Source organism: Methanosaeta sp. UBA356 (genome assembly GCF_002496465.1).
GTDB lineage: Archaea > Halobacteriota > Methanosarcinia > Methanotrichales > Methanotrichaceae > Methanothrix > Methanothrix soehngenii.
Genome location: NZ_DAKC01000110.1, coordinates 1 through 57,671, shown reverse-complemented (window position 1 = coordinate 57,671; position 57,671 = coordinate 1). Strand labels below are relative to the sequence as shown.

Here is a 57,671-nt window from a genome sequence, read left to right as displayed (position 1 = left end):
TCACTGTCTTATTGTCTGAATCAACAATTGTGATCTCGCTAGGGGTTCCGTTGATGATGCTCTGCACTAGTGAGATGTCTGATTCGTCGATCTCTCCATTATTGTCCGCATCAGAGAGCCATGTCGGCTCTTCGGTTCCCTCTATTATCCTCTCCAGATATGCTAAATCCTGGTCATTGATATCATCGTCGAGATTGGCATTGCCGAATATATGCAGTACATAGCCATTGCCCGATGCAGAGAGCATCAACAATGCAAAGGCCAGCATTAGTGCTTTTAAGGGTATCATCACCATCTTTCCTCTGCCCCGCCCTCCATCCTGCAGCCGAAGTGATCCATCCGGCAAGCAGGAGAAGATAGCTGTCGCATGTAGGCATATCAATCAAACCTGTATTAGAATTTAATCATAATCAAAATAAGAAAATTGTTACTGCACAGGATGAGAACTCAGGCAGATAAAAAGGCCAACACGGGAGATGTGCTGGCCGCTGCCCCCGACAGAGTAACGATGAGTTCAGATCTTCTCCAGCTTCTCTATCCCAATCTTCTTTACCGTCGGCTTCCAGATCTTATCGGGCATCCAGGCAGGAGCGTTCTTTGGCTTCTTGACCTTTCTTCTGTTGCCCTGATAGATATGGACCTTTTTTGTGCCCCTTTCCCTCAGCCTTATATCCTTGACTCCTCTGCTCGCCACTTTGAGGGCTGCTTGCCTGGGTGCCATTCCCGTATAGATGCCAACCTCATTGCCCGAAGCATCTCGGAGGGCGAAATTCCTCTTTTCTTTCAAAATATACCACCTACACAGGAATCGATGAAGTGATGATATAATATTAACTTTTCTGCACAAAGTGCTATTTAAAGCGTATGTCGTGAGCCATCCAACGCAGGCGGATGGAGAATATGGGGGTATTCGATCAGCGTCTGAATGGATAAAATCCATGGGAAACGAATACCCTCTTACCAACTCTAGCGAGCAGAAGCCAATTTATTTTCATTTACCCTCCAAAGCAAGATAATAATATGAATTTATAATATCTCCTACGACAGATTTATTAACGAGTGTAACACGACAGGATTTAATTTTACGGCGCAGGAGAAGGGCTGCGGCAAAAGAAGGAGAACATGGAAGGCTTAATCGACAAACGGATTCTGAAGTTCGCCCCTGGTGCAAGGCGCTGGATCGCCCTCACCTTCTTGTCTGGGCTAATGGGATCTATTGCTAACATCGCCCTCCTCTTCCTGGCGGGAAGGATCATCGTGGGAATATATGATGGTCGCGCTCTCCTCTCCATGCTGGATCTGTTCTCAGGCATGCTGGCGGCCATAGGCCTGCGAGCCACTGCCGAGGCCTCCAGAGATATCACCGCCCAGCGTTCCGCCGCCATGGTCAAGAGCAGCGTCCGAAAGAGGATCAATCAGCATCTTCTCGATCTGGGTCCCTCTTTCGTCGAGATGCGCAACACAAGCGCCCTGGCCACCACGGTCTTGGATGGAGTGGAGGCGCTTGAGGCCTATGTGGGGCTTTATGTTCCTTATATGGCCCTCTGTCTGGTTATGCCCGTTCTGCTCTTTTTGGGCTTTGCCATCTATGTAGACCTGATCTCCGCCCTGATGCTTATGGCTTTTGTCCCCCTGGTCCCCCTTTCCCTGCTGATATTCACCAATCTGGAGGAGTGGAAGGTGGGGAGAAGGGCATGGGAGACGTACCGGGAGCTATCCGCTTACTTTGCCGAGAGCCTACAGGGACTGACCACCCTCAAGCTCTTCAGCCAGGCAGAACGCCGGGGGCAAGAGCTTCATGGAAGATCCAGGAACCTGGAGAAGGCATTGGTGCAGAGCCTGCAGCTCTATTTCGGAGCCAGTTTCGTCTCCGAGGTGGTCCCAGTTCTGGGCTACTCCCTGACCATGATCGTCTCATCATTCCGCCTCAGCCAGGGTAGCCTATCGATGGACAAACTGGTCATGGTCCTTTTGCTGGGCTCGCTCTTCTACGAGCACGTCAGCCATCTGCTTTTATATCATCACTACAGCCTGCTGGGAAAAAGAACCGCGAACGCCATATTCGAGCTATTAGATCAGATGCCTGAGGTCCGGGATGGCCAAGATACAGCACCTTCTGCTATTGAGCCGGAGATCAGGTTTGAGGGGGTTCACTTCGCTTATCACGGCGATAGGCCGGTTTTGCATAACATCTCATTTGAGGTGAAGCCAGGCAGCACTGTGGCTTTGGTTGGGGCGACAGGAACTGGCAAGAGCACAGTCATCGATCTTCTCTTCCGCTTCCACGATCCCCAAGAGGGCAGAGTGCTCCTGGGGGGCCATGATATTCGCAGCTTGCCCCTCAATTTCCTGCGCAGCCAAATGGCTCTGGTTGCTCAGGAGTCCTACCTGTTCTATGATACCGTGGAGAATAACCTGCGCTTGGGAAAGCCCAAGGCCAGCCATGAGGAGCTCGTCTGGGCAGCAAAAGCAGCTAATGCTCATGAGTTCATTGCTGCGCTGCCTGAAGGCTACCAGACGATCATAGGCGAGAGGGGAGTGCTTCTCTCCGGAGGAGAACGGCAGAGAATCGCCATTGCCCGCGCCCTTCTCAAGGGGGCACCGATTCTCCTCCTGGATGAGCCGACCTCCAGCATCGATGCCGAGAACGAAGAGGACATCCAGAAGGCCCTCGGCCGTCTGCAGGCCCAGCGCACTGTTATGATCATCGCCCACCGGCTGAGCACAGTCAGAAAGGCGGACTGCATTTTAGTCATGGAAATGGGGAGAATCGCCGAGTCCGGCGGCCATGAGGAGCTGCTGGCTAAAGGAGGCATCTATGCCCACCTGGTGGCGGCTCAGTCCCTGGATATGCCAGAATGCAGGGATGACGAGAATGCTCTCCCCATGAAAGTTGGCAGCCATCTCGCCGCTGTGGCGGGAGGAGGGCCATGATAAGAGGCTTTCTCGATTCCAGATCGGTTTGGCGCCGGCTGATCTATCCTATTCGCCCTCATCTGGGACTGATGAGCCTGGCCGTCATATCCGAGATCTTAAGACAGGTCTCGGGAATCGGCGTTGCCGTTCTTGGTGCAGCTCTCTTCGCCCGGGCGGTGGCCGGCACGGCCATCGAGGAGCTTTATCCCTATGCTGCCGCCATGATCATCCTCGGCCTGGCCAGAGGGACCTTTGGCTATTTAGGCCCTTATCTATCTCATGTGGCGGCATTCCGCATCCTGGTCGACTTGAGGGACGAGTTCTTCTGGGCCATAGAGCCCCTCGCTCCGGCAAAGCTTGCCAGAAGGCGCACGGGCGATCTGGTCAGCACAGCAGTATCAGACATAGAATTGCTGGAGCTCTTCTTCGCCCATACAGCAGGACCAGCGGTAGTGGCTTTTATCGTCCCCATCATCGCTCTCACCGCTCTGGCAACCATCAACCTGCTTTTGGCAGAGGCATTGCTCATTTTTCTCATCCTGCTGATCCTCATGCCCAGGCTGGCTTTCTGGCTGGGCACAACTCTAGGGGAGAGGTTGAGGGGGCAGCAGGCACTTCTCAACTCCCAGGAGCTGGATACTATTCAGGGAATGAAGGCGATCCTGTCTTTCGGCTACAGCAGACAAAGAATAGAGGAGCTATCTGAAAATTCTGCCGCACTGCTGGCATTGCAGGCCAGGCAGGCAAGAAACATCGGGCTGCAAAGCGCAGCGAAGATCAGCATCGTCTCTGCAGGGATTCTTGCCGTGCTCCTATGTGCCAGCATCCTGGTCAGGCAGAATTCCCTTGCGCCAGGCTTTCTTCCCATCACCATGATCCTGGCCTCAAGCGTCTTTCTCTCCATAACCTCAGTGGTCGAGATCTCCAAGCAGCTCTCTTTGACCCGCGCTGCTGCTCGCAGACTCTTTCTTCTATTGGATGAGCAGCCAGCGGTAAGGGACGAGTCCGGTCTGGATCCGGCAGTTCCGATCGAATCCATAGAGCCATCCATTTCTCTGCAGGATGTCAGCTTCCGCTATGCTCCGGATGAGCCTTTAATCTTAAGCTCCATCAGCCTGGAGATTCCCGCAGGCTCAACAGTGGCACTGGTGGGGACGAGCGGAGCAGGAAAGAGCACAGTGATCAATCTGATGCTCCGTTTTTGGGATCCGGAAGCGGGAAGGATATTGCTCGGTGGAAGTGATCTGCGCCGCTATCCCATGATGCAGCTACGCCGTTTGTTTTCTGTGGTTTCTCAGGATGTCTTCCTCTTCAGCGATAGCATCAGAGAGAACATCCGGTTAGGCCGGCCAGAAGCTAGCGATGCCGAGGTGGAAGAGGTCGCTAGCAGGGCCCGCATTCATGATTTTATAATCACCCTGCCCCAGGGGTATGATACCCTGGTGGGAGAGAGGGGAGTTCGTCTCAGCGGCGGAGAGCGACAGAGGATCGCCATCGCCAGAGCTCTTCTTAAGGGAGCGCCCATACTTGTCCTGGATGAGGCCACCTCCAGCTTGGATGCAGAGAACGAGAGGGCAATCAAAGAGGCTCTGATGGAAAGGAGAGAGGGTCGCACCACCATCATGATCGCTCATCGGCTGAGCACTGTGGTGGATGCTGACTGGATCTTCGTCATAAATGGGGGACGGGTAGTAGAGCAGGGAAGGCATGAGGATCTCATCGCCCGGAAAGGGAGATATGCCCGGCTGGTGGAGGCGCAATCTTAGTGGAGGCACAATCTTAGTGGAGGCACACGAGATCGCAGGATAATAATATAAATATATCACTATATTATATATCGATATGACCCTTTATACCGCTCTCATAGCCACTGTGGAGATATCTCAGGTCATGATCCCACCGATCGTGATTGGATTTTTCCTGGCCAATGTCATTCGCCGCTCACCCTATTTTCGCTATCTGACCATGACAGGAAGAGGCAGATCACCGATTGTGAACTGATTGTGGCCGTTTTAGTGGGATTTATTCCCAAGGGATTGAATAGCATGCTCATCTTCTCGCTGCCAGTGGCCCTCTCCGTTCTGGGCCCTCAAACCGGCGGCCTTTACGTATGCCTGGATCTACTCGCCAACTTCTTTGTGGCTGGCATCGGCATCCTTGCCGCGAGACGATTGCTCTCAGCCAAGGCGCTGACATTGGAGTGCGAAGAAGATCCAGAACAATGGTATGGATGGGTGGCGATACTAAAAACCGGTCTTAAGGAGTGCCTATCCTCGTCCATCAACATCATCAAGGTGCTGGTCCCCACCATCTTTCTAGCCCAATTGGCCATTGAATATGTGCTGGTACTGCCCATTGTGGAGAGATACAACAGCTTGGTCGAGCCCCTTGGATTCTCATCATCCAGCCTGATAGTTCTCATGGCCAGCCTGGTCAGCCAGAGCGCTGCACTGGTGGCTTCAGGCACATTGCTTCGTGAGGGCTCTCTTTCCATCGTCAGCTGTCTTCTACTGCTGTTTATAGCCAGGTTTTTGCACCTGGGCATAGGATGCTTCAGAATTGGCGTCCCCACTAATATCTCTTATTTCCAGGGATCGTTAGGGCTTAGGATTACCGCTATGGAATACTCGTTAATCGAAGTGGCTAATATTATGATATTATTTCTGCTATTTCTATTTCTCTAATCCGCGTGCAGCCTCGTCAGGATTGCCTTTATCGAAGAGGAATTGATAAACCTCATCGAGAGGAACGAATACAAGAAGAAATGGGGCAGATCCAGAAGTGGATGACAGAGATTTAGTAACAACATTTGCGTACAAACATTTAATATGTAGCACTTAAATTCAGAATAAAGGCATATCATGTGGAGGCAGTCTGATTATGGACCACCAAGAGGGCAAATGCAGATACACTGGCATGGATAAAGAGTATACCATCGAGGACTTGGCGGCATTTCATGGCCATCTCGGGCCTTACATCGTCCTGGGCTATATGATCGGCAGATATGCCCGCAAGAACCTCTGCTCCGATCCCTTCCAGATGAAGGCAGAGGTCTTCTGCCAGGATAAGCCTCCTCAATCCTGCCTCGCCGACGGAGTGCAGATCGGCAGTGGCTGCACCCTGGGCAAGCGAAACATCCGGATCGTCCCCAGCAACGAGATCCGCTGTCATTTCGCTGCCGGGGAGAGGGAGCTGGTCATCATTCCCAGGCCGATTGCCTTTACCTCAGAGAGCGGAAAAGAGCATGACCTGCTCATCGAGCAGCTGGCTGAGAAGATGTACCGCATGGCCGATACTGATCTCTTCACTGCGGATCTGCGTCCGGATTGGGACCATGGGTGAGCGTCTTTTGAGAGCTATAGTTCTTGAGAGCATCTACACCGCATATGAGGGCGGCTCAGAGCCGGTTATCAAGGATCTTTCCCTGGAGGTTGATCGGGGGGAGTATGTGGTCATCGGCGGCCCGAACAGCGCGGGAAAGACCACCCTGCTGGAGTCGATCAACGGCCTGGTCAAGATCACCCATGGTAGGGCCTGTGTCTGCGGCCTGGATGTTCGCCGACGTGGCTTTGAGGTGAGAAGGAGGGTGGGCTATGTCATTCAGAACTTCTATTTCGATCCATTCACCCCTTTCACCGCCCAGGAGGTGGTGATGATGGGACGCTTTGGCCGTCAGGGACTGTTGAGCCGCCCGAAGGAGTCCGACTATGATGCCGTGCAGAGGGCGATAAAAACAGTAGGTATCGAGGACCTGGCACACAAAACCATAGGCACCCTCAGCGGCGGCCAGCAGCAGAAGGTGATGATCGCCCATAACATCGCCAAGGAGCCGGATCTCTTCATGCTGGATGAGCCATTCAGCAATCTCGATTTTCGGGCCAGAGAGTTCCTGCAGGATGTGTTCAAGGGGATGGTGCAGCAGGGGGTCCCCATCCTCATGGTGGCTCATGCATTCGATGGACTCCCCGACATTCCCATTCATCTAGTTGTCATGAACCGGGGCAGGATCACCGGCGACCTGAGCTGCCAGGCGGGGGAGGTGGAGGAGATAATCAGAAAGGAGTGCGAGGTCAAGGAAAGATGCTCGAGTGGCTGATAGAGAACAATGTGGTCTGCCATGCCCTGGAGGCGATGATCTTTGCCTCCGTCGCCTGCAGCATCCTGGGGGTGATCATCTCCAGGATGAGCCTCTCCTCAATTGGCTTTACCATGTCCCATGCTGCCTTTGCCGGTGCGGCTCTGGGCATGTTCCTGGGAGCGAATGCTCAGGTGATGGCCATCGCCTTCAGCATGGGGGTGGCAGCTCTCATCGGTCCGGTTAGCGAGAAGGCCAAGATGGCGGCTGATGCCACATTAGGCGTCCTATTCTCCCTGTCCATGGCTGTGGCCATCTTCTTGATCTCTTACATGGAATATATGGGCAAAGGGCTCTCCGCGAGCAGCCTTCTATTTGGGGATGTCATATCTTTATACCGGGAGGAGATTTATGCCCTGGCTGCCATCTGCTGCCTTTCCATCCTATTCGTTTTAGCGTTCTACAAAGAGATCTCGGCCATCATGTTCAACATGAAGATAGCCGAGTCAGCCGGGGTCCGGGTTAAGCTCATATATTACGTACTATTATTCATTATTGCCCTATCCGTGGCGCTCAGCCTCAACATTGTGGGCGGCCTCTTGATATTCGTATTGCTGGTGACGCCTGCATCCATAGCTGGCCAGTTCTGCTTTAATGTAAAGAGCATGTTCATAGTTGCGCCGCTGGTAGCTCTCTTGGTGAGCGCCTTTGGCGTCTGGGCGGGTTTTGAGTTTACGCTGCCCGTCGCTCCTCTGGTGGCCCTGCTGCTCACAGGCGTATTTGCAATATCCGTAATGCTGTCTTTTAAGAGAAGGATAAATACCAAAATACATTGATGATTAAAGCTCTCGGCGGTGGTAATAGTCAAGGAAAGATTGTCAATCAGGCAAATAGGATCCCTCCTGGCAAATGCCGTGAATATGAAGACCAGTCCGGTATGCGTGTACGGCTCGGATCAGGTACCGGAAAATGCTGTCCGGTCCTCTTCGTTCAGCGATTGCCTTGCCTGCAAAACAGGATGGAAAGCATCTGAAAGAGAACGAAAATATCGCATGCGAGACCTACAAGGCAGTAGGTGAGATCAAAACCCTGGGCAGGTATGTGGTGATGAGGCGCTGCGATGATTTCCAGGAGGACCCTGGCGTAAAATGCATAGTATGTTTTGCCAGCGGCGAGCAGATCAGGGATTTATGTGCACTGGCTCATTTCGGCAGCCATAACGTTTTTAATTTAATATCGGTTCCCTGGGGCCCGGCTTGCGCTACCCTGGTTACCTATCCTGCGGGCATGGCGGAAAATGCTTCTCTGTCTCAGATATCCATCGGTCCAACGATCCTTCCGCCAGGGGTTGGCTGCCCGAAAACTGCCTGGCCATGGGAATCCCGGCAGAGATCGCCCGGAAGATGGCCAATGATGTAGTGAGGTCGTTTTTGGCTAAAATAGATAATGTCTCTTGATTCGTTATATTTAATACGAACTTACAAAGATAATCAAGTCAATAGTAGTAAAACTTAAATATTTAGTATTACTAATTCCAATTATGAGAATTCAATCATCCAACTTAGCCATACTGATGCTGGCGATCTTTTTGATCGTTCCTGCTGGTGCAGAAACGGCACCGTCAACTCTCAAGATCGTCTGCACCACCAGTGTATTGATGGATCCGGCAACCTATATCGGCGGAGATAGGGTGGAGGCCATTTCCATCGCTGACCCTACCCTGTGCCCTCACCTGCAAACAGACATCATTCCAAATCGCATTCAGCTCAACATGGATTTCATCAAAGATGCTAACATGTTTATGGCGTACAACGACAGCAACGACCAAAGGTATAACATGCCGGCAATCAACGATTTCATGACGGCCAATAACTATGGGACAGCTGAATGGATGACGATATCCAACCCTTCCCGCGGATGGAACACCCCGACCAACTCCAAGCTGCTGGCTGCCGAGGTAGAAGGGTGGCTCGCAAATAAAGACCCGGCCAACAAAACCTACTACGAGCAGCGCTACAATGATTATGCAAAAAGCTTTGACGCCATCGAGCCTACAGAGTCGGAGAAGAAGCAGCTAAACCAGACGCAGGTCATAGTCATGCTCTGGCAAAAAGATCCCGTGCAAAACTGGCTGGGCATGAATGTGGTCAACTTCTTTGCGCCCGAGTTCGCTCTGAATGGAACCAAGACCGCGGCCAGAGTGGTGGACGACATCAATGCCAATCCTGAGAAATACCAGAATGTGAAATATATCATAGAGAATATGCAGTCCGGGGAGCTGGCCAAGGGAATTGAAGAGTCCTTGAAGGATAAGGGAATCGATGCAGAGCGAGTGATCTTCACCAACTTCCCTGGATCGGTTGAGGGTGCAGACACGATGGCAGAGGTTCTAAACCACAATAAGCAGATCGTGCTCTAGGCCGGCAGGCTCATTTTTCTTTTTTCTGGATTTTATTGGAGTACAAGACGACAAAAGCTTTGATATTACTACAATCGAAATGCTTATTACTTAATAATACAAATTACTATTAATTCTCCAACCATAGAGAGAATTGCTTTCTTGGGAAAATGGTGAGTGGGATGACATTTGAAAAAGGATCTGATTTGGCCTTTGAAAAGCACCCCAATAGAGCTTTAAGCATTCTCATTGCCGAGGATGACCCGGCAAATCAGCTGGTCGCCTTGCGGATGCTAAAGACGCTGGGGTATAATGCCGATACAGTAGACAATGGCCTCGAAGCTTTGATTGCCATGGAAAGCCGCCCCTACAATCTGGTGCTCATGGACATTCAGATGCCAGAGATGGATGGATTGCAGGCGGCTAGAATCATCCGGAAACGCTGGCCAGAGGGCCCCAGGATCATCTTTGTCACTGGCTGCACCAGCCGCAGAGATGAATGCATCAGCGAGGGAGGAGATGGCTTTATCTCTAAGCCGATAAGCTTGCACCAACTGCAGGAGGCGATTGATGATAAGGCATGTTGATCTCCTAACCTCGTTCAACATTTTCAGGGTATTCGAGCAACATCCTCGAGCAACGTCTTCGATCTCATCTACAGCTCCAACGCCTTTTGAGATCTCTCCGGCTCCATCGATATCATTACAAATCCAAGCACGCTGGCGCAGATCATGAGCCCCGGCGGTAGACGAACATTTACGTTGATATCCTCCACCTGATTGGTGGTGCCAATGACAAGCTTCTCTATGGCGTAGTTGTCCGATCGCTCCTCGCCCTGAACCATGGGCAATCCCGATAGCAATAGGCAAAAGATGAGCGATAGATTTGAGATCGAATGCTTTTTTGCTTCCATAATATCCATCCTGTGTTTGTGATACTTAATGGCTCCATTAGATATAAATGTATTATTAATTGTTCTTGATGTTGTTGAAAAGTACATTTTCTGATAATTCTCTGAAAATTCAAAATCTGAGCAAATCCATCAGCATGCAAATAGCAACCACACTCCTCTATAATTCTACCAAATCTATCATTACTTTAGAAAATATCTTATACTAGTAAGGTATAATATTATATCATGCTAAAAAGTAATGAAAATATCGGATCAAGCAGATCAGTCCGCTCAGAGATAAGGTACTTCGACGACGAACTCAATCCTGTCTCCAGGGATAAAGCCACCTGGGCAGTCTTCCGAGAGGTGGATGATAAAGGAAACCTCCTCTTCGAAGCGCAGGGATTCATCGACTAGCCCTGCAGGGGGAGCTTCTGATCCAAAATGCAATTATTAATAAAAAAGCTAATTTTTCATAATATCTTTCAATCTCATTAGCCAACTTATCATTTTCAGACCTAATGTGAATTGGGCAAAGGATTTATTAACCGAATCCCAATAGCATAGATGTATGTATGATCTATCAATAAAACTGAGCTATTTAATATTATAAAGTGTCATCTAATGGCATCAGACCTGCTAGTCAGTGATTGAGATGGTTTCCGATCGGGGTAAAGGAGGTTAAGAGACGATTATGGATGCAAAGGAGAGCATTTCGCAATACTGGGATTGGAGAAGCCGGAGCTATACCAACGGCAGTCATGGATTTGAAGAGGAGGAGAAGGCCGTCTGGAAGATGGAGTTAGAGCCATTCCTCCAGGGGGGGAGATACAAGAGAGTCCTGGATGTGGGGACCGGTCCCGGATTTATGGCCTTGATACTGGCGGAGATGGGGCTTGATGTGACCGGTGTCGACATCTCCTCCGGGATGATAGAAAAAGCGAGGCAGAACGCCCAATCGATGGGCTTGCAGGTGGACTTTCGCCATGCAGATGGCGAGCAGCTTTCTTTCGATAGTGAGAGCTTCGACCTCCTGGTGAACAGGCACCTGCTCTGGACCCTTCCCCATCCCCTGGCGGCGGTGAGAGAATGGTCTCGGGTTCTGAAGGACGGGGGCCGCATCCTGGCCATCGACGGGGCCTGGTTTGATCCCTCTCTAAATGCCCAGATCCGCAGGGGCATATCCAGTGCTGCTGCTAAAATCTGCTCGAGGAAGGCCCCATCTCTTAAATCCAAATTCCTAGACCACTACCAATCGATAAAAAAGGAGCTCCCACTCTTCAGCCAATCCAAACCGGAGAGGATCTGCAATGTCTTCGAAGAGGCGGGCCTTTTCAATGTCTCATTCAGGCATCTGGAAGAGGTGCAGAAGCTCCAGAATAAAAGGGGCTCTGTCTTGAGCAGATTGGAGTATCATGAGCCCACATTTGTGGTGGTGGGCGATGTGGCCAAGAGAGTCCGATGATGCGCTTCATTGTCCTTGCCTCACCATTTCCTTTTATCCCTATCTGCAACCAGAGTAGAGAATCAATGCCTTTCGACTCAAAAAAGGGGATCCAATGGGAAAGGATGGCTCTTAAAGCCCTAAAAATTCATCACAGTATTTATTAACTCGATGTATTATCGTATGAAAAAGTGACTGCTGAATTCATGTATTATCCCGTGCGAGGTATAAAATAATGGAGCCGAACCGCTTAATTTGGATTTTGATCTATGCTCTCGTGATATTATCTCCTACTAATGCTGCTGATTTCGTCCTGGAGATCTATGGCAATGCCAATATGGATGAGCATCTGGACCAGGCCGACCTGGACTATATCAGGGATATCGCAGCGGGCAAAACCGAGCCCACCAAGCTTGCCGATGCAAACTATGACGGCGATGTTGATGAAGAGGATATAGAGCAGGTCCAAGCCATACTGGATGGCAGAGAGACTCGGATCACCTATATAGACATCCTGGGTGAGGCAGAGACGTTGAATAAGCCCATAAAGCGCCTGGTGAATATGGGTTACAATGGGGTGGAGATGACCAGAATCCTGGGTGCAGAAGACCTCCTTGTAGCCTATGGTGCAGATAGATCGGCGCATAAGACATATCTTCCAGAACTATCCGACCTTCCTTCAGTCTCTCCAGACGAAGGAGCCCAAGCCGAAAATGCTGACTTTGAGAGGATAATTATGCTGAAGACCGATGCTCTCCAGACCAATATAGAGAGAGGATCTTCTTCAACCGCGGGCCGGGCACAGAAGGATATATTCAAGAAAAACCTCCCCGATGTACCTCTGATCTCTCTCAATATGCGTGAGCTTGATGTTCTGGTGAAGAACGTCCGCACCTACGGTTACCTTATAGATCATGAGAAAGAGGCAGAGCAGTTCATAAAATGGTATACTGAATACTACAACCTGTTTGAAAGCCGGACCAAAGACATTCCTGAGGAAGAGAGGCCAACGGCGTTCTTCGAGTACGCATCCGAGCCCTATAATTGTTATGCTTCAGGCAGCAATCTGGGCCAGGTTCTGGTCTTAGCCGGGGGGAAAAACATCATCGATGGGGCAGTGGGTCCAGATGATCCTCAGTACAAAGGCATGATCGCTGCGGATCCAGAGTTCATCGTCAAAGAAAACCCCAAATATATTTTTGAGGCAGTGGCAAGCTGGGGCGATGGCGGATATGAGACAGATGATCTCTCCAAGATGACCGCCTCAAGAGATCAAGTCCTAAATCGAAGTGAGCTGGTTAATGTCGATGCGGTAAAGGAGAATCAGGTATACTGTCTGGACTACTTCCTGCTCATCGGCGCGGGGAACAACATCATAGGCACTGCATACCTGGCCAAGCTCTTTTACCCCGATCTATTCGAGGATATAGATCCCGTGGCCATACATCAGGAATATGTGGACCGTTTCTGCCGCATAGACTTCAATGTCGAAGAAAAGGGTGCATTCCTCTATCCTCCGTATGATCGCTGGCCGGTGGAGGCCTGAGGATATGATAGTCTTGCCGCTTTCGATCTACCTTTCCAGGAGCCGGGGATGAAAGAGAGGATAACCAGACACTGGGACGGGAGGGCAAAGGCCTACGATGAGAACGTCAGGCAGGTCATATACTCCTCCAGGGAGAGGCGCATATGGCAGAAGATCTTCAGCGTAGCTATAGGCAGCGCCCCCCTCCGGATTCTTGACGTGGGCACGGGACCGGGAATTGTGTCCAATCTTCTCTCCGAGCTGGGTCATGATGTCACAGGCATTGATGCCTCGGAGGGAATGCTGAAGAAGGCCCAGTCGAACTCGGAAGCTCTGCGCAATCCAATGCATCTAATCCAGGGAGATGGCGAAGTTCTGCCCTTTGATGATAGCTCCTTCGATGCTGTGGTCAACAGGTATGTTCTCTGGACCCTTCCCCAGCCGGAAAAGGCAATTGCTGAATGGCAGAGGGTTCTGCGGCCGGGCGGGAGGCTGGTGATCGTAGATGGCACCTGGTTTGATGAAAGAGATAGGACGGCATGCAGGCAGCTGTGGCGCAGTCTCTCTCTGATCCTGATCATGCTCACCGAGAGGAGGATGCCATGCTACCAGGAGATGGATAAAACGATAAAAAGGGACCTGTGGTCCTGCAATATGAAGCGGCCTGACCATGATATAGAGATGCTCACCAGACTCGGTTTCAGGGATGTTCAGCTTAGAGATAACCTCAACCGAAAGCTGCTATTAACCCTCAACCATCTGAAGCATGGATACGGCGGCAGGCAGTTCCTGGTCACCGGGGTTAAGTGAAGCCTCAGCTTTTTTTGCCAGAATAAGCTATCATGTCATTTGATCTTCTTCTGATGAATTTGCTCCTGGCAGGCAATGGCTATGCCTCCAAGCTAAGGCGCTTCAGCCCCAATGCGAGAAAGTATCTGCTCTTCGTCTTCCTGACCACTCTAAATGCGGGGATATATGGGGTCATATTCAATCTCTACATCCTGCGACTGGGCTTCGGAGAGGATTTTCTGGGGCTGATCCTATCTATCTCCGCCACCTCCATGGGACTCTTTTCCATACCTGCAGCCTTTGTCTGTGATCGCCTGGGCAGAAAGAGGACGTTGCTTCTCTCTTCAGTTCTCAGCGCTATATCGCTCTTCTTTCTCTATAATACCACAACACCGGAGCTATTGGTGCTATTCAGCCTGGCATCCGGGATGGCATCCGCCCTGGGCCTGGTGACCGGATCGACCTTCCTCCTGGAAAACTCGACCAAAGAAGAGAGGATGTATCTCTTCTCCATGTCCTCGCTCATCTACACCTTTTCCCTCCTATCAGGAAACATGTTGGGCGGATTTCTGCCCGATATCCTGGCAGATCTCATCTCTGCCCAGTCTGGCAGCGCCATATCCTATCGGCTAACTCTCTATGTGTCATTGGTTGCCACTGTGGCATCGCTGCTGCCCCTGGCATATGTCGCGGAGAAGAATTCGGAAGAGAATAATGACATCAGAGGCCAGCTTCACATCTATCGATCCATATTCAAGTCCAAGGTCATCAGACAAATGACCCTATTTTATTGCCTTTATGGGATAGGATGGGGCACATCCCTTCCCTATTTCAATGTATACTTTGATACGGTTCTCGGTGCCAGTGCCAACCAGATCGGCATCATCTTCTCCGTCTCGCAGGTCTTCATGATTCTCGGATATTTTCTAGTCCCCGTTCTCACCGAAAGGACGGGGAAGGTCCGGCTGGTCGCCATTGTGCAGATCTTATCGATACCATTTTTGCTGATGTTTGTCCTCACCAATAACCTGCTCATTGCCGTGGTTGGATTTGTGATGAGATATATGATCATGAATATGGCAAATCCCATCCTGAATAGCTTCAAGCTGGAGATCGTTCAGCCTGAGGAGAGGTCGATGATAAACAGCATAATGTGGATGGCCTGCTACACCTTTGTAGGAATTGGAAACTATGTCGGCGGCCTTATGATGGCTAAAGGCGATAGCCGCATGCCTTTTATGGTCACTGGCTTGTTCTATGCGGCAACAGCTGTATTTTATTATATATGCTTTAATAAGCTGGAAGAAATTATAAAGACATGACGCATCCCATCGCAAAAGAGTTGGACATAAATATTACTTATATTAGAATTGATCTTATTTAATGCTATAATACCGAAATCCTTATTTAATATATACACCCATCCAGAAAGCTTAATCACATGAATGCTGTGAGGTGGCCAGAAAAGCGGCTCATTGATCAGCATATTCGATATTCACATGAGTGGCTTACAGAGGTATTGCAGCACTAAAAAAAGAGCACCAATTGAAGAATATGGTTGGAATTAGAAATGATGAATTATGGGCATTCTATGAGCAGAGGGCCTCAATTCTCGAAGAGAATAATCCAGAGGGCAGCAATCGTTGAAGTTGCCCTATTCCTGGTCAGCCTCTTCGTGGGCATCTCTGCAGCAGATGATGAAACGCTGAAGGTGGCATCGCCCTGGGAGCCAAAATCGCTTGATCCCATTGTATATCAATTGAGCGTGGACGTTTCTGAGCCGCTTCTGAGTGTGGACTCAGAGGGAAAACTATCGCCAATGCTTGCCCAGTCATGGGATGTATCCGAGGACGGCAGAACATGGACATTTCACTTAAGAGAAGGAGTCAGCTTCCATGATGGAACGCCTTTTAATGCAGAAGCTGCGAAGCTGAGCTTGGAGAGGACCTTCAGAAGATCGGCAGAATATTCTTCCATCAAGGCATTTCCAGTGGAGTCAGTCACAGCGCCTGATGAGTACACCCTGGTGATAACCACCAGCAGGCCATTTGCTCCCCTGGCAGGATACCTGAGCAAGGATGCAACTGAGATACTGGCGGCATCATCTTTCGACAGCAATGATGAGGTCGTAGAGCCCATAGGCACCGGCCCCTTCAAGTTCGACTCCTGGGTGCCAAAGGAGAGCATGACAGGTGTTCGATTTGAAGACTATTGGGGCTCCAAAGCAAAGGTGGAGAAGGTGGTATTTTCAAACGTCCCTGAAGAGAAGACCAGGGAGAGCATGCTGAGAGCAGGCGAGGTGGACATAATTGGCACTATCTCTCCTGCTCTGGCCAAGAAGCTGGCCGAGGACTCCAGCTTCAAAGTCTACGAGCAAGAGGAGATGGGCAGAGTACGCCATCTACTGCTGAATGTAGCTAATCCGCCCCTGGATGATGTTCTGGTGCGTCAAGCGATAAGCATGGCAATAGACCGCGATCTGATCTGCGATTCCCTCCTGGAGGGCATGGATCAGACGGCATCAGCTCCTTTCTCATCCAATCTCTACTGGTCAAACGATAACCTCGAAACCCCATCATATGACCCAGAGGAGGCAATTGCACTCCTGGAAGAGGCCGGCTGGTCGGACAGCGATAACGATGGCATCATGGATAAGGATGGGGAGGATCTCAAATTATCTCTGTTCACCTATCCGAGCAGGCCGGAGCTTCCAAGCATTGCAGAGGCGTTGAAAGATCAGCTGGGCCAGGTGGGAATCGATATAGAGATCACCATTCTCGATGACTCTGCAGTGAGAGAACAGGCCAAAGGAGGGAAGGTGGATATCTATCTGGTCTCCGTCAATACTCTCCTCAATAGAGACCCGGACACATGGGCCAGCTATTTTACTACGGAATCGTATTACTACGACTGCATGAACTATTCCCCTGATGATGTGGCCGACCTCATCGAAAAAGGAAGGGAGACCATGGACCAGGAGGCGAGGAAGGAGATCTACGACCAGCTTCAAGAGAGGATACTGAAGGATGTTCCTGTGGTATATCTGACCTACTACACGGGCATTTCCGCCTCAAGCTCCGATATACAGGACTATGAGCTGAGCCTGATCGGCAGGCATCACCTGGAGAATGCCTACAAAGCCTGAATGAAAAGAAGGAGAGCGAGAGGAACAAGAGCGAGGGACGGGAGCAGGACATGTACGGGCTCATCCTGAGGCGGATTGCCGCTGCCATTCTGACCATATCTGTTCTCACCGTATTTGTCTTCGCCCTCCTCTATCTATTCCCTGGAGATCCTGCGGAGCGAATACTGCAGACCAGGATGAACGGTGAGCTTCCCACTTCCCGTGATACAGTGGAGGTCCTGAAAAAGGAGATGGGGCTGGATGCACCTCCATATCAGCTGTACCTGAACTGGGCCCGCGGGGTGTTGCATGGCGATCTGGGCTACTCTTACGTCACCAGAAGGCCGGTCATAACCATTCTCAGTGAGTCCCTCCGGGCGACCGGCGAGCTGGTGATGATCTCCATGCTGATAGTCATGTTCTTTGGGCTTGCTCTGGGCTTTCTAGCCGCCTGGAAGGAGGATTCGTGGATCGATGATATGCTCAGCTATCTTGCCATTCTGGGCATCTCCGTGCCCGGATATGTCACAGCCTTCGTCTTAATCCTCATATTTGCCATAGGCCTGCATCTGCTTCCCGTGGCGGGACGAAGCGGGCTCGATTCCATGCTCATGCCTGCAGCATCGCTCTCCTTTGGCGGAGTAGCGATGCTGATGCGCATGACCCGATACGATATCCTGGAAGAGTCAAGGCAAGACTACGTCCTGGCAGCGAAAGCGAAAGGCCTGGGCGAAGCACGGGTGTTTTTCGGGCATATATTCAGGAATTCCCTCCCCCCGTTGGTCACTTACCTCGGGCTGGAGTTGGGAGGCCTATTCGGCGGGGCGGTGATTGTGGAGAACATTTTTGCCTGGCCGGGAATCGGCCGGCTCCTGGTGGACTCGGTCCAGTCAGGAGACGTCCCATTGGTTCAGGCCAGCGTCCTCTTAATCGGGGTGATATTCATCCTCATAAATATCATCGTCGATCTGCTCTATACCTATATCGACCCCAGAATAGATCCGGAGGGCGTTTTATAGGCATGGCCCAGCGAGATCTCCTGAAAGAGGGTATCCCTGGAAACAAGAAGATACTCATAGGCTCTGCGATCATTGGGACGGTACTGATCATAGCTCTTTTTGCACCACTGATCGCCCCTCATGATCCCGAAGCGATAGATCTGAGAAACAGGATCGCTCCCTGGACGCTTGAGCATCCTCTCGGAACCGATTACATGGGCCGATGTCTCTTGAGCATGCTAGTGTATGGGCTGAGGCTCTCTCTCTTCATCGCTGCTGTGGTCCTCTTGATAAGAGTGGCATTGGGCACTGCTCTGGGGATGATGGCCGGATACTTCGGAGGCACTGCCGACCGGCTGATCTGCAGGATCATCGACTTCGAGCTCGTCTTCCCGGACATCGTCCTCGCCCTGGTGCTGGTCGGAACCCTGGGGCCGGGAGTGCCAAACCTGATATTGGCGTTGTCCATAGTTGGCTGGTCGAAGTACGCCAGAGTCATACGCAGCACTGTGATCTCAGTCAAGGAGAAGGGATTCGTCGAGAGCGCCCGAGCACTGGGTGCAAGCGAGAGCTACATCATGGGAAGACATATACTGCCCAACACCATCGCTCCCCTGATACCGATGATCACCTTAGGGCTTGGTGGCCTTCTTCTCAGCGTGAGCGGATTGAGCTTCATCGGTCTGGGGGTGGAGGCGGGAACCCCCGAGCTGGGGATGATGATCAAGAACGGATTTGGCGTCTTCCCAGGCCACCCCCATCTGGTTCTTGTACCCTCTGCATTGATAATCGTCTGCGTGACCGGTTTTACTCTGATCGGTGATGGCCTGCGTGATCAGCTGGACCCAAGAAAAGGCAATCCATTCAATCTATCCTAGCAGCGAATTGCGGCCAAGGAATGCATAAAATAGGAATGCTGTCAGGGCATAGAGTGCGCCGGTTATCAGGAACGGCATCTGGTTATGCCCCCCGGCCATCATAATTACTCCGGCATATGTCCCTGCCCCCACAAACAGGTAGCATGCCGTCCAGGTAAGGCTGTTGATTATCGGCCTCTCCTCAGGCGGGACGATCTCTCCAAGATGATCGCATCAAGAGATCAAGTCCTCGATCGAAGCGAACTGGCCAATGTCGATGTGGTAAAGGACAATCAGGTGTGCACTCCGTGCATTCCAATATCTTTAAATATTTAGAATATAATTGTGTTTCGTATTGATGATCAGGAGGTATGCTACTGAAATGGAATGTATTAATGGTATGCATACTACTTTCTTGTATGCATGTCGTAATGTCTGTTCAAGGTAATGAGAATCAAGGTGCAGAAACAGAACTCGAACTACAAGAGAGTCAGTCTAACACTGAGGTTGTTCCTTTGCCAAATAATAGCGTCGCTTTGAATCAGTCAACATCGACACCGATTGGTTTGGAAAGGACTGCAAGGAATAACAGTAGTCTTATTGAAAATGATACAAAATGTGAGCAAAGGACAAACTGCAGTGATCGAGAAAAAGGAGCCCTTGATGATGAAGTTAGTTGGCACATAATATCCTGTGCCACTATATATTCAGGTACATGCCAATATTCCAATAACTGTTATGTTGATGGGCATTGTCCCAATTGTTTTAGCTATTCAAGCTCGCATGTATGCTGTTTGTATGGACATTGGGATAGCTCAGGTTTGCATTGTTATGCTTAGTTACCTGCTAGGAGGAAATCAGTTATGAACGTAAAATTGCTGGCATTAGCAATATTCTTAATCACATTAGGGGAAGTATATGGACAGGCGGATGAGCTTGAACACGCAGTTATGGGGGATGTGGATCTGCGATCAGGCTACGGGCGGGTTTGGACTAGCATTTACGGCGTTGAACTGGTATCTCTGCCTTCATATAGTGATACTTTACAGCAGTTGATAGACAATGCTGTAGATGGTGATACCATCGAATTACAGCCAGGCTGGTATATATCTGACCAGAATTCTTCGGGATTTCTTGTAGAGATTGATAAGAACCTGACCCTGAAAGGACAAGGGATGGTAATCATAGACGGTCGAAGATTGCGCAGTGCATTGGCCATAGGTAAAAGCAATCCACAAGTAAAAGTAAAACTATCTAATATCAAATTGATAAACTGCAAAGGTGAGACTGGCGCGGCTATACTCAACCATGGCAAAATGCTGATCTTGGATGATTGCCTATTAGGTAACAATATAGCATACAATGGTTCAAGTATTTACAATAAATACGGTGAAGTGTGGATAAATGACAGCTTAGTAACGAATAACTTCGCTATGCATGATGGTACAGTGGTTAACGAGGGAGGAAAATTGATCGTGGAAAACAGCACATTTTCCCAAAATATAGCATCTATGGGAAGTGGCATCTCCAGTAAGGGAGCCGTGCTGCGAAAAGATAGCTATGACCTGCAGAAGATCCGTGAAGAATACAGGAATGATTTCGGGAGTGGCATGCAGGTGATCGTGAGAAATTGCACCATTTCATACAACCGTGGAGATACAGGAGGTGCCATCAGTAATGAAGGCGGCAGTCTTATAATAGATTCGACATCCTTCGAATCCAATAGAGGATCTGGGGGCGCGATTTACGCCTTTAATTGCCCATTAATAGCCACGGGCTGCAAAATTCTGAACAGTAAGATGGCGGATAACTGTTTTAACGCCGGTATTGGAGCCAGCGTTTTCATCTTCGGACAAAATGCGCTTATTGAGAATTGTTCCCTTCTCGATAACGAAGCCATGGTTGAGAATTTGCATGAAACATGTGGGACTGGCGGCGGTATTTATGCTTCAGAATCGAATGTGACTGTGGATAACTGTGATATACGACGCAACAAGGCATTTTACGGAGGAGGCATAAATGTATTTAAAGGCAATTTAATCGTAAATGGCGGAATAATCTCAGATAACGTAGCTAAAAGTATTAAATTGCCTGAAAGAATAACATTAACTTCTGTAAGCTTATCTAAATGCACCGAAACGGACTGTGAACGAGTTGATCTAACCGACAGCATTCCTGATACTATTGGCGGAGATGGCGGCGGCATTTTTATCATCGGTAACGCCACATTGAACGATGTTACAATTGAAAGGAATTACGCTGCCAGAAAAGGAGGTGCGATCTACATAGATGAAGGAAGCCAAATAAGGCTGGATGGCAAAGTAACCATCATCGATAACCAGGCAAAAGAAAAGGGTGGAGCAATTTATAACCGAGGCACGCTCGACCTGAGAAACGCTATAATCTCAAATAACTGTGCAAAAGAAGGTGGTGGTATTTTCATAGAACCGCTTGGTAATCAGTTGGGTAATACGGGCCTGGCAACTAATAATACTCCAGATAACATCTATTCGCCCGCAGAAGTTGAATAAATGAATAATGTATCTCAGCCAATAGGCTGGGATGCAAACCATTTTTCCTTGCAGAAACCAAAGAAGAAGTCACCGCTTGAGCCATGCATTGTGCTGGCTAGGGGAAGGATCAGCATCGATGAGGAGCTATAGAGACGGATGAGATGCAGATAAAATAGCATAGTAGAGACGCAGCGGAGTGAACCCTTGATAGTAGACAGGTAGTTAAGCAACGGCATTTAAAGCAATCACTAATTCGAACTGATCCGGAGATCTATACTGAACGTAGCCGCCTGGATATCTGAGAATGGTTCTAAACCTGTTCCTCCAGAAAAGGGTATAAAAATACCCCTTTAGGCTCTGTCTCTGTGCTATAAAAGGCCAGGTACTCTCTCAGTAGCTCATCCGGTTTTATCTCTTCGAACTCCTCCGGATGAAGCAGCTTTCCCAGGTACGCTGCACCTATTGGATTCAATCCTCCACCTCCCACCAGAAAGTTGTCGATATAATACACGTTGCCATTCTTGATGGCATCCAGCTCGGAGAACTCCGTCTGATTCGATATGGCCTGGACGGATTCTGCTGCGCCGGATACGTCCTCGGTCTCAAAGCCTGCATTGCTATTTGGATTCAAATAAGATGTGAATATATACTCTGGATTCTGCTCCATCACCCATTCAGGCTCCACATCGACGCTGGTCTTCCCGTAAAAGGGACTATCTTCCTTCACTATTTTGTCTATCAGGTTTCTTGCCCCGGCCAGCTTGAGCGATTGATCATATCTGCTGCCTCCTGCAGTGTATTTTGTGCCCAACTCATGGGAGTTGAAGAGGACCTCAGGCTTATCCTCTTCAGGGATCTGATCGGATATCCTCTTTATCCTATTGTAAGTCTCTTGATGCCAGGCGGCAAAATCTCTTGCCTTCTCTTCTTCATCAAAGATATATCCATAGATCAGGACAGTTGCAGATGTATGCTCCGGCTCGCGCGCATTAAGACAGATCAATGGAATTCCAGGAAGATTCCTGTGGAACTCCTCTTTCATCTTTCTGCCTGCATCATTTGCATAGTTCAAAAATTCCAGATTCGTCTGAACGGCATCTGGCGAAAGGGAGAGAACATGCTCAAAGTCAACATCGGGCGGAGTATTCCCTACCGAATGCCATTGGCTTATCTCTCCCCAAAATACTGGATAATTGGAATAATCAGGTCCAACCACAGGCAGCATCCTATCCTCCGCGCCGATGAGACGCAATAGCTGGGGACCAATATAGCCCAGTGCAGCCACGTGGTTTATGGGCTTATTGACCGTCTCCGCATCTCCGAATATATCGATGAAGGTGAGGTTGCTCTCTGTGCCATTGATTATCCTCTCGATCTGAGCGATATCCTCTTCATCGACCTCCTGATCATAATTAGCATCTGCAAGCTCTGTTGTCTCTGCCGATCCCTTCATTATATCCTTCACATATGCAATGTCCTCTTCATCGATGATGTCATCCAGATTGGCATTGCCAAAGACATCCAGCCGCACATCAAGGGCATCCGCCGGGGACACGGCGAAGAATAAGATACACAATGAGATCATCATACATCCTTTATCAATCATAATAAACACTCCAACCGATTGCAATCAAATAATATTTATGGCTATATTTGCAATACTTAGCAATCCATAAGCAATCCAGGTAAAATGAGTGAGGCGTACAAGCTCATCTCGATCGCCATTGCCATCACCCCATGCCGGATATTAATCATTTCTAATTCATCCTCTTCAGTATCATCTCCTGAGAAAGGGTATTCACCTCCTCGATAGTGGCATTCTCCACCGGTGTAATGCTGCCGAAAGCATCCATTAAAAGCACTTTTCCTTCCTTTCTCCTGGCGACGAGAATGCCTTTCGCCATCATCTGACGATCTTTTGGGTTATCGCCCAACAGATATACCGTGAATTCACACATTTATGCCTCCGAAAGCATGAACTGCTCTACTCTGATGATATCCTTCAGGGAGCAGGAATGCGGGGCATAATCGAGGAGCAATGCGCCTTTCTTGTCCGCTTCCACCACCTCCCGGTCATAGCCCACAGACAATATCTGCTGAGCATTTCCGTCCAGCTCTCTTTTTGCCATCTGAAGGTCCTCATCGACCTCCACCTTGTTCACCACCACTATCTGCCTCTTGACCCCCAGATCTCCAGCCAGCTTCAGGCCGTGCTTTGCCACCTCCAGGGACTTGGGGGTGGGCTCAGTGATGACGAAGGAGAGGTCGAACTCCGAGGCCAGTCCTCGGCCGAAGATCTCTACCCCGGCCTGAGAGTCCACGAAGATGAAGTCGTGATCTTCCGGACCGGATGCCAGGTAGTTCACCAGCAGCCGGACCAGAGATATGGGTGCGCACAGACAGCCTGCGCCGCCGAAGGGTATCGTCCCCATCACAATCAGCTTCACACCATCTGCTGCCGGGATAATGAACTCATCGAGGTCCTCCTCTGTGCACTCCAATCCGTGCTCACCATGCTCCTGCTCCTCTGCCTGCGGCCCGAGCCTTTCCCAAAGATGGCTGCTATCCTTTGCCAGAGAGACGACATCGCTGAGAGGAATGCCCAGGGACATGGCCAGATTCATGCTCGGATCGCAGTCTATGACCAGCACCCTGTAGCCATCCCGAGCCAGCAGCCTGGCCAGATTGGAAAGGATGGTGGTCTTGCCCACACCACCCTTTCCTGAGAAAATTATCCGTTTCATCGGGACTCCAGAACCAGCGTATTGACAAATACGGTTTCGTCGAACTCCTCGTTCACTCTCTTCGTCCCGTCCGCATGCCTGACTAAAAACATGCATTCGCCGTCCACGTCGATGGGAATCCTTGCCACACCATTCTCGTCCGTTCTGGCGGATCCAATCTCCCGTCCTTCTTTCTTGGAGACGGCTTTGATATCTGCAGACGCTAGAGGCTTCTCTTCGTACAGGACGGAGAGCTCGATCTCCTGCCCAGCGCGGCAGAAGGGCTCTTTTGGCACTATCTCCAGTATTCCGTGCAATGGGCGGCCAATGTAGTCGCTGCCGTTTCCCACAGAGATTATGGTCTTGGCCATCTGGTTGTAAGCTCCAGCATAGATCACATCCTTGAACTGGAATTTTGGACCCTGGTTGTAGCCATCCTTGGTCTGCGACCAGACGGTCGTGCCCATGTCGACGAAAGCGATGTAATGGCCGGCATTCTCTGCCTTGAACTTCATTGAATGGCGATCATCGCCCGCAGATAGAACTGCCTCTCCCCGGATTCCATCGGGAAGAAAGACAAATGGCAAAAACCTGCTGATATCAGCCACGCCATCCTGGCGCATATTGTGGCCGTAGACAAGGGACAGCTCAACATCATCATTCTCGATCTTCGATCTCTCCAGCCAGATCTCATGGCCCTGAATCATCAATGACAAATTTCTCTCTTGCATATGCTCCATTCCTCATACTGATGTGATTGATTGGGTTTATAGGGTTTGTTTATTAATAAGTTTTCCTTTATCAATAGTATTTAGTAATAATATATTAAATTGAAAAGTAAAAATGATGTTACCCCCCCCGAGCTTTGGATTGGTCCTCCAATCAGAGAACATGGAAGGCGGAAGATCAGATCCGCAGATGCAAAGCCTCAGAGTTCAGGGAGGACTCAATTATTGCATTTTCCGCTCATTAAATCAGGAAGAGCCTTCTTGTAGCATCTAACTCATCGGAGGATAAACGAATGCCCCATGCTCCTTTAGATCGTAGTCCACATTCTGGAACCGATCGATATATTCCTGATGCACCTGTTCCGGATCGAGGTCCCCGAATAGGTCGGGATAAAGCCACTTGGCAAAGTACAGGACGCCAATATGATCTCCTGCTCCCAGGGTGTTTATGAAATAGGTCACATAGATTCTGCCATTCTTTCCTGCATTGGTCTCGCCGAATCCAGCTGTTCCCATGATCTCATCATAGCGCTCCTTCAGAACGGATTCATCATCGACCTCATAGCCACCATTCCAGGACAGTCCAATGATCGCATCCGGATTCTGTTCCAGCACCCATTCGGTCTCCACTGGGGGCAGGGTGTTCTTTGAGGAGATGCCAGCATCCACCCGGAGGCTATCGGCCAGGTCCGCAGCAATGTTTATTCCCCCGGCAAGCTCTATCGCCTCAGAGTAGCCGCTTCCCCGGACGACTGTGGTATTACCCGGCCGGTCAACGAAGACCTTCACCCTCTCACCCTCTGGAATAGTAGCTACCCTCTCAGCAACCATATCCAGATATCCATCCTTCCATTCCTGATACTCCAATGCTCTATCCACCTCATCCAGCATATAAGCGAGGGTGAAAAGAGATGGCGTCCCTTTGCTCCAGGTCTCCAGATAGACCACATCTATGTCCGACCCCATGAGTTTCTCCTCAAGATAAGGGCAGCCGGTCTTTGTGCCGATGATTATTGCATCCGGATGGAGCTTCAGGATTGCCTCCACATCGCAATCGTTTCTGTTGCCGATGGAAGCGGTCTGGATGAACTGGGGGAAGTAGGTGGGATACTTTCCAATGGCACCGGAGCTTCCCTCTGAATCCACCCCGACCACCCGCTCTTCTGCACCCAGGATGCGAATGATCTCTGCCGTATTGTCGTATACCAGAACGATCCTCTCTAAGGGATGCTTGACCCGGCTGGAATTGCCAAAGGCATCGATATAATAGATCTCGGATTCAGTCCCCTGGATGATCTGCTCAATCTGATCAATGTCATTTTCATCGACCTTGCCATCATTATTGGCATCAGAGAGGTCAGTCTTTTCATTCTCGCCATCCAGGATGCCCTGCAGATAGCTTATATCCTCTTCATCGATCAGATCATCGCCATTCGCATTGCCGAAGATATCCAGGGTGAACTCTTGGGCGGTTGCGGAGAGGATCAGCAATAATCCTAATGAGATCAATGCATAGATTGCTTTATTCACAGTCCCGTCACCTCAATTGCCAAGTCTGAACTGAAATTGACCCATCTGCTTATAAGTATGTCGATAAAAGTATGATTTATTAAGATTAATATATATCAAGATTTTACTTAGAGCAATAAGCAAAGGCCCTTTTGAGCTTCTGAGAAAGATTTGCCGAGTGCCATCACCCCCCTGATAGAATCCCTGGAGAGGGCGGGATGATCATTGCAGCCATCAGCTCAGCCATTCATAAAAGCGGCCCTGTAGAGCAAGGATGCCGATCTCTCAACAGAATCGCGAAGACCGAACGTGAGGAATTTCCCAGAGAATGCTTCTTTATCCAGCCAGTACCATCAACACGATCAAGACCATCAGCCTGACCAGCACGCTGATCCCCGTGGATATCACCACCAATGACAACCCCAACCTCATTCCGAAGACTGAGGTATAATTGGGCATGAGCGAGCGGATGGAGTAGAAGGGAAGCATGAACATGCTGCCCAGCATCAGGACTATCAGGGCCTTTATCTCGCTTATGCTGCCGTTGCTGATCATCGGCCCCAAAAGGGTGATGCCCGCCTTGGGGCTGGCCACATAGATGGTCAGAGGAACTATGGTCTCAGGCGGCACTCTGAAGATCTGGGCGATGGGAAGGGCATTGATCGACTGGAGGATTCCCTTCTCGCTCAGGTATAAAACGAGAAAGGTCATTATGAAAAACAGGGATGATATACGCAAAAACAGCCGTCCCTGTCCATTCAGGGATCTCAAAACAGCCTGGAAGATGGTCGTTTTATTTTCGGGAATATCCGCATCTTTCGAAGCATCAGAGCCTTCAGGGAGATAGGCCCTCCCCAGGATCACCACTATAAAGAGCTTGATGATCCCGGTGGATAGAGCAACAATGGCATAAATCCCTCCTGCAAACAGCCCCAGCACCGGGACAACAAAGGCCAGATGATATGTGAACAGCTCTCGAAAGTAGACGGGAACGCTGTTCATGATGGCACAGAAAAATGCCTGACACTCAGTCAGACTGCCCTCATCTTTCATCCGGGCGATCATTGTGTTCGCGGCCAGGGCCGACCCCAGGCTCACCACAAATGTGGATGCAGAGACAGCAGGAAGATGGGAGAACGATATCAAAGGTTTTGCCAGATAAGAGATCTTGTAGAATAAGCCCAGCTCATTCATCAGGCCAGTTAGGAATAGCATTATGAATACTATTGACATGGTGCTGGCGGTGGCGACCAGTGATTCAGCTAATAGATGGAGCATTTCCATTCTCTAATAATAATCGAATATCCTTTAAAGCTGTCGAGCATTAAGCTCCCGGATTGAAGTTGAAAAAGGCGGCATGGGGGCGATTCCCAGGAGAATGCATCCATCTCTCTCGGGATATCATTCGCCCATGGGGCTATGGATATACAAAGATCCCCTGATATTCTAGCCCCTGGAACCTCTCCAGATATTCTTTGTGTATGGCCTCTGGATCCAAATCCAGGAACTTCTCCGGATAAAACCACTTGGCCAGATATGAAAGGCCCACAAACCACCTTGGCCGGCTGGTGATCTCTGTGGTCATGAGATGCACCCGCTCGTCCTTTGCTGCATCCACCCGTGATAGCTCCGGAGCCTGGACGATCTTTGTCCATAGCTCTCTCATGGCAGTGTCATTGGCCAGGCTGTAGCCTCCAGGAGAGCTCCAGGTGAAGATTATCTGGGGATTCTCTCCTACCACCCATTCCGGGTCCACAGTGGGATACATCCCGCCCGTTCCTCCGGTCAGATCATGGGCGATATTCTCGCCCCCGGCAAGGCCGCAGAGCATATCCACGATGGAGCCGTTGGATCCCGTCTTCCACAGATCGGCCGAAGTATAGTATATGGGATAGACCCGGGGCCTTTCACTCTCAGCGATTGATGATACCCGTTCCTCGATGAGGTCTGAGTATTTTCCCGCGAAACTGTTCAGCTCTCGGGCATCATCTTTCCGGTCCAGGATATAGCCCAGGGCCATGATCTCCGACGAAGAGTAGTCGGGATAGGTAAAGCCCATGCGAACCACTGTAATGCCTGTGCCTTCTAATTTGTCTTCCAGTTTCTCTGGATCTGGTGTCCTCAAATCAGCAATCACGACATCGGGATTGAGGCTGATGATGGCCTCGATATCCGGCTCGCTCCATTTTCCCACCGTGGGAAGGTCGATCATCTCTGGGAAGAAATCCCGGTTCGATCCCTCCACCAGGGATGAGCCGACGCCTACGACCATATCCTGTGCATTTATGCCTCGGACCGACTCTGCACAGGCCAGGTTGAGGACCGCAATACTCTCCACCGGCATGGGAATGGTGATATTCATCAATTCTTCGTATATGGTGTAGGCCTTGAGGGTGAGCTGCTCTCCAGTCTCATCAATCAGCCTCTCTACCTGCTCGATATCCTTCCCATCCACAATACCATCGAGATTGGCATCAGATAGCTCCGTTGCTGGGCTCCTGCCAGCCATCACGTCCTCCAGATAAGCGATATCAGACTCATTGATGGCATCATCCATATTGGCGTTGCCAAATATATTCAGGGTATAGCTGAAAGCCAGCGAAGAAGAGCATATTGCGCATGAGCTGGCACATAACGCTATCAGCAGCATTACAAACTCAGATGATCTTTTCATTTTCATCAACTTCGATTCCTAATCAACAGCCGGAAAGACGAACATTCTATCGCTCTGCTCCTCCAGTCTCATGAAATCAAGATACTCCCCATAGGCCTCTTCTGGCTCGAGAGCGATCCCGGGATGGAGGATCTCTGCCAGGCGCTGCAGGCCGGCAACATTATCCAGGCCGAATAGGGTTTGGGCGGATACGACATAGACACGATCGTTCTTCACCGCCGATATATTCTGGGCTCCGGGACGGCTTAATATATCGTTTCTCATCTCCTCCAGAGCTTTGACATCGCCAGAAGATGTCAGGCTCCATCCCGGCAGGCCATCGGAAGATTTGAGGTAGTCAGTCTTGATAATGACCTCGGGATCCTGAGAGACAACCCACTCCCATTCCACCTTGGGATAGGCTTCATCCTCCTCCATCACATTTGTTCCTCCCGCCTTTTCCAGGAGCATTCCTGAGGCCGAACTCCCTCCAAATGTGGTGATATCGCCAAGCCCCCTTGAGCTCCCCTCGATAAAGACTCTTGGACGGTCCAGGTTCTTTGCCCCCTGCTCAACCTCTGCCACATGCCGGTCATGCCAGTCGATTAGCTCTTCTGCTCGATCCTCCCGGCCAAGTATCGAGCCTAAAAGCCTCAACTCCCTGCTGAGGTTCTCCTCTTTGTAGAAGTCCAGCCCCAGGGCGACAATTCCGCTAAATGGCTCCAGGTTCTTGGAAACTGCCTCAACTCCATTCGGCTTTCCAGGATAGACAAATCCTAAGACGATGATGCCTGTGCCATTTCTCTTGCTGCCGATCTCTCCGATCTTCTCAAAGTCTATATCGCTCCATGTGCCAATCGATGGCCTTTCCTTCAGTCCCTGAAATGCATAATCCTCTTTTATTCCCTCCGCCAATCCAACAATCAGGTCCGAGGCTCCTAGAGCAGATACGGCTTCCGCTGCATCGGTATTCAGAACTATGATCCCCTGCACGGGCTCGGGGAGGGTCACCACCCTTCCCGCAGAATCTGTTATTGTCAAAGGAAATTCGGTCTCCTCTGAGCTGGCATTGATGACGCTGACCGCCAGCAAAAAAACGATCGACAATGCCAACGCTATTAGATGCTTATTTCTCTTCAATTTGAACACCTTCCAGTTCTTTTTCTGGATAGATATTATCTTTAAATGCTACTATTTCAAACATGATATTAAATATTGTTATCTTCTAATATGCATATAATACTTTCGGCCCTTTTATGGTACGAGTATTAAACATCAAAGAGCAAGGTATATTCATCTATACGCCATACAGAGCGAATAGAATTGCCGTGGCGATGCAAAATCACCAAATTTAATATTTTGTTAATAACGAGTGACAAATGTTAATTGTGTAGCAATCTTTATTATGATGAAATCATCTTAGTCTATCAATGGCTATGCTCGACATAATTGATCTTAAGGCCCATTTCTCCTCACCAGACGGCCTGGTCAAAGCGGTGAATTCAGTGGACCTGCAAATAAAATACAACGAGAGATTGGGGCTGATCGGCGAGACCGGCTGCGGCAAGACTGTGCTTGGCATGTCCATCATTCGCCTGCTGCCTTCCTCGGCCGGGGTGGAAGGCCAGATAATCTACAATGGACATGACCTCCTCCGTCTGACAGAGGAGGAGATGAGGCAGTTGCGAGGTAGGGAGATCGCCATGATCCTGCAGAATCCCACCACCTCCCTCAATCCCGTCTTAAAGGTGAGGGACCAGATCGCTGAGGTGATCAGTCTGCATAAGGGCCTGGGCAAAAAGGAGGCAAAAGCCAGAGCGGTGCAGATGCTGGAAGCGGCCATGATTCCCGAGGCGGAGAGGAGGGCAGATCAGTATCCTCATGAGCTCTCCGGAGGGATGAAGGAGAGGGTGATGATCGCTATGGGTCTGGCCAGCCATCCCTCTTTTGTTATCGCCGATGAGCCCACCAAAGGGCTTGATGCCCGCACCAAAGCGGAGATCGTCAACCTGATAAGGGACATGACCTCCGGGCGATCGATGCTCATGATAACCCATGATCTTGCTGCTGCTGGTGAGATATGCGACCGGATTGCAGTCATGTATGCAGGTGAGATTTTGGAGGAGGCTGCGGCAGAGACCATATTGAACGATCCCCAGCACCCTTATACCCAGGGATTCATACGCTCGCTGCCAAGCCGGGGATTGCATCCCATATCCGGATCCAGCCCGTCCCTCATAGATCCTCCTTCTGGCTGCAGGTTCCATCCCCGATGCCCCTATGCGATGGAGGTCTGCAAGAGCGAGCATCCCCAGATGGTGCGGCTGGAGAACGGGCATTTATCGAGGTGTTTCTTATGCGGCTGATAGAGGTTCGAGATCTGAGAAAGCATTATTCCTCTGGATTGATAAACAAGCAATGCTCTAGAGCGGTAGATGGCGTTTCATTTCATATCGATCAGGGCGAGACCCTTGGCCTGGTGGGAGAGAGCGGCTGCGGCAAGACCACCGTAGGACGGCTGCTGCTGCGGCTCATCGAGCCCACATCCGGCAGCATAATCTTTGATGGTAGGGATATAACCAGGCTGAATAGAAAAGAGATGAGAAAGCTTCGCCCCAGGATGCAGATGATCTTTCAGGATCCCGAGTCATCTCTCAATCCCAGGATGCGCATCGGAGAGAGCATAGCTGAGCCCTTCCGGCTAAAGCTGCAGGGAAATATGACCAAAATTGAGATCAGAGATCGGGTTTTAGAGCTTGTAGATGTCGTGGGCCTGAATCCAGAGCATATCAACCGCTTTCCTCATCAGCTCAGCGGCGGGCAGAACCAGAGAGTAGTCCTGGCCAGAATCCTGGCGATAAATCCGGAGTTCATCGTCGCAGATGAGCCAACCGCCTCGCTGGATGTCTCTGTTCAGGCCCAGATATTGAGGCTTATGATGGATCTGAAAAGAAAGTTCGGCCTGACAATGCTCTTCATTTCCCATGATACGGAGGTGGTAAGACATATGAGCGATCGCATTGCCGTTATGAATGAGGGAAGGATAACGGATATTGTGCAGCAGACGAGATACAGCAGGGCATCAGATGCCACAGGAGAGAGAATTTGTGACCAGCTCAAAGGTATCGACCCAGAGCCACTGAGAGCAACAATATGATCAGTATCAATAAAATCGATAACCTATGCCCCAGGCCGGATCCGCTCTCAACCACTCGATGATCAATGCTCCCTGGAATTAGCCGTTCATCATCCCGGTTCTCGCGATCAGGCGATGGATAATCTGCCTGGCCATCTCCCAGATCGCTCACTTTGGACATTCCACTTCCGCCGGTATCATTCCGGGAAGGATCGGACGGGCTGCTCACCTCCTCTTCCTGCACTGTAACCCGGAGGGCAGAAGTTCTGGTGCTATAATCATTCCCCCGAACATCCCGATATCTCACCATGGAGGAGGGAATGCTGATTCCATCCGGATCCATCACCCGCAGCCGAATCTTCCGGGCGGCCTTCTCGCCTGGGGAGAGCATGAAGGATTCATTCAGCTCTCCCGAGATCAGCTCTGCTCCCTGGGGAACCATCTCCGCCATCGTCAGCACCGCTTTTCTGTTGCCTCGATTCTCCAGCTCCAAAGATATCATCACCTCTTCGCCTGCCTTTACCCTCTTGGGGCTGATGCTTCTCTTGGCATCGATCAAGGGTCCGGTAACATCTACCACCGGCCTGTTGGAGCGGATGGTGTAAATCCTCTTCCCCATGCGGAACGAGGCTACGGCATCAGGAAGAGAGATGCCCATGGCTGGCTCTATGGGCTTGATACAATAGCTGACCGTCTTCGTCTGACCCGGCTCAAGGACGATCTTCCACTGGAGGGTGTCATTGCTGTGAAATTCCTTTCCTGTGGAGTCGGACAGATCCACGGAAAATGTCCTGTTTCCATAGTTGCTGAGGGAATCGATCACATAGTAGCTTTCAGATAACTCCTGGGTCTCTTCAACCCTCTTATAGAGCCGGAGAGGGCCGGATATATGCGCTTTGCCGCCGCCCCATGACTGGTGGGAATTTCCATCCGGATCGGTGTATTGAGCGCGGACTCTGACCTGCAGATCTCCCGCTTCGAGCAGATATGGAGCCACCAGATCGATCCTGATGGGATCGGTTTGGGCCGTCTTTTTCTGTTCATCCCAGGCCGATCCCGCTTGGAGGCTTGATATGTTGAACCTCCTGCTGAATATAGGCGGACTGGAATCCACGGTTATCTTCAGGTCTTCTGCATCAACAGCGCCTCGATTCTCCACGGACAGCAGGATTTTGATGTCCTCCCCGCCCCGGTAGATATCTTTATCGAAGCTCAAAATCAGAGATATCTCCGGGGCGCTGGGAAGCTGCATTCTCACAATGGCATAAGGCTCATCCTTGTCCGCTCCCTCTACGATCTTCAGGGCGCTGATCCTCAAGGAATCGTTTATGACGAACCACTCGCCAGCATGAAGAGCCCGGCGGGCAATGGGGCGTTCATCCTCCTGCAGCTCCACCAAGACCATGAGCTTCTCCTCCAGGGAGAAGTCGGCCAGGGTCAGGGTGTAGTCCTCCAATGTCAATTGCTCTTTCCAGTGAAGCTCGCCGGAGACCCCCTGGCCCCAGACTGTTGCCTGAGCGGTGGAGACTGCCAAGATCAGGATCAAAAAGGCTCTGATCATCTCAATGCCTTAAGAGAAGATAGATCGTCAGCATGATCAATGCCGCATAGATGTACAGTCGATTTCCGTCCTCCAATGAGCCTCCGATCATGGAGTTGGCATTCTTTGCTGGGGAGCTTTTTCCCCTCGAGCTATCCTGCAGAGAGTTATCTGTGCTGGCACTCGATTCACTCCCATACCGGCTTGAAGCATCATCTTTCATCTCAATAGCATCGCCCTTTGCTCCCTTCTTCTCATCATCGACCTCTGCAGATGCACGATCGGTCTTTGAAGCATTCTCGCTGCCATCATCCGGCTTGTCAACGGGATCCTCTTTATCGATCTGCTCATCCTTTGTGCTCGCTTTTTCATCGCTATCCTCAGAGGAGCGATACTCTGCTCCAGAGGAGGCATTCTTAGCCTCAAAGGATACCCCTTTGGGGGCATAGAATATGACCACCTCATCGCGCTTTACCATTAGCTTTTTCGTCTTTTCATACTCTATTCTGGTATCATCATCCTGCCATCTGACCGATAGATTGTGAATGCCCTCTTTGAGCTTTATCTTCCCCAGCTCAGCACTGCTCTCCTTTCCCACCTTTTTGCTCTTCTCGAAGCTGCCGTCTGCATAGAGAAATGCCTCCAGCTCCCGGGAGTTCTCATTGACCAGATTAACTGTTATTTCAAACTCCTCAGGCTCCTCATTGAGGGTGGTGTAAAGGTTTACCGATGTCTCGGCCGTGATATCCTTTGTCTCCTCCACCTCAAAGGAACTCTTCACGTCCTCATCCCACCAGCTTATCTTGAAAGTATGACTCCCCTTCTCCAGAGGGTAGCTGTCTATCTTTTGATCCGCTCCTGAGGAGATCGACTTGCGGTCTATCAATTCCGAATCTATAAACAGGGAGACATCAAGCTTCTCATTGTCATTGTTCGTGATATAGACGTGTACTGGGATTCCTTCTTTTGCCGATGTATTCCCTTCCGTCAAGTTCGATGGTGCAGCATCAGTTGAGAGATTCGTCTCCTCCCCGCTGGCAAGGCATATCTGGGTGGGAATGATGATTGAAAGCAGAATGCTAGCCCCGAAAAGGGCGGTGAGAATAAAAGCAAATGTTGTATCTCTTCTCCCAGGCAATGGACTACACCTCATGTATATCAAATGCGCCATGATGCTTTAAATATCATTTGGTAAGCAAAAAATTAAGATTCATGTTAATATTAGTCTATTGAATAGATTTTAAATCGGATATTTTATTCCTCATAACGAAAGTATTATCTACGAGAGGTTGAGATAAAGCCATCGAGAGGATGAGATAATTGATGGATACTGCCATCATGCTTTTGGTAGTGGAGGGAGTGCCCTTCCTGGCCCTGGTCTATTATCTGATTCACAAGAAGCAGATGTTCATGCTGGAGAGGGGGATCGAGAAGAAGGAGGACAGATATGTGAGAGCTGAGCGCAGAATAATCAATGGACTCTTCTTAACCCTGGCCGGATTCTCCATGATCCTGGCACCTCAGTTGGCATCCATTGCGGGAATAGAGGCACAGCTATCATTTGACCTTCTGCTGGTAAGCATGATACTGCTCTGCGCCGGATTGGCCATGCTGATTGGCGGAGAGCTGCTCAAGTACAGGACCGCCCCGCTTGATGGCTCTGATGGACCGGCAGAGCTGAAATGAGAGAAGAGAACCAAATCCGCGATCATCGATAAGGGCGCAACAATACTGGAAGATCCATAGAAAATACCCCAGAAGAGGACACCCTGGCCGCAAGATGTCCTCACTCTTCCTAAACCCATTGCGGCCAGGCATCCATAATGGCATCTAAACTAGAGGGCTATTAATTCCTGCATACACATGCTGCTTTCTGCTATCATCACCTCCGCACTTCACTGACCGGTGTAGATTTTAAGCATCCTGACCGGCCTTTCCTTCCTGTCCACAATCAGAACATCTTCGCCATTCTCGATTCCCGGATCCGTTGCGATCACTTGCCCGGGGAATAAGCGTCCCCCCCGGGCGACAAAAGGCACCGCCGCATCCGAGATCACCACTTTGCTAACCGACGAATCGTTTTTATCACTCCACATTGCACAACCACCTCTATCCTTTGTCTGTGATTAATAGGGATATAGATCTTATTAAGTAATAAACTTTTTGATTGAATTATTACCATGGTTAAGGGTCCGGCCAAACCCGGCGTCCTCAATATCCCATGCCTCGATCTCATCGTCTCTGATCCCCGAATGATGCCGGTTGGAGTATGACAATGGCCCCGGACGAGCTGGCGGCTGCATGCTTAATTTAAACCTGCCAGCTTTTGAGAGGACGGACCTCGCCAGCAACTTGGCCGCGAGGGGAGAGATATTCAGGCGGGTGCTTGAGAGGCAGCATACTGGCTTAGTGCAAACGTTGGGCTGGCCGCATGATCTTCATGCTTTTTTTCGGATGTGCAAGCACATAATTATTAACAAAAACGATTTATACTTCGCCTAGTCTTAATAACCACAGTTCATATGAGGAATTGATATGCAAATACGACTGTTTTCCGCGCCTATGGCCCTTTGCCTGATAGCATCTATGCTGATGGCATCGGCATGGGCAGCTGAATATCCCCTGACCATCACCGACTCTGCAGGAAGAGAGGTCACCTTCAACCAGCCTATTGAGAGGGTGATCGTCACCAGCTCGGATGCTGCCGAGGCAGTTGTGATGCTGGGAGCGGCAGATAAGGTGGTAGGAATCTCAGATACAGTGAAGAATAAGGGCTACTACTTCCCCGATCTCAAGGGAAAGCAGAGTGTAGGGAAATGGAATGCTCTGGACTATGAGATGATCGGCGCGATCGCCAGCGATGGAGAGGATGCCATTGTGCCAGATATCGTGGTCATTGGCTATAGCTATCCAGACAAGAGCTACGGCATATACGGCCTGGAGGAGGGACTTCTGCCCTTCGAGAACATCAAGGCGGTAGCGCTGGAGTTCACCAAGCCGCAGAACATGACCCGCGAGATCGAGGTTTTAGGCCAGATCCTGGGCAAGGAGGAGCAATCTTCCGATTACATTAGCTGGTATGATGAAAAGATCAACTCCGTCAAGGATGCAGTGGACGGGATGAACTTGCCCGAGGCATATGTGGAGTGGAGCTCCAGTGGCGGCGACATTTCCACTCTGGGCCCGGGGTCTGCATTTGACCAGGTGCTGAAAGTGGCAAAGGGCTACAACATCGCCAGCGCCCTGGAAGAGAGCTATCCAAAGGTGGACTGGGAATGGGTGGTAACAGAAAATCCTGAGATAATCATCGTGAGACAGACCCAACCAGCAGGACATACCGAGATCGGCTGGGAGTCTGCTCCCTCACAGGAGGCCTCAAAACTGCAGGCTGCGAAGAATGAGCTTCTGGACAGATCAGGAGCAAGCGGAACCTCAGCCGCAAAGTCCGACCGGATCTATTTCATAGATTGGGATATCATGAACGGCCTGGACCAGGTGGTGGGCGCGACCTATCTGGCGAAGGTGCTCCACCCCGACGTGGATCTCAATCCGGAGGAGGTATACCGCGAATATTTAGAGCGTCTGGGCCTTGAGTATCCCGAGGGAAGGACGATGGTCTATCCGGAGATTGAGGATTGATCGCAACAAGATGCCTGTGAGGCATCCTTATTCTTTTTTAGATGGGTTTTTATGTTATTTGATCCGAAATAGTTATTAATAGAATACAAGAAAAACAGAATACATCACACCAAATTGCAATCCCTCAATCGGCAGGTAATCGAATGAAGTTAGTCTCTATAACCTGGAGCAGTGAGCTGCCCCACCTGATGCAGGGGGCCAGAGAGCTCTCCTTTAACCTGGAGGCCTGGTCCTATACCCAGCTTGACGATCCCGTCCAACTGGAGAAATGCCTGAAATCACTGAAAAGCGCTCAGATGGTCCTGATCCATCCATCGAACGACCCCTGCTGGGATGAGATCATTCCCTCCCTCAGCCCCAGCACGCCAGTGATCTCCTTTGGCCGGGACCCATCGCTCTGGACAGTGGCCAATGTCCCGATGGATACTACCCTGACCGTCAACCGCTATGCCCTGTTCGGCGGGCGGAAGAACTTCAAGAACCTGCTCAAGTATGCCTGCAACCAGGCCCTGAAGACGAGCTTCCAGCTCGAACCGCCAGAGGAGATCCTCTGGCAGGGGCTCTATCATCCCCGATCTGAGACGGCCTTCGCAACCGTTGATGAGTACCTGGAATGGTATCAGGGCAAGGAACGATCGTGGGTGGGCCTGATCTTCTCCCGCACCTCCTGGGCAAACGAGGATCTGAAGGTCGTAGATGCCGCCATACTGGAGCTGGAAAAGGAGTTCGACGTCCTCCCTGCATTCTGTTTCGGCATGGGAGATTCCGATCTGGGCGCCTGGTCCAGCGTAGAGGTGGCCAAGAGGTTCTTCTCAGGAAGAGTGGAGGCTATAGTCAACCTCCAGCCCATCTTCCGCTCCAGAAACAGCGATGAGGCACTCCAGACCATGAAAGCCCTGAATGTGCCCATATTCCATCCTGCGGTCGTCTATCATAAGACAGAGGAGGAATGGAAGGATGATGTGCACGGCCTGTCCAGCAGCGAGGTGGGCTGGTCTGTGGCCATGCCGGAGTTTGAAGGAGTGATAGAGCCTCTGATGATAGGAGCGACGAGCCGCTCTGAGATGGACGGGGCACAGATAGAGAAGCATGTGCCCATCCCGGAGAGGGTTTCAAAGCTCGCGAGAAGGGTCAAAAAATGGGTCGCCCTGAAGAACAAGCCGGTATCCGAGCGCCGGGTGGCTTTCATCCTGCACAACAATCCCTGTGCTTCAGTGGAGGCTTCAGTTGGTGGCGGAGCGCATATCGATACCCTGGAGAGCGTTGCTCGCATCATGGACCGGATGGTCCAGGCCGGATACTCGCTGCAGAGCCCACCCAAGACGGGAAAGGAGCTGATTGAGACCATCATGGCCAGAAAGGCGATATCGGAGTTTCGCTGGACCTCGATCGAGGAGATCATCAAGCGAGGAGGAGCCCTCGCCCTCTTGAGCGAAGAGGAATACCGGCAATGGTTCGACCTGCTATCCCCCGTCGTCCGGGATCAGATGATCGAGGCCTGGGGAAGGCCGCCAGGGGAGGAGAAGGACGGAATTCCCGCTGCCATGCTCTATCAGGGGAAGATCGTTATCACTGGGGTGGAATACGGAAATGCCCTGGTCTGCACCCAGCCCAAGAGGGGGTGCGCCGGGTCTCGCTGCGATGGCCAGGTCTGCAAGATATTGCACGATCCCCAGGTGCCGCCCACTCATCAGTATCTGGCCACCTACCGCTATATCGAGAGCTGCTTTGGCGCAGACCTGATTGTGCATGTAGGAACCCATGGCAACCTGGAGTTTCTGCCCGGAAAGTCGGTGGGCCTCTCCGCCGACTGCTATCCCGATATCGCGATCGGCGATATGCCGCACCTTTACATCTACAACTCGGACAACCCCCCGGAAGGGACCATAGCCAAGAGAAGGAGCTATGCCACTTTAGTCGACCACATGCAGGTGGTGATGACTGACTCCGAACTCTATGGAGAGCTTAAAGAGCTGGAGGACAGGATCTCCGAGTACAGACGGGCGGTCCTCTCGGAGGGCGGAAGAGCCCATGCCCTCGAGCATATCATCCTAAATCTGCTGGAGAAGAGCAACCTGGCAGGCGAGATCAATCTGAAGAGGCTCATCGCCACCGGCGCGAGCTTCGAAGAGATCCTGGAGAGAGCACACGATAAGATCTCCCAGCTCTACAATACCCAGATCCCCGACGGTATGCATATATTTGGAGAGCTTCCCGCGGGCAAGAGAAGAGAGGAGATGATCCGGGCCATTCTCCGGGCTGAGGTGAGAGGAGCTGCTGCCCTCCTGCTGGGACGGGAGGTCACGGCCAATATCGAGGATCTTAGAGAGTTGGACGGACTGGGTGGGGACCTGGTCCGGGCAATCATAGCCGACAGGACAGGCAAGATCGAAGGCCAGGAAAAGAGCAGTATATCGAGACTGCTGGAGGAGCGCTCTATTGGAAAGGAAAGCCCGGCCTTAGACCTCTTGCGAGATCGAATAGAAGAGCTCAGCTGGAGGATCGAGGAGTCCAGGGAGATGGAAAGCCTATTGAGGGGCTTTTCCGCAGGATTCATCGAGCCAGGACCATCGGGGCTGATGAGCAAGGGAAAGATCGAGATCTTGCCCACGGGAAGGAACTTCTTCTCCCTGGACCCCTCGGCAGTTCCCACCGAGGCCGCCTGGATGGTAGGACGAAGACTGGCCGACAGCCTGCTGGAAAAGTACGAAAAAGAGCAGGGACGGCTTCCTGAGAACGTGGGGATGTTCTGGATGGCAGGAGATGTGATGTATGCCGATGGGGAGCAGATGGCCCAGATGTTCCATCTCATCGGCGTCATGCCGGTCTGGAAGGGGGGGAAGCTGAAGGGCTATGAAGTGATACCTCTCGAGGAACTGGGCCGGCCCAGGATAGACCTGACCGTGAGGGTCTCAGGCATCACCCGAGACTGCTTTTACAACTGCATTGAGATCATGGACCAGGCCATCTGTGAGGTCGCAGCACTGGACGAGCCACAAGATATGAACTTTCTGCATAAGCATGACCTGGAGAACGGATCTCATCATCGCATCTTCGCCAGCCGCCCAGGAACCTATGGCAATGGAGTGAACCTGGCAGTCTATGCCAGCGCCTGGAAAGCGGATAAGGATCTTTCGGACGTGTTCATCTACTGGAATGGTTACGCTTACGGCAAGGGCGTCTTCGGCGAGGAATCCCAGGATGGTTTGATCAAGCAGCTGAAGAGCGTGGACGTCACCTTCAACAAGACCACCACGGATGAGAAGGATCTGTTCGGCTGCTGCTGTTACTTTGGAAACCAGGGAGGTATGACTGCGGCCGCCCGGGAGGTCTCGGGGCACCATGTTGAGGCCTACTATGGTGATACCAGAGATGCCGATCGGGTGGAGGTTCGCACCCTGAGCGATGAGGTCAGGCGGGTCGTTCGCACCAAACTGCTCAATCCCAAGTGGATCGCGGGGATGAAAAGGCACGGCTATAAGGGAGCAGGGGACATCTCCAAACGCGTAGGCCGGGTCTACGGCTGGGAGGCGACGACACAAGAGGTGGATGACTGGATATTCGACGACATTGCCCGGACCTTCGTCATGGACGAGGAGAACCGCAAGTTCTTCCAGGAGAACAATCCCTGGGCGATGGAAGAGATGAGCAGGAGGCTGTTGGAGGCCGAGCAGAGAGGCCTGTGGAAGGCAGATCCTGAGGTTTTAGATGCCCTCAAGAACCTTTACCTGGAGATCGAGGGCTGGATAGAGGAGAGAATGGGAGACGTGGAGGGCGAGATCCAGGGTGGATCGATCGATGTCTTCAATGCCGATGAGGTTCTTGCCTGGAAGAAGAGGATGAGCAAGGTTCTGGGAGATTGAACCGGGGCCAAGCATAACGATGAACGGACTTCTGGTGAGCTTGATTCCTGCAAGGGGGCAGAGGGGGCTTATGCTATCCTATGGGCCGATCTGGCAGCCTTGCATAGGAGCCTTCCCAATTATCTGCTGGCGAAGGTGGCCGCTCCTCTGCTTTACATCACCGCCTTCTTTTTCGCACTGGGGGCAACATCAGGATGAACCAAGTGAGCTAGCTGGATTACTGGAGAAGCTTTGAGGAGCCTCTCATGCTGCTGCAGGATACCCCAGCACCGCTCCCTCGGGATATTCCACTTCCAGGAATTGCTCCAGGTATTCCCGATAGATCTTCTCGGGATCTATATTCATCTCGGGGTGCGGCCACGCTGCGCAATAGGCGAGGCCCACGATGCCGTCAGGTCCCCAGGCGATCTCAGTGCTCAGCAGATGGACCCTGTTGTTCTTCGCCGCATCCAGATTGCTCCATCCCGGACGTTCCTCTAAATAGCCATTCAGGATCTGATCAGCTTCTTTTGTGCTGTTCCAGCCCGCTTTTCCGCCTCCCGGTGCCAGAAGCTTGATTATGACATCCGGGTTCTCCTTGAGGATCCATTCGCTGTCCAGCTTGGGGTACTCATCGAGATCGCCTGCAATGTTCCGTCCTCCAGTGGAGCAGCACATTGCATCGCCGCTTGAGCCTCTGCCGTAACTGGAGATCTCAGCGATGCTGTTTCTTGTTCCCCATTCCATGAACAGACGGGGCTTATCCTTTTCATTGAGGCCTGCCACATAATCATGGATCGCCTGATCATAGCTGCCACGCCACTGCAGGTATTCGTCTGCCTCCTCGTTCTTATCCAGGATGAATCCCAGAGTCCTCATCTCCGAGCGCATGATATCCTCCCGGTAGAGATCAAGACCGATAACTGCTATGCCAGCGGGCCTGAGACTCTCCTCCAGCAAGCTGGCCCGATCCAGGTTGGCGGAGGTGATCACTATATCCGGTTTCAATTTGACAATGGCCTCGCTATCGGGGGCAGACCATGTTCCTACTGCCGGCTTATCTGCCAGATCCTGATAGTAGTACCCTTCTTTGATGTCTGAGGATACCCCTACCATCATATCCTGTGCCTTGAGGATCTTGGCGGCCTCATTCCTATAGGTGCCCAGAGCGATTATGGATTTCACCGGCGGGGATACAGTGACATTCCTGCCGATGGAGTCGGAGACTGCAAGCTCCGTTTCCTCTCCTCTGATGATCTCATTTATCCGCTCGATGTCCTGGGAATCGATTCTGCCGTCGATGTTAGCATCGGAAAGCTTTGTGGCCTTGCTCATCCCGTCGATTACCGCCTGGACATAGATGGCATCTGCCTCGTCGATCCTGTCGTTCATATCGGCATTGCCGAATACGCTTAACAGATCCTGTCCGCCCTCATCGGCAGACGCTGCTGGGCAGAGAAGAGAAAGGGCGATCAGGGTGAAGCAGCTGCGCCATAATATTGACTGTTCAAGGGGTCTATTACTGTTACCTATTCTAAAAATATTCATAACTCATCACAATAATTTGCCTGAACTATTGTAGATATAAATCTTTCCATAGCTCTGCTAAACGCTCATCCTCCTGAGGGCCATCATCCCTCCGCCCAAGAATAACAGAAAGAAGAGGAAAAGAACCAGAAAAGATGACCAGGGAAGAGGCTGGTCCAATGCAGCCGCCCTCAGAAACAGGCTGGAGTGGGTGAGAGGAAGGGCGTACAGCGCCATCTTCAGCCAGAAGGGAACCTGGGAGACGGAGAAGAAGGTTCCACCCAGAAATGTCATCGGCATGAGAATCAGGCTGCCAAATGTGGCCATATCCTCATGAGATCGGGCCAGCAGGGCAGCCAGAACACCCAGAAAGGCAAAGGTCAGGCAGCTAAGCAGCAATCCTAATACAAAGGGCAGAGTGATATGGATATGCCTGGCGATGAGAAAGGCTACGAGCAAGAATGCTACCGAGCTCAGTATACCCCTCACCACCCCAATCAGCGCTTTTCCCAAGAGAATGGAGGGCAGTTCCACCGGGGCCATGAGGCATTCATCAAAGCTCTTGAAATAGAGGCGATCGACATTGAGCCTGGTGCCGGCTCCATTGAAGCTGGTGGTCATGGCGGTCAGAGCGATGATTCCCGGTATCACGAAATCAAGATAGCTGGTTCCGTTCATATCTATCCCGCGACCCAGGCCCCAGCCAAAGGCCATCAGATAGAGAAGCGGGCTCATCAGGGTGGTGAGAAGATAGCGAGGCCAGCGCCGCTTGAGTGCTGTCAGGTCCGACCAGAGTATGCTGAAGGCATCGATCATGCTAGTCTCCCATCACCTTCTCACCGGTCAGCTCGATGAACACATCCTCCAGGTTGGACTCTCGCATGACCACTCTCTCCGAGCCTGGAAGATCCTGAATAAACCGGGAGGCACTTGATCGATCCGGAAAGTAGCGGTAAGTTGTGCCGCACGCCTCCCCCTGCATCTCTACGGCCACCATTCCCAGCCTTTGCCGCAGCTCCAGAGGGCTTCCCAGAGCTATGAGCCTGCCGTGATGAAGAATTCCAACCCGCTGACACAAGGCCTCGGCCTCTTCGATATAGTGGGTGGTCAAGAAGACCGTCGTGCCTTCCAGGTTCATCCTGCGGATGAGATCCCAGACCCGGCGTCTGGTTTGAGCGTCCAATCCCACCGTCGGCTCATCCAGGAAGAGGAGCTTGGGCCTGTGGATGAGCGCCCGGGCTATCATGGCCCTCCTCTTCATTCCCCCAGAGACGCTATCGATGAGCTGATCGGAGTGATCGGACAGCCCCACATAATCGAGCAGTTCCGCGATCCTCTCCTTTCGTTCCCTGGATTGGAGGTGGTGCAGCCGGGCATGAAGCTCCAGGTTCTCGCCGATGGTCAGGTCCCGGTTCAGGCTCAAGTGCTGCTGAACCACGCCAAACTCCGACTTCACCCTGGACGGGTCCTTTGCCACATCGATGCCGTTGATCCGAATCCGTCCGGACGAGGGCTTGGTGAGGGTGGTAAGGATGCGAATGGTGGTGGTCTTGCCAGCTCCATTTGGCCCCAAGAAGCCGAAGAGTTCTCCCTGTCCGACCTCAAGATTCAAGTTATCTACTACCTTCTTCCTCGAGTACTCCTTCTTCAGGCCCGATATCTCGATCATACTGCTCATATCTATCTGAATTATATTAACCGCATATATTAATTATATATGTTAATTATATTTATTAATTCTTTATTTCTATCATCATCTCTATAATAGCATTATGTTGCAGCATATTCATTTATGGTCGCGTCATCGAACAGAAGCTTCTGCTCTTCATCTACGATCCTGAGAAGGGACTCCGGGGTTAAGCTGGATAGGGGATAGTACTTTCCCTGACACTGATCCGCGATCTGATGGCAATAGCCTAAACGCATATCCAGGAAGGAGCTGTCTACGACCTCACTGTCGATGACGATGGTATGGATTCCCAGGTGCTTTATCCGTTCTGAGATCGCCATCAGCTCGTCTTTGATCTTTCCACCCATTCCCTCATTAGCCCTGCCATCGGATATGAGAACCATCATCAGTTTGCTCTCCTCATCCTTTCTCAGTTCTCCCTGCAAGAGCTGCAATCCGCGGGAGAGGCCGGCGGATAGAGGTGTCTTGCCCCCGGTGGGAAGCTCTCGCAAGCGGCCAAGGGCCAGATCCACGCTGGTGCAGGGGGGAAGTATGATCTCGGCTTCCTTTCCTTTGAAGGCTATCATGCCGATCTTGTCTCTCTTCTGGTAGGAGTCCATTAAGAGGGAGAGAACTGCACCCTTGGCGCTCTCCATCCTCTGATTGGCCCCCATGGATCCGCTGGCATCTACCACGAAGAGGACTACGGCGGAGGTCTTGCCCACTCTCTCCTTCTCCCGTATATCCTCGCCCTTCACGATGATGGCGTTGGGGCCGGATCTGATCCTTTGATAGGGGGCAGCGGCACGAATGGTGGCATCAATGGCAATATCTTTTCCTTCCTGGGGCATTTTCTGGCGCAGATACCGGCCGCGGTTGCGCAGAGCCAGTGTATTCATCCTCCTGCCGCTGGTCTTGCGGCGGGCGATTCGGTCCCTCTTGCGGGGCATCGTTATGGCACGCACATCGATAGGCGTGCCGATCTCGAATATCCTCTCTTGGGGCTTAGCGGCCTGTTTTTGATCCGTGTCCTTTTGTTCCGACGGCTCCTGTGGTTGTTGCTCATTCTTCTTCTGCTGCTCGGGCTTTTGATCCTGATGCTGGTGTTCATGCTGCTTCTGAGACATGGACTTCTCCAGCCGTTCCTTGTTCAGTGTGGGCGGCTCAAATGGCCTGCTCCTCATCCTATGGGCCAGGGCTAGCTCCATGGCTTTCTTGACATCCTCCTGGTTGACTTCGGTCCTGCCATCGAAGGCGGCGATGGTCTTGGCGGTTCTGGTGATGACTATCTCCGCTCGGTGTGTCTTGACTCCAAGATCGATGCAGGTGGAAGCGATTAAACGGAGGAAGTCATCGCTCATGCTCACCTGACTGAGAAGCTGGCGAGCCCTGGATATCTTCTGTTTCATATCCACCTGTTCTTGTTGCCATTCTTTGGCAAATCCCTTTGGATCAAGGTCAAAAGCTTCTGCGATCTTGGCGATCTGCATTCTCTGCTCCACGTCCTCAATTCCAGCAACGCTCACCTGTAAGCCGAATCGGTCCAGAAGCTGGGGCCGGATCTCTCCCTCCTCAGGATTCATCGTCCCCACCAGGATGAATTTGGATGGATGAGCAACGGATACGCCCTCCCGTTCCACAATGTTGACGCCCATGGCCGCAGCATCCAGCAGCACATCTGCCACATGATCGTCCAGAAGATTAACCTCGTCAATGTAGAGGATGCCGCGATTAGCGGCTGCGAGAATGCCGGGCTCCAGCGCTTTTATTCCTTCTTTTATGGCCCGTTCCACGTTCAGCGATCCTACCACCCGATCTTCGGTTGCTCCCAGCGGCAGATCGACTACAGGGGTCTTTTTCTCTACTGCTGTGATCTGATTTGATTGGCTCTTCTGGTAGCACAGGTCGCACATATCCTCTGGATTCTCCGGATTGCAGTTGAATGGGCAGTCAGATGCCACCTGAATGGTCTCCAACAGATCTGCCAAGGACCTTACTGCTGTGGATTTGGCAGTTCCCTTGTCACCCCGGATCAGGACGCCGCCGATGCGGGGATTGATGGCATTCAGAATCAGGGCAAATCTCATGTCGTCCTGCCCTACTATGGATGTAAATGGTATGGTCCTTCTCTTCAAATGGTGCATGTAATCGCCTTTTTTATTTAGCGTATCTCTGACGTATATAAGGCTTATGTCATATTAAAAAGTAAGAAATTTCAAATAATTTTTTAATTAATTGTTACATATAGATCTAAATTTAGTCTTATACTATGCGCGAATCTCGAATTAGATCTGATTTCTTATATGAATTCTTCTATGTGATATGCAATGCGCTTGTCAGGGACCAAGGATTTTCGGCTCAAATTCCAGTCTGATGAGATGATATCGATGAATGCACATATAGAAAAGAGCTTTCTGCTATTTAGAGAATTTCTAGCATACTAATAATTTGCAGTGATATTTGATGCCTTCAGCGGATGAACTGGGAGAACAATTGTGATATAGTAATACAATTACCAAAAGACTTATTAATATTGGTATAAACCAGCAAGATGATATCGATGATCGAATCAGGAGAGAGTAAGGCTGCCCCTGAAGGCGCAAACCACGATGAGATCAGCCCTGCTGTGGGGCTGCCCAGCAGAAAGAATGAGCCCGATAGAGATTTTCCGCCGGCAACGATCATCAAGGGCAATGATTTTGGCCAATCACATCTGAACGGCTATGGTTTGCTCCCGGAATCCAGGGTTGATGCTATAAATAGAGCCTTCATCTCTTATTCTGAGGCATGAGGCTGATGTCCGAATCACAAATGAAAGAGAGGCTGGGCGCGGGCCAGAAGACTCAGCCCAGGACGACTGCTGCTCAGGAGCTGAGGGCGGAGTACCAGAAGTTCATCGGAAGGAAGATGCTCTTTCTCGCTGCTCTTGTCTTAGGCATTGTATTGCTGGCGGGCTATGCTGCCACCCGGGGATCGGCGGATATCAGCGTGATGGATGTCTACTCCACTATCCTGGCAAAGTTCTTTCCCCAGTATTTCCAGACCACCTGGTTCTCAGATACCATCGTCTGGGGACTGAGGCTGCATAGAATCCTTATGGGGATAGTGGGAGGAATCGGCCTGGCCATCGCCGGAGCGGTCATGCAGGGCATCCTTAAAAATCCCCTGGCCAGCCCCTTCACCCTGGGCATCTCATCAGCTGCTTCCTTTGGTGCGGCCATGGCCATAATCATGGGGGCGGGGTTCATGGGCGGAGAATGGCTGATCATCGGCAATGCCTTTGTTTTCACTCTTCTCGCTGCGGGGGCGGTCTATGGACTGGCAAAATATAAAGGAGTCACACCAGAGACCATGATCCTGGCGGGAATTGCCATCTCATACCTTTTCAGTGCCATGACCTCATTTCTGCAGTATATCGGCCATGCAGAGCAGGTTCAGGAGGTGGTCTTCTGGTCGATGGGCTCGCTGGGCCGCTCTTCTTGGGATAAGGTCTGGATAGTCACCGCGGTCATAGCCATCTGCCTTCCCTATCTTATCATCAAATCCTGGGACATAAATGCCATGGGGGCAGGTGACGAGACCGCCAAGAGCCTGGGGGTGAATGTGGAGAGGACCCGGGTGATCAGCATGATGCTGGTCTCGTTCATAACCGCCTCGGTGATATGCTTTACTGGCACCATAGGCTTCATCGGTCTGGTCGCTCCTCATATAACCCGGATGGCAATTGGTGGGGATCACAGGTTCCTGCTTCCCGCCTCTGCTCTGGTGGGGGCGCTGCTTCTCTTAGGAGCTGATACCCTGGCCAGGACCATTCTCGCTCCAGTGATTCTGCCCGTGGGAATAATGACCGCCTTTTTAGGGGTGCCATTCTTCGTCTACCTCTTCATGCGCAGGAAGAGGGAGTTCTGGTAGGCATGCCTGTCCGAAGGATGAAGGATCCAATCGATTATGGGTGCCTCATCTTCCTTTTTTTCGCCATCGCCTCCTGATCCAGATCGTCAACCGCACCGTCCAGGTTAGCATCAGTCATTGGAATTTCTATCATCCAATCCAATTTGGCGATAGTCCTAAATTCCTATCTAAGTTACTTATATCATGAATAACTAATAGCATATGGCTTAAAGGGTGGTCATAATGAAGAAAGAGGAATTCCTAAAACAGATTGAAGGATATGCATTCCCTGAAATGTTCAATCAGGACCTTCTCGATCGTGCAGCAGAGATGTTCGGAAAGTGGGGGAAGACCGCTCATCTGGATGAAAAGGAGCATTTATTCGAGAGCTTTGGACTGAATCCCCTGCCGGAGGACAGCGATGAGATCAAGGAGCAGAAGGCTGCCATCAGACATATCTGTTCCAGGATGATGGATGCAAGCATCAACCGCAGGGATGCTGCCGATCTCATCCGAAACTTCAATCGAATAAAAGATCCAGGCTACAAGTGGCTGGATTGAACTTCAATTTTTTTAATGCTTCCCTCACCACCTACCACCAGTGATGCCAATCCGGCGGCACGAGGCCGACAAGCTATAAATAGCCCTCATATTCAAGGCCGATAGTTCATTGCCTGTGAGATCAAAGGGATGTCCAGATCAAATAGCGCTTCTGAGTTTATGAAATATAACTATGGTGAAGATAGGTTATGCCTGGAGAGAGAGGAGCTGGCCTTCTGGGAGCGACAAAGGAGATGCGGCGACGACTGCGATCTCAAGATGGCCCGCGATCTACCCGATGATACTCCCCAGTTCATATTACGCCTGCAAAGGGAGTTTGAGGAGAGGGCAACAGCCTTCTCTTTTGCCGGATCAGGTGGCATGGTCCTGGATGCAGGGTGCGGCAATGGGGAGCTGCTAATTGCAGCCCTTGAGATGGGGATGGCAAAGGAAAATGGGCCCAGGTTCATCGGCATGGACTTCTCTGCCAACATGCTTGGTCGGGCCAGATTCCGCACATCCGGTGATCCGAGGGCAGCATTTCTTCAGGGAAGCATAACCTCGCTTCCCTTTGTTGATCAGTCATTCGACTGGGTAGTGAGCAGCGGCGTTCTTACCTGTCTTGCCTCTCCACAGTCGATGGCAGAGGCCCTGCAGGAGTTCAATCGGGTTCTCCGCCCAGGCGGAGGACTGGTGGTGGATTTCTTCAACCGCCTATCCCATTACACCCTGGCGAGAAAATATCTATTCGGAGAACGGATAGTTCCGCCGGAGTATCTCTCCTTTTCAGAATTCCAGAATCAATTGGAGAATGCCGGCTTTCAGATCGAAGAGCATCTCGGTTTCGACTTCAAGCTCTGCCAAGGCTACTTATTTATGAGCCGCTACAGGCCGGTCGTCGATCCGGCTTATCTGCAGGAGCGCATCTCCCAATTACTGGAGAAACGGATTGTGCCACTATGGCCCAAGCTAAGTCTTTTCGGATACAGGATATATGTAAGGTGCAAAAAGATATAGAGTTTTAGCAGTCAGTTCTGCCCTCCGCCCCTCGACCAGCTGCCAATTCCATCGTTTTTGCCAATCGCACTGACATCAGATCTCAAGATCGCTCTCAACTCTTCCAGGTTCACCGGCTTGCTGATGTAGCCGTCCATTCCCGAATCGATGCATTTCTCCTTGTCACCCTCCATGGCAAATGCGGTGATAGCGATGATCTTTGGCAATGTCGGCCGGGTTTCTCTGATCTTTCTGGCGGCATCCAGCCCATCCATCTCTGGCATTTGAATGTCCATGAGGATCACATCGTAATCCTGGCGATCCAGGGCGACAAGGACCTCCAGGCCATTAGCAGCTACATCAGCGCGATAGCCGAGCTTATGGAGCATCTTTTTAATAACCTTCTGATTGATTATGTTGTCCTCCGCCACCAGTATACGTAGAGGACGCTGGGGGCCCATAGAGATGCTGCTCTTCGACCCTTTTGCCAGCTCTCCGGGCGGTGGCGATAACGCTTCCATTGCCTTTATAGTGAAATGGAATGTTGATCCCTTGCCCTCCTCTGACTCCGCCCAAATCGAGCCATCCATGAGCTCCACGAGCCTCTTGCTTATTGCCAGGCCCAGGCCCGCGCCACCATACCTGCGAGTGGTACAGGGCTCAACCTGGCAGAAGGACTGAAAGAGGCAGTTCATCTTCTCTGCTGGTATTCCGATGCCCGTATCCATAACAGCGAAGTGGATCTCATGCTCTCTACCCCCCAAATCTCTGCCCGAAACCAGGATCCTGACCTCTCCAGAGCTGGTGAACTTCACCGCATTGCCCAATATGTTGACCAGTATCTGGCGCAGCCTGGTGGGATCGCTGACAATGGTCTTTGGAATGCTCTCTTCGATATCATATCCCAAGGTCAGGCCCTTTTCCTGGGCAACTGGAGCCATCAGATCAACAGCATCCTCAATGCTCTTTTTGACATCAAAAGGCTGGACTTCCAGCTCCATCTTGCCGCTATCGATCTTCGAGAAGTCCAGGATATCATTGATGATTGCTAAAAGTGCATCTCCACTGCTTCTGATGATCTCCATATGGTCGCGTTGCTCTCTATTCAGGTCCGTGCCCAGGAGAATTCCAGTGAGGCCGATGACGGCATTCAGAGGGGTTCTGATCTCATGGCTCATATTGGCTAAAAATTCGGATTTTGCGTTGGTTGCCGCCTCTGCCGCCTCCTTGGATCTTCTCAGATCCTCTTCGATCTTCTTTCGCTCTAAAATATCCTCCTCTAGCTTTCGGTTTGCCGCTTTCAGCATAGCCGTCCTATCCATAACCCTGCTCTCTAGATGCTGGTTAAGCCTTCGTACCTCTTCCTCTGCTCTTTTGGATGTCTGGAATAATCTCTCGTTCTCCTTCAGAGCGACGATCTGGCGAATGACTATCAGACCTATTATCCCCCCCACAGAATAAGATAGATGAGGCGTGCTTATGGCAAGAGGACGGTCAAAGCTCCAGATAAGGATGATGTATGCGCCAGCAACGAAGATGTAAGGGATGTAGTGAGCACCAGGAAACCGCACCATGCCGGAATCAAGAGCATAAGGAGACGCAGAGGATGCAACGGTGCGGGCATAAGCAGGCTCTTCGGAGGGAACCTTCTGGAATGGAGGTGCATCGCGGGGTGAGGTGCTGGCCTGCAGTATTCCCGCCAGGCCGATCATCGAGTAGGCCATTATCCAGCCCACGTCCCAAATGCCGCCGGAATCATATATGTTGTTTAATGATTGGTATGCCAGGATGAGATCAGCGATGATCATCACTATCGTTCCCATTACCAGAAGAAGCACTGGACCCATCTGCTGAAATCGGATCCGCCGAAGGAGGAGTTCAACCAGCGCTAAGAGAAGCATCAAACCCAAGACGGGATATGCCACGGATAATGCCTGTGTGCGGAAGATTGCTCCTGCGCTGGACTCGATCGTGGGTGCGATTAAAACCACCCAGAATATTATAACGGAGGCGATGATCACGATCCCTTCATCCAGCATGACCTTCAGCCGTTCACTGGAGGTCAGGGATTGGGTAGGCAAGAGGAGAATGCCCGCGATTAATAGGGGGTAATGAATCAGAAATAGCCAGTCTGCCACGGATGGGAAGGGTGGCTGATCCAGCACTATCTCAGTATAAGCCCAGGCGATATCACCCAAAGTATGGGCCACCAGGGCAAGGGCAAGAACCGTCCAAGCTAAACGGACCTGTCTCCCATAGACAGAAGACCTCCTGGCGGCATAAAAAAGGGCTAGTGTGGCCAGAGAATCGACCAGGATCGCCAGCATATCGCTCGCCGTGAACTGCAGCTCATCTTTTAAGTGGATGCTAAATGAGATTGAGCAGAGGGCAACTATGAAGGCCAGCATCAAGGCCATGTTAAACGGTATGATCGACTTTATGCATTGATCAGAGGTCATGGGCAAACCTTCATCTTGCGGCTTATCTGTGCATCTCTATTATTGGCCTATCATAATTGTCTTCAGAACCCCTGGTGAAGATGTATCAATTATTAGCCTTCCTTTTTTCGCAGCCTTTTTCGGCATAATATTGTCTCTGAATGCAGATCAGGTTCTCTAATACTGATAGAAAAAGCTTTGCATCATTGCCCAGATCAGCACCTATGGCCTTGAGCGGAAATAATAGAAAAATTTAACTATAATGATATGAATTATGGATTGAGCATAAGGGGGATTAATTGTGAATTATTCGAAGGAGAGAACTCATTGCAGGGCTTTTTTGATATCTGCTCTGCTAATCGCTTTGATTTTCAGTTCGGCTCAAGCCATTACCACTAAGGACCTCATATTTGCAAAGAGCCCGCAAACAACACAGCCCATTTCGACAGTGGTGGCGGATGCCATGAACCAGGCCCCTGTGGCCAAAGGCTTGACTCCCGATCAGGAAGGGCCGTTGACAGCAGGCTCACCGGTTGTCTGGACAGGCGATGCCTTTGACTCCGAAGAGGATGAGCTATACTATCAGTTCTGGTTGAACGGGCCGATGACGGGAAACACCTGGATGCCCATGAACACTTGGAGCAAGAACAATACCTGGACCTGGGAGACCAGCGCCATAGACATTGGCAATAATGTCATCGATATGCGTATCAGGGATGGACGCCATGCTCCCCCTTGGGGTCATGATGCCCATGTCAGCGCAGAATATATCATCAGCGAGAGTGCTGGCATTGCCGGCAGCTCGAAATCGAACTCCAAGCCGACTCTGACCAGCATGAAATCTGATAAGCAAACCCCGCAGGATAAGGGCGCCACTATTACCTGGACGGCTAAGGCGACAGACCCGGACATGGATACGGTTCTATACCGCTATGTCCTTAAGGGGCCTTCAACAGATGAACAGTGGGTGCCCATGACCGACTGGAGCACGAACGGTGTCTGGTCCTGGGAAACGAGCACGGGAAAAGCCGGCATATACATGATTGAGGTCTGGATTAGAGACGGATACCATGCAGATGTCGATAATTGGGATGACTCCAAGAGAACGCCATTTGTCCTGATGCAAAAGGGAATAATCAAGTAATGAATCAAGAATGCTCATTGGACGCCTGCAGATCCAGCTCTGTCTGACTGCTTCTGCATGCGCCCCTTTTTTATCTGATTTCTGGCAATTGGGTCGTGATCCTAAAATAGGTTGAAGTTTCTAAAACTCGATTAACGATTGCGGTCTCTCGGACGCGCTCGAGAGAGGACATTCTGGGCAAATCGGCATTCAATAATGCCTAATTCTGCTGCAGGCCTAAATACCAACCCATAATTGATTCACGACCGGCAATTGCTCTCAGGCCATAATTGTGTATCAGATTTGATAGGGAGAGAGATGAATTTGAGAAATGCAGTCGTCTCCTGGACGGGAGGAAAGGATGGATGCTTATCCTGCTATAAAGTGATGCAAGAGGGATGGCGGGTCAATTATCTTCTCAGCTTCAGGAATATATCACGGATCGGATCTCATGATATAAATCCAGAGCTGATTCTGGCCCAGTCAGAGGCAATTGGAATTCCCCTCATTCATAGGGAATTCACCTCCTATGAGCAGGAGTTCAAGAGGACCATTCTGGATCTTCGCGCCAATGGGGAGAAGATCGATGGAGCTGTTTTCGGCCATATCCAGACCCACAAAAAATTGGTGGACAGGATCTGTACTAGTTTAAATCTAGATCTACTGCTGCCCCTATGGCAACAGGATTCGAGGAAGATCTTAAAGGAGATCACAGGTTTGGGCTTTGAGGTGATAGTGATAAGCGTCAAGGATGGCCTCATGGGCAGAGAATGGCTGGGCAGGAGGATTGATGAAGAATTTTCTGAGGATCTGAAGGATCTGGACCAATCCATTGACCCCTGCGGAGAGAATGGGGAGTTTCACACCATCGTCACAGACGGCCCGATCTTCAAGAAGAGGATTATATTGTCCGGAAGCGAGGCGGTATTGAGGGAAGGCTACTGGTTCCTCAACATAAAGGAGTTTTCAATTGAGGAAAAGTTATGACGAAGCCCTCATTGAAAGCGTCCCCTCGCATGGGCCCCAGACATGCTTGTTTTATGGGGAACGCCCCTGGCAGCAAATCTCAAGCGATTTTGCCTGCACAATCTGTTGGATGGAAGAAAAAATCTGCCAAGCAAAATATTTTTAATACTTGCGTGCTACAACACATAATATGCCTGGACTCGCTCATACAAAGAAAAGGCTAAATATGAATAAACATAACTGCCTTCGCAGACATGTGAGAATAAAGGAGGGTTTCGTATAAAGAAAGTATTGGTTAAAATAGGATTAGTATTAATTTTTCTGCTGCTAATCACAGGAATTACCTGGGCAGGAAAATATGATATGAATCCTGGAAGAGAAGCGATCAAGTATAAGCATGAGATGACCGATGATGTAACCGGACAAGGCTTTGCTGTGGAGTATAAGAGTATAAATACAAATAACCTCTCCCTGCTGGAGTACTACCACGGCAGCGGATCCGTGGACATGGCCGATATACTCAACTCCGAGCAGAAGACCACCAGCGGCTCCTACTACTACCTGGATTACGATGGACTGATGAAGAAAGCCTCAAAGGGTGCTAACAGCGTCGTCAGCTACACCAGGCAGTATGATAATGTCCAGTCGCCAACTACATTTGCCTATGGAACCGGCTGGTATGCCGCGAATCCCATTGAGTACAATTCCCTTATCAAGGATAAGACCGAGGCCAGGAGCTATCAAGAGTCTGCGTCAATGCACCGCCAGGTGGAGTACGCTCATGCTCTCAAAGGGGACATTGCCGTGGACATCAACTGTACTGGCCCCACAGACAAGACAGATGGCGTGGGCATTCTCAGCATGAAGATCGATGACGATGTTTTTCAGGGTACTCTTCACATAGGTGAGCTGCTGTTGAGCCCCAAGGAAAAGACTCAGCCAAAGACATATGATCCTATAATCGAGGTTCAAAATGACTACATCGGCAACTTCCAGGTTCAAAAGACGATGAAGCTGGAGATAGTCAAGGACAGAGAGACCTCTCAGAAGGACTGGCTCCCCTGCTGCATGGGCGGCTTTTTCGACCTTCCATCCTATAACTTCAATGTACAGTACGCAAGCTGGAAGGGAATATTCGACTGCTCCTGCCGGGAGGAATCAATCTCCACCATGAAACCAGCGTGGAACACGACAAAGGCACAGTTCCCCACCCAGGAGTATCAGTTTAAGCCCTGAAGGGGGCTTAAGCTTTTTTTTATAATTGAAGTAAAGAAACATACAGTCAAAGCCCAAAATCGATCTATTGGAGGCAATAGCTAGCTATAGCCCTCTGCCTGCGGCCAGTACTGGAGGCTGAATGTCCTCGCTTTGGGCGATGAGGAGGCCCGATCCGTGGGCATGATCCGGAGAGATACAAGATCATTTTAATCGTAGCAGCATCTCTTGTCGCATCTTCTGCTGTTGCCGTGGCCTGAATCATCGGCCTAGTGGGCCGGTGGTTCCCCATATGTTGCGCATGATCTTCGGCTGCATCAGGACGCTGAATCCCTATCCCTGACATTTGGCACCTCCTTGCGGCAAGACCACTCGATTGAAGATCATCAATGGGCTCCTCGTGCTGATTCTGGAAAGTTCTATGTGGACGGAAATGATATCCCTCGGATGGGGCAGACCGATTTGGCCCGGCTATTATTGGAAAGCTCTTTTTTTGCTGCAGCCAACATGCCCGATCGCCACAAAGGATATGCCTACTGGTGGTAGGCAAAAATCCAAGGCTCTCATGCCACCCTATACGGCCAATTGTCTCCCTGGCCGCAGTTCTCAATGAGAAACACTATCTCGTCCAGCCTCCCAGGAGCCACAGGATCTCCATCGGCGCTGATTGAATCAGGGCAGATCTCAGACTCCATCTTTATATTGATAGAGCTTGGATCCATTAAAGCATCCTTGACTTTTGCCAGACCGTCACTCAACGGCGACCACTGGATATCCTCCGGCTGCAGATCGGGATTGTTCAGAGCAGTCCTTGCCTCCTCCAGATAATCATCTTTGAAGTCCTGCTCTCTTTTGATTCCCGTCCAGCTCTCCGGTCCTTTCCTTGCCTCTGCGGGGTTGGCAGGAAGCCTCGGCGGCTTCATAACTATCTCTGCTGTAGTCTTGCCATTGGTATTGACCGGCTTTATCTGGACAGTGGAATTCCACCAGGGATCTGGTATCAGGAATGAACTGTCAGAGCTGGCGGCATTCTTGAAGGCATCAAAGAACAGCCTTCCCCAACCGTCTTTCCCGTCAGAAAAGTCGATATGCTCCGGCCAGGCGATATCCGGAAAGAGGACTCTCCACAGCCTGCGGTAGTGCTTTATAACCAGGTCGTCATCAAGGACTGCGCAATCAAGCTCAGTGTCGCAGGTAAAGGATCTGCGATTCAGATTTGCAGAACCGCAGACCAGCAGGCTGAGATCATACATCTGAACCTTGGCATGACAGTAAATGCCTCCTGGAACTCGATTGGGGTGCCACAGGTCGTACACAGCCACCCGCTCGAATATGCTCTGACTCTGATCCTTAGAGAGGCCCTCAATCAGGTCGTCGAGGGCCAGCTTTCTTGCATGGTGCTCCTCAAGCGTATGCTCATCGGCATAGGGCGGAAGAATCAGAATTACGCAGAGTTTTTTTTCTTTATCGCTCTTGATCCTGTGGTTGAGCAACCTGGCCAGCGGTCTGCTGAAGAAGTATTGATCAAAGATCAAGATCAATTCCTCTGCAGCCTGGCAGGCTTTGGATATTCCAGCCATTATGGTAAACTCCCCTCTCAAAAACGGTGGCTCATTGCGCTCCGGGCGGAGTGGAATGGTACGCCACATCTGCACTATTGACGAGCCCGCATGTTGATGCTTTTGATCAGACTCCGAGGACACGGCCAGAGGCAATATCTTTCCGTCCTTGATGGCAGTGTTTGAGCTGAAGATGACCTGACTGTTCAGCAGATGCAAACTGCCCCAAAATCCCGTCTCATAGACTCTTCCTCCATCCTGCCATCTCTCAGCAAACTGCTCTTCCAGAGTCTTGACGATCGGTCCCTCGAGCTTCAGTAGCTGATCATGCCAGATTTGATATTCACTCCCGTAGACCTCATTCGGTAGATCCGTTTCCGGAACGGTGGTTCCAGTTACATCTTTCAGCGCATCATAGATAGCGTTGTCAATGGCGGTCTAAAAGT

At 50.8% G+C, this 57,671-nt stretch carries 52 protein-coding genes (1 of these 52 running past the window's edge); 32 read left to right on the top strand and 20 right to left on the bottom strand.

All coding sequences use genetic code 11. The features are described from left to right. Both BP727_RS10640 and BP727_RS10635 read right to left on the bottom strand, forming a co-directional pair. On the bottom strand, window positions 1-289 hold the beginning of the coding sequence (locus tag BP727_RS10640; protein WP_286858752.1) for an ABC transporter substrate-binding protein. It extends 998 nt beyond the left edge of the window; only the first 289 of its 1,287 coding nucleotides appear in the window; the start codon lies at window positions 287-289; its stop codon lies beyond the left edge, outside the window. Window positions 290-514: 225 nt separating this feature from the next. Then, window positions 515-787, bottom strand: coding sequence for a non-histone chromosomal MC1 family protein (locus BP727_RS10635; protein ID WP_013719696.1), 273 nt, complete (start codon window positions 785-787; stop codon window positions 515-517). 335 nt (window positions 788-1,122) lie between these two features. On the opposite strand from BP727_RS10635, the gene BP727_RS10630 reads away from it, so the two are divergent. The 10 genes from BP727_RS10630 to BP727_RS10585 all read left to right on the top strand — a co-directional run bounded on the left by BP727_RS10630 (window position 1,123) and on the right by BP727_RS10585 (window position 9,976). Continuing rightward, window positions 1,123-2,934, top strand: coding sequence for an ABC transporter ATP-binding protein/permease (locus BP727_RS10630; protein WP_286858751.1), 1,812 nt, complete (start codon window positions 1,123-1,125; stop codon window positions 2,932-2,934). Further along, on the top strand, window positions 2,931-4,682 hold the full coding sequence (gene cydC / locus BP727_RS10625; protein WP_273278288.1) for a thiol reductant ABC exporter subunit CydC: 1,752 nt from the start codon (window positions 2,931-2,933) through the stop codon (window positions 4,680-4,682). The genes BP727_RS10630 and cydC overlap by 4 nt, the downstream gene beginning before the upstream one ends. A 76-nt stretch (window positions 4,683-4,758) precedes the next feature. After that, window positions 4,759-4,917: a hypothetical protein gene (locus BP727_RS10620; RefSeq protein ID WP_157863756.1), complete on the top strand. Its 159-nt coding sequence runs from the start codon at window positions 4,759-4,761 to the stop codon at window positions 4,915-4,917. A 35-nt stretch (window positions 4,918-4,952) separates the two neighbouring features. Continuing rightward, entirely contained in the window at window positions 4,953-5,600 is a 648-nt protein-coding gene (locus BP727_RS10615; protein ID WP_286858749.1) for a hypothetical protein, read from the top strand. A gap of 196 nt (window positions 5,601-5,796) precedes the next feature. Continuing rightward, window positions 5,797-6,258 (top strand): formylmethanofuran dehydrogenase subunit E family protein, encoded by a 462-nt coding sequence (locus BP727_RS10610; protein ID WP_013719700.1) that lies wholly within the window; start codon window positions 5,797-5,799, stop codon window positions 6,256-6,258. Beyond that, on the top strand, window positions 6,251-7,012 hold the full coding sequence (locus BP727_RS10605; RefSeq protein WP_048132246.1) for a metal ABC transporter ATP-binding protein: 762 nt from the start codon (window positions 6,251-6,253) through the stop codon (window positions 7,010-7,012). Before BP727_RS10610 ends, BP727_RS10605 begins: the two co-directional genes overlap by 8 nt. After that, window positions 6,997-7,827 (top strand): metal ABC transporter permease, encoded by an 831-nt coding sequence (locus tag BP727_RS10600; RefSeq protein ID WP_273278289.1) that lies wholly within the window; start codon window positions 6,997-6,999, stop codon window positions 7,825-7,827. Before BP727_RS10605 ends, BP727_RS10600 begins: the two co-directional genes overlap by 16 nt. 133 nt (window positions 7,828-7,960) lie before the next feature. Beyond that, entirely contained in the window at window positions 7,961-8,410 is a 450-nt protein-coding gene (locus BP727_RS10595; RefSeq protein WP_273278290.1) for a DUF169 domain-containing protein, read from the top strand. A gap of 121 nt (window positions 8,411-8,531) precedes the next feature. Beyond that, on the top strand, window positions 8,532-9,410 hold the full coding sequence (locus tag BP727_RS10590) for a metal ABC transporter substrate-binding protein (RefSeq protein ID WP_013719704.1): 879 nt from the start codon (window positions 8,532-8,534) through the stop codon (window positions 9,408-9,410). A gap of 161 nt (window positions 9,411-9,571) precedes the next feature. Then, window positions 9,572-9,976, top strand: coding sequence for a response regulator (locus BP727_RS10585; protein ID WP_273278292.1), 405 nt, complete (start codon window positions 9,572-9,574; stop codon window positions 9,974-9,976). 68 nt (window positions 9,977-10,044) lie between these two features. Here BP727_RS10585 and BP727_RS10580 read toward each other — a convergent pair whose 3' ends face one another. Further along, entirely contained in the window at window positions 10,045-10,302 is a 258-nt protein-coding gene (locus BP727_RS10580) for a hypothetical protein (protein WP_048132248.1), read from the bottom strand. Window positions 10,303-10,527: 225 nt separating this feature from the next. Here BP727_RS10580 and BP727_RS10575 point away from each other — a divergent pair, with 225 nt between their 5' ends. The 10 genes from BP727_RS10575 to BP727_RS10530 all read left to right on the top strand — a co-directional run bounded on the left by BP727_RS10575 (window position 10,528) and on the right by BP727_RS10530 (window position 21,681). After that, window positions 10,528-10,698 carry a hypothetical protein gene (locus tag BP727_RS10575; protein ID WP_157863758.1) on the top strand — a complete coding sequence of 57 codons (171 nt, stop codon included), beginning with the start codon at window positions 10,528-10,530 and terminating at the stop codon, window positions 10,696-10,698. Window positions 10,699-10,975: 277 nt separating this feature from the next. Next, window positions 10,976-11,746, top strand: coding sequence for a class I SAM-dependent methyltransferase (locus BP727_RS10570; RefSeq protein ID WP_273278293.1), 771 nt, complete (start codon window positions 10,976-10,978; stop codon window positions 11,744-11,746). A gap of 241 nt (window positions 11,747-11,987) precedes the next feature. Further along, on the top strand, window positions 11,988-13,271 hold the full coding sequence (locus BP727_RS10565; protein ID WP_157863759.1) for an ABC transporter substrate-binding protein: 1,284 nt from the start codon (window positions 11,988-11,990) through the stop codon (window positions 13,269-13,271). Between the two features lie 48 nt (window positions 13,272-13,319). After that, window positions 13,320-14,060, top strand: coding sequence for a class I SAM-dependent methyltransferase (locus BP727_RS10560; RefSeq protein ID WP_013719708.1), 741 nt, complete (start codon window positions 13,320-13,322; stop codon window positions 14,058-14,060). Between the two features lie 32 nt (window positions 14,061-14,092). Further along, window positions 14,093-15,361 carry an MFS transporter gene (locus BP727_RS10555; RefSeq protein ID WP_013719709.1) on the top strand — a complete coding sequence of 423 codons (1,269 nt, stop codon included), beginning with the start codon at window positions 14,093-14,095 and terminating at the stop codon, window positions 15,359-15,361. A gap of 269 nt (window positions 15,362-15,630) precedes the next feature. Continuing rightward, window positions 15,631-17,184, top strand: coding sequence for an ABC transporter substrate-binding protein (locus BP727_RS10550; RefSeq protein WP_286858745.1), 1,554 nt, complete (start codon window positions 15,631-15,633; stop codon window positions 17,182-17,184). Between the two features lie 50 nt (window positions 17,185-17,234). Then, the gene (locus tag BP727_RS10545) at window positions 17,235-18,182 is read left to right on the top strand and encodes an ABC transporter permease (protein ID WP_286858743.1); all 948 of its coding nucleotides are present in this window, start codon (window positions 17,235-17,237) and stop codon (window positions 18,180-18,182) included. Between the two features lie 2 nt (window positions 18,183-18,184). Next, window positions 18,185-19,039: an ABC transporter permease gene (locus BP727_RS10540; RefSeq protein WP_286858742.1), complete on the top strand. Its 855-nt coding sequence runs from the start codon at window positions 18,185-18,187 to the stop codon at window positions 19,037-19,039. Between the two features lie 842 nt (window positions 19,040-19,881). After that, window positions 19,882-21,549 carry a hypothetical protein gene (locus BP727_RS10535; protein ID WP_286858741.1) on the top strand — a complete coding sequence of 556 codons (1,668 nt, stop codon included), beginning with the start codon at window positions 19,882-19,884 and terminating at the stop codon, window positions 21,547-21,549. Next, window positions 21,550-21,681, top strand: coding sequence for a hypothetical protein (locus tag BP727_RS10530; protein WP_286858740.1), 132 nt, complete (start codon window positions 21,550-21,552; stop codon window positions 21,679-21,681). It abuts the gene before it with no gap. Window positions 21,682-21,841: 160 nt separating this feature from the next. On the opposite strand, the gene BP727_RS10525 is transcribed toward BP727_RS10530, so the two are convergent. The 8 genes from BP727_RS10525 to BP727_RS10490 all read right to left on the bottom strand — a co-directional run bounded on the left by BP727_RS10525 (window position 21,842) and on the right by BP727_RS10490 (window position 30,284). Then, the gene (locus tag BP727_RS10525) at window positions 21,842-23,119 is read right to left on the bottom strand and encodes an ABC transporter substrate-binding protein (protein WP_286858739.1); all 1,278 of its coding nucleotides are present in this window, start codon (window positions 23,117-23,119) and stop codon (window positions 21,842-21,844) included. Window positions 23,120-23,288: 169 nt separating this feature from the next. Beyond that, window positions 23,289-23,489, bottom strand: coding sequence for a CooT family nickel-binding protein (locus BP727_RS10520; RefSeq protein ID WP_286858737.1), 201 nt, complete (start codon window positions 23,487-23,489; stop codon window positions 23,289-23,291). Continuing rightward, window positions 23,490-24,275 carry an AAA family ATPase gene (locus BP727_RS10515; protein WP_286858735.1) on the bottom strand — a complete coding sequence of 262 codons (786 nt, stop codon included), beginning with the start codon at window positions 24,273-24,275 and terminating at the stop codon, window positions 23,490-23,492. Beyond that, entirely contained in the window at window positions 24,272-24,985 is a 714-nt protein-coding gene (locus tag BP727_RS10510) for a DUF4198 domain-containing protein (RefSeq protein WP_276836263.1), read from the bottom strand. The genes BP727_RS10515 and BP727_RS10510 overlap by 4 nt, the downstream gene beginning before the upstream one ends. A 267-nt stretch (window positions 24,986-25,252) precedes the next feature. Next, window positions 25,253-26,512 (bottom strand): ABC transporter substrate-binding protein, encoded by a 1,260-nt coding sequence (locus tag BP727_RS10505; protein WP_286858731.1) that lies wholly within the window; start codon window positions 26,510-26,512, stop codon window positions 25,253-25,255. A 315-nt stretch (window positions 26,513-26,827) separates the two neighbouring features. Next, window positions 26,828-27,775 carry a nucleoside recognition protein gene (locus BP727_RS10500; protein WP_286858729.1) on the bottom strand — a complete coding sequence of 316 codons (948 nt, stop codon included), beginning with the start codon at window positions 27,773-27,775 and terminating at the stop codon, window positions 26,828-26,830. 133 nt (window positions 27,776-27,908) lie between these two features. Beyond that, window positions 27,909-29,171 (bottom strand): ABC transporter substrate-binding protein, encoded by a 1,263-nt coding sequence (locus BP727_RS10495; RefSeq protein ID WP_286858727.1) that lies wholly within the window; start codon window positions 29,169-29,171, stop codon window positions 27,909-27,911. Window positions 29,172-29,183: 12 nt separating this feature from the next. After that, on the bottom strand, window positions 29,184-30,284 hold the full coding sequence (locus BP727_RS10490; RefSeq protein ID WP_273278298.1) for an ABC transporter substrate-binding protein: 1,101 nt from the start codon (window positions 30,282-30,284) through the stop codon (window positions 29,184-29,186). 290 nt (window positions 30,285-30,574) lie between these two features. Here BP727_RS10490 and BP727_RS10485 point away from each other — a divergent pair, with 290 nt between their 5' ends. Beyond that, entirely contained in the window at window positions 30,575-31,510 is a 936-nt protein-coding gene (locus tag BP727_RS10485) for an ABC transporter ATP-binding protein (RefSeq protein WP_273278299.1), read from the top strand. Continuing rightward, window positions 31,501-32,301 (top strand): ATP-binding cassette domain-containing protein, encoded by an 801-nt coding sequence (locus BP727_RS10480; RefSeq protein WP_273278300.1) that lies wholly within the window; start codon window positions 31,501-31,503, stop codon window positions 32,299-32,301. The genes BP727_RS10485 and BP727_RS10480 overlap by 10 nt, the downstream gene beginning before the upstream one ends. Here BP727_RS10480 and BP727_RS10475 read toward each other — a convergent pair. Both BP727_RS10475 and BP727_RS10470 read right to left on the bottom strand, forming a co-directional pair. Continuing rightward, entirely contained in the window at window positions 32,261-33,841 is a 1,581-nt protein-coding gene (locus BP727_RS10475; protein WP_286858724.1) for a hypothetical protein, read from the bottom strand. The genes BP727_RS10480 and BP727_RS10475 overlap by 41 nt on opposite strands. A gap of 1 nt (window position 33,842) precedes the next feature. Beyond that, complete coding sequence (locus tag BP727_RS10470) at window positions 33,843-34,958, bottom strand: hypothetical protein (RefSeq protein ID WP_286858723.1); 1,116 nt, start codon at window positions 34,956-34,958, stop codon at window positions 33,843-33,845. Window positions 34,959-35,143: 185 nt separating this feature from the next. Between BP727_RS10470 and BP727_RS10465 the strand changes: the two genes are divergently transcribed. Continuing rightward, window positions 35,144-35,506: a hypothetical protein gene (locus tag BP727_RS10465; RefSeq protein WP_013719752.1), complete on the top strand. Its 363-nt coding sequence runs from the start codon at window positions 35,144-35,146 to the stop codon at window positions 35,504-35,506. Between the two features lie 209 nt (window positions 35,507-35,715). Here BP727_RS10465 and BP727_RS10460 read toward each other — a convergent pair whose 3' ends face one another. Beyond that, entirely contained in the window at window positions 35,716-35,916 is a 201-nt protein-coding gene (locus BP727_RS10460; RefSeq protein ID WP_013719753.1) for a PUA domain-containing protein, read from the bottom strand. Window positions 35,917-36,412: 496 nt separating this feature from the next. Here BP727_RS10460 and BP727_RS10455 point away from each other — a divergent pair, with 496 nt between their 5' ends. Beyond that, entirely contained in the window at window positions 36,413-37,459 is a 1,047-nt protein-coding gene (locus BP727_RS10455) for an ABC transporter substrate-binding protein (RefSeq protein ID WP_286858720.1), read from the top strand. Window positions 37,460-37,602: 143 nt separating this feature from the next. After that, window positions 37,603-41,322, top strand: a complete 3,720-nt coding sequence (gene cobN / locus BP727_RS10450; RefSeq protein WP_286858719.1) for a cobaltochelatase subunit CobN — start codon at window positions 37,603-37,605, stop codon at window positions 41,320-41,322. A gap of 243 nt (window positions 41,323-41,565) precedes the next feature. Here cobN and BP727_RS10445 read toward each other — a convergent pair whose 3' ends face one another. From BP727_RS10445 to BP727_RS10430, 4 genes are all read right to left on the bottom strand, one after another. Next, window positions 41,566-42,849: an ABC transporter substrate-binding protein gene (locus tag BP727_RS10445; RefSeq protein WP_286858718.1), complete on the bottom strand. Its 1,284-nt coding sequence runs from the start codon at window positions 42,847-42,849 to the stop codon at window positions 41,566-41,568. 57 nt (window positions 42,850-42,906) lie between these two features. Further along, window positions 42,907-43,644 (bottom strand): ABC transporter permease, encoded by a 738-nt coding sequence (locus BP727_RS10440; protein ID WP_286858716.1) that lies wholly within the window; start codon window positions 43,642-43,644, stop codon window positions 42,907-42,909. Window position 43,645: 1 nt separating this feature from the next. After that, window positions 43,646-44,497, bottom strand: coding sequence for an ABC transporter ATP-binding protein (locus BP727_RS10435; RefSeq protein WP_394339414.1), 852 nt, complete (start codon window positions 44,495-44,497; stop codon window positions 43,646-43,648). Between the two features lie 101 nt (window positions 44,498-44,598). Beyond that, window positions 44,599-46,641, bottom strand: coding sequence for a putative cobaltochelatase (locus BP727_RS10430; RefSeq protein WP_048132285.1), 2,043 nt, complete (start codon window positions 46,639-46,641; stop codon window positions 44,599-44,601). A gap of 407 nt (window positions 46,642-47,048) precedes the next feature. Here BP727_RS10430 and BP727_RS10425 point away from each other — a divergent pair, with 407 nt between their 5' ends. The 4 genes from BP727_RS10425 (at window position 47,049) to BP727_RS10410 (ending at window position 49,945) form a co-directional block, all read left to right on the top strand. Beyond that, window positions 47,049-47,288, top strand: coding sequence for a hypothetical protein (locus BP727_RS10425; protein WP_273271324.1), 240 nt, complete (start codon window positions 47,049-47,051; stop codon window positions 47,286-47,288). A gap of 20 nt (window positions 47,289-47,308) precedes the next feature. Beyond that, window positions 47,309-48,409: a FecCD family ABC transporter permease gene (locus tag BP727_RS10420; protein WP_286858759.1), complete on the top strand. Its 1,101-nt coding sequence runs from the start codon at window positions 47,309-47,311 to the stop codon at window positions 48,407-48,409. Between the two features lie 222 nt (window positions 48,410-48,631). Next, complete coding sequence (locus tag BP727_RS10415; protein WP_013719769.1) at window positions 48,632-48,949, top strand: hypothetical protein; 318 nt, start codon at window positions 48,632-48,634, stop codon at window positions 48,947-48,949. Window positions 48,950-49,108: 159 nt separating this feature from the next. Continuing rightward, window positions 49,109-49,945 (top strand): class I SAM-dependent methyltransferase, encoded by an 837-nt coding sequence (locus BP727_RS10410; protein WP_286858713.1) that lies wholly within the window; start codon window positions 49,109-49,111, stop codon window positions 49,943-49,945. An 11-nt stretch (window positions 49,946-49,956) separates the two neighbouring features. On the opposite strand, the gene BP727_RS10405 is transcribed toward BP727_RS10410, so the two are convergent. Beyond that, window positions 49,957-52,383: a response regulator gene (locus tag BP727_RS10405; protein ID WP_273271323.1), complete on the bottom strand. Its 2,427-nt coding sequence runs from the start codon at window positions 52,381-52,383 to the stop codon at window positions 49,957-49,959. 442 nt (window positions 52,384-52,825) lie between these two features. Between BP727_RS10405 and BP727_RS10400 the strand changes: the two genes are divergently transcribed. The 3 genes from BP727_RS10400 to BP727_RS10390 all read left to right on the top strand — a co-directional run bounded on the left by BP727_RS10400 (window position 52,826) and on the right by BP727_RS10390 (window position 55,687). After that, a complete protein-coding gene (locus BP727_RS10400) occupies window positions 52,826-53,506 on the top strand; it encodes a hypothetical protein (RefSeq protein WP_273271321.1) in 681 nt (226 codons plus the stop codon). A gap of 297 nt (window positions 53,507-53,803) precedes the next feature. Beyond that, window positions 53,804-54,472, top strand: coding sequence for a diphthine--ammonia ligase (locus tag BP727_RS10395; RefSeq protein ID WP_273271319.1), 669 nt, complete (start codon window positions 53,804-53,806; stop codon window positions 54,470-54,472). Between the two features lie 342 nt (window positions 54,473-54,814). After that, on the top strand, window positions 54,815-55,687 hold the full coding sequence (locus tag BP727_RS10390; protein ID WP_273278309.1) for a hypothetical protein: 873 nt from the start codon (window positions 54,815-54,817) through the stop codon (window positions 55,685-55,687). 542 nt (window positions 55,688-56,229) lie between these two features. Here the strand turns inward: BP727_RS10390 and BP727_RS10385 are convergent. Then, window positions 56,230-57,246: a phospholipase D-like domain-containing protein gene (locus BP727_RS10385; RefSeq protein WP_286858710.1), complete on the bottom strand. Its 1,017-nt coding sequence runs from the start codon at window positions 57,244-57,246 to the stop codon at window positions 56,230-56,232. Window positions 57,247-57,671 lie beyond the last annotated feature (425 nt).

Bases quoted from the DNA above. Each gene is read 5' to 3' on its own strand.
- BP727_RS10630 (WP_286858751.1), top strand. From the start codon at position 1,123: ATGGAAGGCTTAATCGACAAACGGATTCTGAAGTTCGCCCCTGGTGCA.
- cydC (WP_273278288.1), top strand. From the start codon at position 2,931: ATGATAAGAGGCTTTCTCGATTCCAGATCGGTTTGGCGCCGGCTGATC.
- BP727_RS10620 (WP_157863756.1), top strand. From the start codon at position 4,759: ATGACCCTTTATACCGCTCTCATAGCCACTGTGGAGATATCTCAGGTC.
- BP727_RS10610 (WP_013719700.1), top strand. From the start codon at position 5,797: ATGGACCACCAAGAGGGCAAATGCAGATACACTGGCATGGATAAAGAG.
- BP727_RS10605 (WP_048132246.1), top strand. From the start codon at position 6,251: ATGGGTGAGCGTCTTTTGAGAGCTATAGTTCTTGAGAGCATCTACACC.
- BP727_RS10600 (WP_273278289.1), top strand. From the start codon at position 6,997: ATGCTCGAGTGGCTGATAGAGAACAATGTGGTCTGCCATGCCCTGGAG.
- BP727_RS10595 (WP_273278290.1), top strand. From the start codon at position 7,961: ATGCTGTCCGGTCCTCTTCGTTCAGCGATTGCCTTGCCTGCAAAACAG.
- BP727_RS10590 (WP_013719704.1), top strand. From the start codon at position 8,532: ATGAGAATTCAATCATCCAACTTAGCCATACTGATGCTGGCGATCTTT.
- BP727_RS10585 (WP_273278292.1), top strand. From the start codon at position 9,572: ATGACATTTGAAAAAGGATCTGATTTGGCCTTTGAAAAGCACCCCAAT.
- BP727_RS10580 (WP_048132248.1), bottom strand. From the start codon at position 10,302: ATGGAAGCAAAAAAGCATTCGATCTCAAATCTATCGCTCATCTTTTGC.
- BP727_RS10575 (WP_157863758.1), top strand. From the start codon at position 10,528: ATGCTAAAAAGTAATGAAAATATCGGATCAAGCAGATCAGTCCGCTCA.
- BP727_RS10570 (WP_273278293.1), top strand. From the start codon at position 10,976: ATGGATGCAAAGGAGAGCATTTCGCAATACTGGGATTGGAGAAGCCGG.
- BP727_RS10560 (WP_013719708.1), top strand. From the start codon at position 13,320: ATGAAAGAGAGGATAACCAGACACTGGGACGGGAGGGCAAAGGCCTAC.
- BP727_RS10555 (WP_013719709.1), top strand. From the start codon at position 14,093: ATGTCATTTGATCTTCTTCTGATGAATTTGCTCCTGGCAGGCAATGGC.
- BP727_RS10550 (WP_286858745.1), top strand. From the start codon at position 15,631: ATGAGCAGAGGGCCTCAATTCTCGAAGAGAATAATCCAGAGGGCAGCA.
- BP727_RS10545 (WP_286858743.1), top strand. From the start codon at position 17,235: ATGTACGGGCTCATCCTGAGGCGGATTGCCGCTGCCATTCTGACCATA.
- BP727_RS10540 (WP_286858742.1), top strand. From the start codon at position 18,185: ATGGCCCAGCGAGATCTCCTGAAAGAGGGTATCCCTGGAAACAAGAAG.
- BP727_RS10535 (WP_286858741.1), top strand. From the start codon at position 19,882: ATGAACGTAAAATTGCTGGCATTAGCAATATTCTTAATCACATTAGGG.
- BP727_RS10530 (WP_286858740.1), top strand. From the start codon at position 21,550: ATGAATAATGTATCTCAGCCAATAGGCTGGGATGCAAACCATTTTTCC.
- BP727_RS10525 (WP_286858739.1), bottom strand. From the start codon at position 23,119: ATGATGATCTCATTGTGTATCTTATTCTTCGCCGTGTCCCCGGCGGAT.
- BP727_RS10520 (WP_286858737.1), bottom strand. From the start codon at position 23,489: ATGTGTGAATTCACGGTATATCTGTTGGGCGATAACCCAAAAGATCGT.
- BP727_RS10515 (WP_286858735.1), bottom strand. From the start codon at position 24,275: ATGAAACGGATAATTTTCTCAGGAAAGGGTGGTGTGGGCAAGACCACC.
- BP727_RS10510 (WP_276836263.1), bottom strand. From the start codon at position 24,985: ATGCAAGAGAGAAATTTGTCATTGATGATTCAGGGCCATGAGATCTGG.
- BP727_RS10500 (WP_286858729.1), bottom strand. From the start codon at position 27,775: ATGGAAATGCTCCATCTATTAGCTGAATCACTGGTCGCCACCGCCAGC.
- BP727_RS10495 (WP_286858727.1), bottom strand. From the start codon at position 29,171: ATGAAAATGAAAAGATCATCTGAGTTTGTAATGCTGCTGATAGCGTTA.
- BP727_RS10485 (WP_273278299.1), top strand. From the start codon at position 30,575: ATGGCTATGCTCGACATAATTGATCTTAAGGCCCATTTCTCCTCACCA.
- BP727_RS10480 (WP_273278300.1), top strand. From the start codon at position 31,501: ATGCGGCTGATAGAGGTTCGAGATCTGAGAAAGCATTATTCCTCTGGA.
- BP727_RS10475 (WP_286858724.1), bottom strand. From the start codon at position 33,841: ATGATCAGAGCCTTTTTGATCCTGATCTTGGCAGTCTCCACCGCTCAG.
- BP727_RS10465 (WP_013719752.1), top strand. From the start codon at position 35,144: ATGGATACTGCCATCATGCTTTTGGTAGTGGAGGGAGTGCCCTTCCTG.
- BP727_RS10460 (WP_013719753.1), bottom strand. From the start codon at position 35,916: ATGTGGAGTGATAAAAACGATTCGTCGGTTAGCAAAGTGGTGATCTCG.
- BP727_RS10455 (WP_286858720.1), top strand. From the start codon at position 36,413: ATGGCATCGGCATGGGCAGCTGAATATCCCCTGACCATCACCGACTCT.
- cobN (WP_286858719.1), top strand. From the start codon at position 37,603: ATGAAGTTAGTCTCTATAACCTGGAGCAGTGAGCTGCCCCACCTGATG.
- BP727_RS10445 (WP_286858718.1), bottom strand. From the start codon at position 42,849: ATGAATATTTTTAGAATAGGTAACAGTAATAGACCCCTTGAACAGTCA.
- BP727_RS10440 (WP_286858716.1), bottom strand. From the start codon at position 43,644: ATGATCGATGCCTTCAGCATACTCTGGTCGGACCTGACAGCACTCAAG.
- BP727_RS10435 (WP_394339414.1), bottom strand. From the start codon at position 44,497: ATGATCGAGATATCGGGCCTGAAGAAGGAGTACTCGAGGAAGAAGGTA.
- BP727_RS10430 (WP_048132285.1), bottom strand. From the start codon at position 46,641: ATGCACCATTTGAAGAGAAGGACCATACCATTTACATCCATAGTAGGG.
- BP727_RS10425 (WP_273271324.1), top strand. From the start codon at position 47,049: ATGATATCGATGATCGAATCAGGAGAGAGTAAGGCTGCCCCTGAAGGC.
- BP727_RS10420 (WP_286858759.1), top strand. From the start codon at position 47,309: ATGAAAGAGAGGCTGGGCGCGGGCCAGAAGACTCAGCCCAGGACGACT.
- BP727_RS10415 (WP_013719769.1), top strand. From the start codon at position 48,632: ATGAAGAAAGAGGAATTCCTAAAACAGATTGAAGGATATGCATTCCCT.
- BP727_RS10410 (WP_286858713.1), top strand. From the start codon at position 49,109: ATGAAATATAACTATGGTGAAGATAGGTTATGCCTGGAGAGAGAGGAG.
- BP727_RS10405 (WP_273271323.1), bottom strand. From the start codon at position 52,383: ATGACCTCTGATCAATGCATAAAGTCGATCATACCGTTTAACATGGCC.
- BP727_RS10400 (WP_273271321.1), top strand. From the start codon at position 52,826: ATGAACCAGGCCCCTGTGGCCAAAGGCTTGACTCCCGATCAGGAAGGG.
- BP727_RS10395 (WP_273271319.1), top strand. From the start codon at position 53,804: ATGAATTTGAGAAATGCAGTCGTCTCCTGGACGGGAGGAAAGGATGGA.
- BP727_RS10390 (WP_273278309.1), top strand. From the start codon at position 54,815: ATGAATCCTGGAAGAGAAGCGATCAAGTATAAGCATGAGATGACCGAT.
- BP727_RS10385 (WP_286858710.1), bottom strand. From the start codon at position 57,246: ATGGCTGGAATATCCAAAGCCTGCCAGGCTGCAGAGGAATTGATCTTG.